Annotated in this window: 55 protein-coding genes (1 of these 55 cut by a window edge); 14 read left to right on the forward strand and 41 right to left on the reverse strand. The window is 69.0% G+C overall.

All coding sequences use genetic code 11. The annotated features are described in order from the left end of the window. Window positions 1-46: 46 nt before the first annotated feature. From FHP25_RS29490 to FHP25_RS29500, 3 genes are all read right to left on the reverse strand, one after another. Complete coding sequence (locus FHP25_RS29490; RefSeq protein WP_147850572.1) at window positions 47-1213, reverse strand: HlyD family secretion protein; 1167 nt, start codon at window positions 1211-1213, stop codon at window positions 47-49. Between the two features lie 332 nt (window positions 1214-1545). Beyond that, window positions 1546-3147 (reverse strand): citramalate synthase, encoded by a 1602-nt coding sequence (gene cimA / locus FHP25_RS29495; RefSeq protein ID WP_147850573.1) that lies wholly within the window; start codon window positions 3145-3147, stop codon window positions 1546-1548. Between the two features lie 47 nt (window positions 3148-3194). Further along, window positions 3195-3773, reverse strand: a complete 579-nt coding sequence (locus FHP25_RS29500) for an HPF/RaiA family ribosome-associated protein (RefSeq protein ID WP_147850574.1) — start codon at window positions 3771-3773, stop codon at window positions 3195-3197. 32 nt (window positions 3774-3805) lie between these two features. Here FHP25_RS29500 and FHP25_RS29505 point away from each other — a divergent pair, with 32 nt between their 5' ends. Both FHP25_RS29505 and FHP25_RS29510 read left to right on the forward strand, forming a co-directional pair. Beyond that, a complete protein-coding gene (locus FHP25_RS29505; protein WP_178133878.1) occupies window positions 3806-4015 on the forward strand; it encodes a VOC family protein in 210 nt (69 codons plus the stop codon). A 158-nt stretch (window positions 4016-4173) separates the two neighbouring features. Next, window positions 4174-5577, forward strand: a complete 1404-nt coding sequence (locus tag FHP25_RS29510) for an FAD-binding oxidoreductase (RefSeq protein WP_147850576.1) — start codon at window positions 4174-4176, stop codon at window positions 5575-5577. Window positions 5578-5935: 358 nt separating this feature from the next. On the opposite strand, the gene FHP25_RS29515 is transcribed toward FHP25_RS29510, so the two are convergent. From FHP25_RS29515 to FHP25_RS29545, 7 genes are all read right to left on the reverse strand, one after another. Next, window positions 5936-8620, reverse strand: coding sequence for a nitrate reductase (locus tag FHP25_RS29515; RefSeq protein WP_147850577.1), 2685 nt, complete (start codon window positions 8618-8620; stop codon window positions 5936-5938). Between the two features lie 21 nt (window positions 8621-8641). After that, complete coding sequence (locus FHP25_RS29520) at window positions 8642-9880, reverse strand: NAD(P)/FAD-dependent oxidoreductase (protein ID WP_147850578.1); 1239 nt, start codon at window positions 9878-9880, stop codon at window positions 8642-8644. 1 nt (window position 9881) lies between these two features. Continuing rightward, window positions 9882-10685 (reverse strand): ABC transporter ATP-binding protein, encoded by an 804-nt coding sequence (locus FHP25_RS29525; RefSeq protein WP_147850579.1) that lies wholly within the window; start codon window positions 10683-10685, stop codon window positions 9882-9884. Window positions 10686-10696: 11 nt separating this feature from the next. After that, entirely contained in the window at window positions 10697-11590 is an 894-nt protein-coding gene (gene ntrB / locus FHP25_RS29530) for a nitrate ABC transporter permease (RefSeq protein WP_231712523.1), read from the reverse strand. A 40-nt stretch (window positions 11591-11630) separates the two neighbouring features. Beyond that, window positions 11631-12956, reverse strand: a complete 1326-nt coding sequence (locus FHP25_RS29535) for a CmpA/NrtA family ABC transporter substrate-binding protein (protein ID WP_147850581.1) — start codon at window positions 12954-12956, stop codon at window positions 11631-11633. Further along, window positions 12953-14242, reverse strand: coding sequence for a CmpA/NrtA family ABC transporter substrate-binding protein (locus FHP25_RS29540; protein ID WP_147850582.1), 1290 nt, complete (start codon window positions 14240-14242; stop codon window positions 12953-12955). The genes FHP25_RS29535 and FHP25_RS29540 overlap by 4 nt, the downstream gene beginning before the upstream one ends. 261 nt (window positions 14243-14503) lie before the next feature. After that, the gene (locus FHP25_RS29545) at window positions 14504-15157 is read right to left on the reverse strand and encodes an ANTAR domain-containing response regulator (RefSeq protein WP_231712525.1); all 654 of its coding nucleotides are present in this window, start codon (window positions 15155-15157) and stop codon (window positions 14504-14506) included. 239 nt (window positions 15158-15396) lie between these two features. On the opposite strand from FHP25_RS29545, the gene FHP25_RS29550 reads away from it, so the two are divergent. The 3 genes from FHP25_RS29550 to cysG are packed head-to-tail and all read left to right on the forward strand — an operon-like array spanning window position 15397 to window position 20113. Beyond that, window positions 15397-17169, forward strand: a complete 1773-nt coding sequence (locus tag FHP25_RS29550; protein WP_147850584.1) for a NirA family protein — start codon at window positions 15397-15399, stop codon at window positions 17167-17169. A gap of 4 nt (window positions 17170-17173) precedes the next feature. Next, a complete protein-coding gene (locus FHP25_RS29555) occupies window positions 17174-18745 on the forward strand; it encodes a sulfite reductase subunit alpha (RefSeq protein WP_147850585.1) in 1572 nt (523 codons plus the stop codon). A 9-nt stretch (window positions 18746-18754) separates the two neighbouring features. Continuing rightward, on the forward strand, window positions 18755-20113 hold the full coding sequence (cysG, locus tag FHP25_RS29560) for a siroheme synthase CysG (RefSeq protein ID WP_147850586.1): 1359 nt from the start codon (window positions 18755-18757) through the stop codon (window positions 20111-20113). 53 nt (window positions 20114-20166) lie between these two features. On the opposite strand, the gene FHP25_RS29565 is transcribed toward cysG, so the two are convergent. The 16 genes from FHP25_RS29565 to FHP25_RS29635 form a co-directional block, all read right to left on the reverse strand. Next, complete coding sequence (locus tag FHP25_RS29565) at window positions 20167-20514, reverse strand: RidA family protein (RefSeq protein ID WP_147850587.1); 348 nt, start codon at window positions 20512-20514, stop codon at window positions 20167-20169. Between the two features lie 81 nt (window positions 20515-20595). Then, on the reverse strand, window positions 20596-21513 hold the full coding sequence (locus tag FHP25_RS29570) for a M23 family metallopeptidase (RefSeq protein ID WP_178133879.1): 918 nt from the start codon (window positions 21511-21513) through the stop codon (window positions 20596-20598). A 105-nt stretch (window positions 21514-21618) separates the two neighbouring features. After that, a complete protein-coding gene (locus tag FHP25_RS29575; RefSeq protein WP_147850589.1) occupies window positions 21619-22260 on the reverse strand; it encodes a protein-L-isoaspartate(D-aspartate) O-methyltransferase in 642 nt (213 codons plus the stop codon). 11 nt (window positions 22261-22271) lie between these two features. Then, window positions 22272-23060 (reverse strand): 5'/3'-nucleotidase SurE, encoded by a 789-nt coding sequence (gene surE, locus FHP25_RS29580; RefSeq protein ID WP_147850590.1) that lies wholly within the window; start codon window positions 23058-23060, stop codon window positions 22272-22274. Window positions 23061-23066: 6 nt separating this feature from the next. Beyond that, complete coding sequence (gene serS / locus FHP25_RS29585; RefSeq protein WP_147850591.1) at window positions 23067-24362, reverse strand: serine--tRNA ligase; 1296 nt, start codon at window positions 24360-24362, stop codon at window positions 23067-23069. Window positions 24363-24410: 48 nt separating this feature from the next. Further along, complete coding sequence (gene tatC / locus FHP25_RS29590) at window positions 24411-25223, reverse strand: twin-arginine translocase subunit TatC (protein WP_231712526.1); 813 nt, start codon at window positions 25221-25223, stop codon at window positions 24411-24413. A gap of 133 nt (window positions 25224-25356) precedes the next feature. Then, window positions 25357-26856, reverse strand: coding sequence for a carboxypeptidase M32 (locus tag FHP25_RS29595; protein ID WP_147850592.1), 1500 nt, complete (start codon window positions 26854-26856; stop codon window positions 25357-25359). A gap of 12 nt (window positions 26857-26868) precedes the next feature. Continuing rightward, on the reverse strand, window positions 26869-27621 hold the full coding sequence (locus tag FHP25_RS29600) for an SURF1 family protein (protein WP_178133880.1): 753 nt from the start codon (window positions 27619-27621) through the stop codon (window positions 26869-26871). A gap of 5 nt (window positions 27622-27626) precedes the next feature. Then, the gene (locus FHP25_RS29605) at window positions 27627-27998 is read right to left on the reverse strand and encodes a DUF983 domain-containing protein (protein ID WP_147850594.1); all 372 of its coding nucleotides are present in this window, start codon (window positions 27996-27998) and stop codon (window positions 27627-27629) included. Between the two features lie 173 nt (window positions 27999-28171). Continuing rightward, window positions 28172-29053: a cytochrome c oxidase subunit 3 gene (locus FHP25_RS29610; RefSeq protein WP_147850595.1), complete on the reverse strand. Its 882-nt coding sequence runs from the start codon at window positions 29051-29053 to the stop codon at window positions 28172-28174. 1 nt (window position 29054) lies between these two features. Further along, window positions 29055-29711, reverse strand: coding sequence for a cytochrome c oxidase assembly protein (locus FHP25_RS29615; RefSeq protein ID WP_147850596.1), 657 nt, complete (start codon window positions 29709-29711; stop codon window positions 29055-29057). Further along, the gene (locus FHP25_RS40990) at window positions 29708-29875 is read right to left on the reverse strand and encodes a hypothetical protein (protein WP_178133881.1); all 168 of its coding nucleotides are present in this window, start codon (window positions 29873-29875) and stop codon (window positions 29708-29710) included. Before FHP25_RS40990 ends, FHP25_RS29615 begins: the two co-directional genes overlap by 4 nt. A gap of 17 nt (window positions 29876-29892) precedes the next feature. Continuing rightward, window positions 29893-30816, reverse strand: a complete 924-nt coding sequence (locus FHP25_RS29620) for a heme o synthase (protein ID WP_231712527.1) — start codon at window positions 30814-30816, stop codon at window positions 29893-29895. Window positions 30817-30872: 56 nt separating this feature from the next. Next, on the reverse strand, window positions 30873-32492 hold the full coding sequence (gene ctaD, locus FHP25_RS29625; protein WP_147850597.1) for a cytochrome c oxidase subunit I: 1620 nt from the start codon (window positions 32490-32492) through the stop codon (window positions 30873-30875). 40 nt (window positions 32493-32532) lie between these two features. Beyond that, window positions 32533-33411 (reverse strand): cytochrome c oxidase subunit II, encoded by an 879-nt coding sequence (gene coxB, locus FHP25_RS29630; RefSeq protein ID WP_147850598.1) that lies wholly within the window; start codon window positions 33409-33411, stop codon window positions 32533-32535. A gap of 219 nt (window positions 33412-33630) precedes the next feature. Next, on the reverse strand, window positions 33631-34194 hold the full coding sequence (locus FHP25_RS29635) for a hypothetical protein (RefSeq protein WP_147850599.1): 564 nt from the start codon (window positions 34192-34194) through the stop codon (window positions 33631-33633). 149 nt (window positions 34195-34343) lie between these two features. Here FHP25_RS29635 and tldD point away from each other — a divergent pair, with 149 nt between their 5' ends. After that, the gene (tldD, locus tag FHP25_RS29640; RefSeq protein WP_147850600.1) at window positions 34344-35780 is read left to right on the forward strand and encodes a metalloprotease TldD; all 1437 of its coding nucleotides are present in this window, start codon (window positions 34344-34346) and stop codon (window positions 35778-35780) included. 341 nt (window positions 35781-36121) lie between these two features. Here the strand turns inward: tldD and FHP25_RS29645 are convergent, their stop codons facing one another. The 11 genes from FHP25_RS29645 to FHP25_RS29695 all read right to left on the reverse strand — a co-directional run bounded on the left by FHP25_RS29645 (window position 36122) and on the right by FHP25_RS29695 (window position 46799). Beyond that, window positions 36122-36670 carry a hypothetical protein gene (locus FHP25_RS29645; RefSeq protein ID WP_147850601.1) on the reverse strand — a complete coding sequence of 183 codons (549 nt, stop codon included), beginning with the start codon at window positions 36668-36670 and terminating at the stop codon, window positions 36122-36124. A gap of 38 nt (window positions 36671-36708) precedes the next feature. Beyond that, complete coding sequence (locus FHP25_RS29650; protein ID WP_147850602.1) at window positions 36709-37230, reverse strand: hypothetical protein; 522 nt, start codon at window positions 37228-37230, stop codon at window positions 36709-36711. Window positions 37231-37344: 114 nt separating this feature from the next. After that, on the reverse strand, window positions 37345-38034 hold the full coding sequence (locus FHP25_RS29655) for a cysteine hydrolase family protein (RefSeq protein WP_147850603.1): 690 nt from the start codon (window positions 38032-38034) through the stop codon (window positions 37345-37347). 10 nt (window positions 38035-38044) lie between these two features. Then, the gene (locus tag FHP25_RS29660; protein WP_218578702.1) at window positions 38045-39580 is read right to left on the reverse strand and encodes an ABC transporter ATP-binding protein; all 1536 of its coding nucleotides are present in this window, start codon (window positions 39578-39580) and stop codon (window positions 38045-38047) included. After that, window positions 39577-40260, reverse strand: a complete 684-nt coding sequence (gene biuH, locus FHP25_RS41550; protein WP_147850604.1) for a biuret amidohydrolase — start codon at window positions 40258-40260, stop codon at window positions 39577-39579. Before biuH ends, FHP25_RS29660 begins: the two co-directional genes overlap by 4 nt. After that, the gene (locus tag FHP25_RS29670) at window positions 40257-41258 is read right to left on the reverse strand and encodes a formamidase (protein ID WP_147850605.1); all 1002 of its coding nucleotides are present in this window, start codon (window positions 41256-41258) and stop codon (window positions 40257-40259) included. The genes biuH and FHP25_RS29670 overlap by 4 nt, the downstream gene beginning before the upstream one ends. Window positions 41259-41271: 13 nt before the next feature. Further along, window positions 41272-42195 (reverse strand): ABC transporter permease, encoded by a 924-nt coding sequence (locus FHP25_RS29675; RefSeq protein ID WP_147850606.1) that lies wholly within the window; start codon window positions 42193-42195, stop codon window positions 41272-41274. A gap of 1 nt (window position 42196) precedes the next feature. Further along, window positions 42197-43255: an ABC transporter permease gene (locus FHP25_RS29680; protein WP_147850646.1), complete on the reverse strand. Its 1059-nt coding sequence runs from the start codon at window positions 43253-43255 to the stop codon at window positions 42197-42199. A gap of 175 nt (window positions 43256-43430) precedes the next feature. Beyond that, window positions 43431-44549 carry a BMP family ABC transporter substrate-binding protein gene (locus FHP25_RS29685; RefSeq protein ID WP_147850607.1) on the reverse strand — a complete coding sequence of 373 codons (1119 nt, stop codon included), beginning with the start codon at window positions 44547-44549 and terminating at the stop codon, window positions 43431-43433. A 235-nt stretch (window positions 44550-44784) separates the two neighbouring features. Beyond that, window positions 44785-46056 carry an MFS transporter gene (locus FHP25_RS29690; protein ID WP_147850608.1) on the reverse strand — a complete coding sequence of 424 codons (1272 nt, stop codon included), beginning with the start codon at window positions 46054-46056 and terminating at the stop codon, window positions 44785-44787. Further along, window positions 46053-46799: a GNAT family N-acetyltransferase gene (locus FHP25_RS29695; protein ID WP_147850609.1), complete on the reverse strand. Its 747-nt coding sequence runs from the start codon at window positions 46797-46799 to the stop codon at window positions 46053-46055. The genes FHP25_RS29690 and FHP25_RS29695 overlap by 4 nt, the downstream gene beginning before the upstream one ends. Window positions 46800-47064: 265 nt before the next feature. Here FHP25_RS29695 and FHP25_RS29700 point away from each other — a divergent pair, with 265 nt between their 5' ends. Beyond that, complete coding sequence (locus FHP25_RS29700) at window positions 47065-47295, forward strand: hypothetical protein (RefSeq protein ID WP_147850610.1); 231 nt, start codon at window positions 47065-47067, stop codon at window positions 47293-47295. Window positions 47296-47303: 8 nt separating this feature from the next. Here the strand turns inward: FHP25_RS29700 and FHP25_RS29705 are convergent, their stop codons facing one another. Both FHP25_RS29705 and FHP25_RS29710 read right to left on the reverse strand, forming a co-directional pair. Further along, window positions 47304-48671 (reverse strand): glutamate--cysteine ligase, encoded by a 1368-nt coding sequence (locus tag FHP25_RS29705; RefSeq protein WP_147850611.1) that lies wholly within the window; start codon window positions 48669-48671, stop codon window positions 47304-47306. Window positions 48672-48821: 150 nt separating this feature from the next. Then, a complete protein-coding gene (locus tag FHP25_RS29710) occupies window positions 48822-49604 on the reverse strand; it encodes a 16S rRNA (uracil(1498)-N(3))-methyltransferase (RefSeq protein WP_147850612.1) in 783 nt (260 codons plus the stop codon). Window positions 49605-49692: 88 nt separating this feature from the next. Here FHP25_RS29710 and ubiA point away from each other — a divergent pair, with 88 nt between their 5' ends. The 6 genes from ubiA to FHP25_RS29740 all read left to right on the forward strand — a co-directional run bounded on the left by ubiA (window position 49693) and on the right by FHP25_RS29740 (window position 54430). Then, window positions 49693-50664, forward strand: a complete 972-nt coding sequence (gene ubiA, locus FHP25_RS29715; protein ID WP_147850613.1) for a 4-hydroxybenzoate octaprenyltransferase — start codon at window positions 49693-49695, stop codon at window positions 50662-50664. A 9-nt stretch (window positions 50665-50673) separates the two neighbouring features. Beyond that, on the forward strand, window positions 50674-51339 hold the full coding sequence (locus FHP25_RS29720) for a class I SAM-dependent methyltransferase (RefSeq protein WP_147850614.1): 666 nt from the start codon (window positions 50674-50676) through the stop codon (window positions 51337-51339). Window positions 51340-51411: 72 nt separating this feature from the next. After that, window positions 51412-52146 (forward strand): hypothetical protein, encoded by a 735-nt coding sequence (locus tag FHP25_RS29725; RefSeq protein ID WP_147850615.1) that lies wholly within the window; start codon window positions 51412-51414, stop codon window positions 52144-52146. 57 nt (window positions 52147-52203) lie between these two features. Continuing rightward, on the forward strand, window positions 52204-53103 hold the full coding sequence (locus FHP25_RS29730) for a DMT family transporter (RefSeq protein WP_231712528.1): 900 nt from the start codon (window positions 52204-52206) through the stop codon (window positions 53101-53103). 69 nt (window positions 53104-53172) lie between these two features. Then, entirely contained in the window at window positions 53173-53634 is a 462-nt protein-coding gene (locus FHP25_RS29735) for a CreA family protein (RefSeq protein WP_147850616.1), read from the forward strand. 40 nt (window positions 53635-53674) lie between these two features. Then, complete coding sequence (locus FHP25_RS29740) at window positions 53675-54430, forward strand: Hsp70 family protein (protein WP_147850617.1); 756 nt, start codon at window positions 53675-53677, stop codon at window positions 54428-54430. Here FHP25_RS29740 and FHP25_RS29745 read toward each other — a convergent pair whose 3' ends face one another. Both FHP25_RS29745 and FHP25_RS29750 read right to left on the reverse strand, forming a co-directional pair. Beyond that, a complete protein-coding gene (locus FHP25_RS29745; RefSeq protein ID WP_147850618.1) occupies window positions 54431-55180 on the reverse strand; it encodes a M20 family metallopeptidase in 750 nt (249 codons plus the stop codon). Between the two features lie 11 nt (window positions 55181-55191). Continuing rightward, complete coding sequence (locus FHP25_RS29750; protein ID WP_147850619.1) at window positions 55192-55599, reverse strand: DUF4170 domain-containing protein; 408 nt, start codon at window positions 55597-55599, stop codon at window positions 55192-55194. 142 nt (window positions 55600-55741) lie between these two features. On the opposite strand from FHP25_RS29750, the gene FHP25_RS29755 reads away from it, so the two are divergent. Continuing rightward, window positions 55742-56203 carry the 5' portion of a YbjN domain-containing protein gene (locus FHP25_RS29755; RefSeq protein ID WP_178133883.1) on the forward strand. 72 nt of this gene lie beyond the right edge of the window, so the window shows 462 of its 534 coding nt (coding positions 1-462); it begins with the start codon at window positions 55742-55744; its stop codon lies off the right edge, out of view.

Genomic DNA, 56203 nt, shown 5'->3' on the forward strand with positions numbered 1-56203 from the left:
ATCCCGGCGTCGGCTCGCTGATCTACACCGCCATCCTGCAGGGCGACTACAACCTGCTGATGGGCACGGTGTCGCTGTCGATCGTCGCCGTCGCCACCGGACCACCCAGGCCGACCGAGCGGGCGAGGGTGGCCCATAGCTCGCCGAACGAACGCACATGCCCGGTGTCGATCTCAACCAGCGCGCTCATGCCGACCCGCAGCGGCGGATCGCCGGGCTCGCGGCGCACCTCGACCCGCACGGGGATGCGCTGCACCACCTTGACCCAGTTGCCCGACGCGTTCTGCGGCGGCAGCACGGCGAACTCGGCGCCCGTCGCCTGGGCGATGCTCACCACGGTGCCGCGCCAGACGCGATCGGGGTAGGTGTCGATATGCACCCTCGCGGATTGCCCCGGCCGCACGCGTGTCAGATCGGTCTCCTTGAAGTTGGCCTCGACCCACAGGCCGTCATCGGCCACCACCGTCATCACCGCCGTCCCGGCCAGGGCGTGCGTGCCCACGGTCGGCTTGCGCGCCGTGATGCCGTCGATCGGCGCCTCGATGCGCGTGCGGCGCAGGTTCAGCGCCGCCTCGTCGCGGGCCGCCCGGCTCTGCTTCACGCGCGGGTGGTCGTCGGTATGGATCTTGGGATCGCCGGCCAGCCCCGCCTCCAGCCGCATCAGCTCCTCGTTCAGCATGGCGATGCGCTGGCGCGCCAGATCGAGGTCGCGCCGGGCTTCGTCAAGGCGCTGGCTGGAGACCACCTTGCGCTGGGCCAGCTCGTTCTGGCGCTCGAAGTCGGTGGCGGCGAATGTCTCCTGGCTTTTGGCGGCCTTGATCTCCTCGCGCTTCTGCCGGTAGCTGGCGCGCAGCCCGCGCACATCCGCCCGCACGGTCTCCAGCTCCGACTCGGCCCGCGCCAGCGCCAGCCGGTAGGGCTCGTCCTGGATGCGGAACAGGAGATCCCCGCGCGAGACGCGCTGGTTCTCGACTACGGCGACCTCGACGACGACGCCCGGAACCTCCGGTGCGATCAGGACGCGGTCGCCTTTGACGTAGGCGTTGTCGGTGCTGACGTGGCGGCCGGCCATGAGCCAGAACGCAACCCCGACGACAGCCGCCAGAACCGGCAGCGCCCACATGAAGCCGCGGGCGACCGCCCGGCGGCTTGGCCGCAGCCGTGGCGGCGGCGCCTGCGCTTGCCCTGGATGGGTTTCGACTGTGTCGCGCATCCCCTACCGTCTGCGGCCGCTTGCCGGCCACGCCGTCGCTGCGGCGGAGATTCCGTCGCCTCCCTGAAACAACTATTTTGCCCGATCTTGAGCCATGCGTCGCGGACTTTGATAAGCCTCCCGGGCATGGCTGCAATGGTTCGAAGGCGCAGCATCCGGGCGGGGCTTTCGCTTACGACCCTACCGTCATCCCGAGCGCAGCGAGGGATCTCCCGCGAATGGCGCACCGTGCGCCGTACCGCAGGAGATCCCTCGCTGGCGCTCGGGATGACAGCGAGGTCATAAGCGAAATGCCCGCGCCTTCGTACACGACAGCCCTGTTCCGGCCGGCTTCACACCGCCGGCGTCGCGCCGTCGCGGAACAGCTTGTAGGTGATGGCGTCGTAGAGCGCGTTGTACGACGCATCGATGATGTTGGGCGACACCCCGATGGTGGTCCAGCGCTGCCCGTGGCCGTCGGCGCTCTCGATCATGACCCGGGTGATGGCGGCGGTGCCGCCCGCCGAGTCCAGGATGCGCACCTTGAAGTCGATCAGGCGCATGTCGACGAGTTCGGCGTAGTGCGGCAGCAGCGCCTTGCGCAGGGCCGAGTCCAGGGCGTTGACCGGGCCGTTGCCCTCGCCCACCTCCATCACCCGATGCTTGGCGACGTCGAGCTTCACCGTGGCCTCGGACAGGGTGATCAGCTCGCCCCGGGCATTCCAGCGGCGCTCGGCCAGCACGCGGAAGCTCTGCAGCACGAAGTAGTCGGGCACGGTATGCAGCTCGCGCCGGGCCAGCAGCTCGAACGAAGCATCGGCGCCGTCATAGGCGTAGCCGTTGGCTTCGCGCTCCTTGACGATCTCCAGCAGCCGCATCACGTCGGGGCTCCTGGGATCGATCTCCAGGCCGATCTGCCGGAAGCGCGCCATCACGTTGGAGCGGCCGGCCTGGTCGGACACGACGATGATGCGCTCGTTGCCGACCACCGCCGGATCGATATGCTCGTAGGTGCGCGGGTCCTTCTCGACGGCGCTGACATGCAGGCCGCCCTTGTGCGCAAAAGCACGCGAGCCGACATAGGCGGCGCTGCGGTTGGGCACCAGGTTCAGACGGTCGTCGAGCAGCCGCGACAGGTGGGTGAGCTTGGCCAGGTTCTCCGCCGGGATGCCGGTGTCATAGCCCATCTTCAGCATGAGGCTGGGGATGAGCGCGATCATGTTGGCATTGCCGCAGCGCTCGCCCAGGCCGTTGATGGTGCCCTGCACCTGGCGGGCGCCGACACGCACGGCGGCGAGTGAATTGGCGACCGCGTTCTCGGTGTCGTTGTGGCAATGGATGCCAATCGACGTGCCGGGAATCTCGGCGCAGACCTCACCCACGATGCGCTCGATGTCGTGCGGCAAGGTGCCGCCGTTGGTGTCGCACAGCACCAGCCAGCGCGCGCCGGCCCGCAGCGCCTCGCGCAGGCAGGTCATGGCGTAGTCGCGGTTGGCCTTGTAGCCGTCGAAGAAATGCTCGGCGTCGAACATCACCTCGTCGACCCGCGTCCTGGCCACCGCCACCGAGTCGGCGATCATGTCGATATACTCGGTGCGGCCCAGCTCCAGCGCGACATCGACATGGAAATCCCAGGTCTTGCCCACCATGCAGACGGTGCGCGCCTGGGTCGACAGAATGGCGTTGAGCCCGGGATCGTTGGCGGCGCTGCGGCCGGCGCGCCGGGTCATGCCGAAGGCGACGAACCTGGCGCGGTTGAACGCCGGCGGTGCGGCGAAGAAGCGGTCGTCGGTCGGATTCGCACCGGGCCAGCCGCCCTCGATGTAGTCGATGCCGATTCGGTCCAGCTCGATCGCGATGGCCGTCTTGTCGGCGACGGAAAAGTCGACGCCCTGGGTCTGGGCGCCGTCACGCAGCGTGGTATCGAACAGGTAGACGCGATTGTCGGCAGTCATCAGAAGCTCCGGTGAACAGGGCTTCTTGCCGCCCGGCCCGCCGGCCGTCAACCGCTCTCCTGCTTCATCCGGGCCACGCGGGCATGCACGCGATAGTCGCCCTCATGCGCCTCGTAGCTGACCTGGGCGCCTTTCTGCAGGGCCTCGAACTCGCCGGGTTGCATGCTGCTGCGGTCGAAATGGATCTCATCACCCGTGGCGGCCGTGATCAGGCCGTAGCCGTCCTCGGGATAGAGTCCGGTCACGGTCCCGACACCCTGCTCGTCGTGCGCCTTGACCTCGCCCCGCAGCAGCCCCGTCTGGTCCTGCAGCTGTCGGCGCGCGGTCCGGAAGGCTTCATGAATGGCCACATTGGGGTCGGCCAGCTGCTTGCGCTCCGGCGGCTGGCGGCTCACCACCACGCCGCGCTGACCCGGCATTTCGATATGGATACGGACGCTGAACAGGCCGCCCTTGGCCTGCCGGCCATCCGGGGCGCGCACCACCACACGACATGACGTGCCCCGACCGAAGAATCGCTCCAACCGGTTGATTTCTCGCTCGATGCGCGATTGCACAAACTCTGAAGATTCCATGTTCTCGAAGACGATGGTTGGCACAGTTTCCATCACGCTCTCCGCGACCACTACGCCTTTTGGCCAACGACGAGCGAGCGCCGGTGTTCCGCGCCGGGGTGGCACGGTTTTGCGGCATAGCCGAGTTCGCGCGCCACCTGCCGACAGTGGGCGCCGAGGTCATCAACGGTCCCAAGGACGTGCCCACCGGCCAGAACATGCTCGTGCGCCATCCCGACGGCACGCTGGTCGAGTATGTCGAGCACCGGCACAAGCACCCGGCGGGCCGCCTGGCCGAGCCCGGCGGCGACTAGCGGTTGTCGCCACGTGGCCGTGCCCTGGCAGCGCTGCAGGCGGACAGTGAATAGACGCTCGCCCTGCCCCCGATGGCGCCGTTGCGCGCCTTGAACGGCCGGCGCTTTGTCGCCATTGTCAGCCGGATACAGGCACCCGCCTGCAGGAGAATTCCGCCATGGCCCTGGCCGCCGCGGTGCATCCGCCGCATATCGACGAGACCATTGCCGAGCTGAAGGCCATTTTCGGCGACCGTCTCAGCACTGCCGCTGCCGTGCGCGAGCAGCACGGCAAGGACATCAGCTACCACGAGGCCCATCTGCCGGACGCCGTGGTGTTCGCCGAGTCGACGGCGGAAGTGCAGAAGGTCGTGCAGATCTGCGCCCGCTACCGCACGCCGATCATCGCCTTCGGCACCGGCACGTCGCTGGAAGGGCACATCTCGGCGCCGCAGGGCGGCATCTCGGTCGATGTCAGCCGCATGAACCAGGTGCTGCAGGTCAACGAGGCCGACCTCGACGTCGTGGTGCAGCCGGGCGTCACGCGCAAGCAGCTCAACGAGTACATCCGGGCCACCGGCCTGTTCTTCCCCATCGATCCCGGCGCCGACGCCTCGATCGGCGGCATGACCAGCACCCGCGCCTCGGGCACCAACGCGGTGCGCTACGGCACCATGCGCGAGAACGTGCTGGCGCTGCAGGTGGTGACTGCGGACGGCCGGATCATGCGGCTGGGCCGGCGCGCGCGCAAATCGGCGGCCGGCTACGACCTCGTGAAGCTGTTCGTCGGCTCGGAAGGCACGCTGGGCATCATCACCGAGATCACGCTGCGGCTCTACGGCATCCCCGAGGCGATGGCGGCGGCGACCTGCGCCTTCGAAAGCCTGGAGGGCGCCGTTAACACCGTGATCCAGACCATCCAGTCGGGCGTGCCGATCGCGCGCATCGAGCTGCTGGACGACATCCAGGTCGACTCGGTGAACCGCTATTCCAAGATGAGCCTGCCGGTCAAGAACACGCTGTTCCTCGAGTTCCATGGCACCGAAGCCAGCGTCAAGGAGCAGGCCGAGATGGTCCAGGCCATCGCCAGCGACAATGGCGGCGGCAGCTTCGCCTTCACCACCCAGGCCGAGGAGCGCACCCGGATGTGGCAGGCGCGCCATGACGCTGCCTGGGCCAACAAGGCGCTGAAGGCCGGCTGGGGCATGTGGGCCACCGATGTCTGCGTGCCGATCTCGCGGCTGGCCGAATGCATCCTCGCCACCAAGAACGACATCGTGGCGCTGGACCTGGTGGCGCCGATCGTCGGCCATGTCGGCGACGGCAACTTCCACCTCACCATCATGGTCGACCCCGACGACCCGACATGCCTGAAGCGGGCCGACGCGCTCAACGACCGCATGGTGGCGCGGGCGCTCGAGCTGGGCGGTACCTGCACCGGCGAGCACGGCGTCGGGCTGGGCAAGATCAAGTACCTCTATGCCGAGCATGGCGAGTCGGTGAGCCTGATGCGCGCCGTCAAGCGGGCCATCGACCCCGACAACATCATGAACCCCGGCAAGATCTTCGGGCCGTTGAACTGAGATCTCCTGCTGTCATCCCGAGAGTATGTGATGTCCTTCCCCCGGAGGGCAGGGATACCGCGCTTGGATTTCGATTACCTTTCCCCGCAAGCGGCAGGGCTGTCCGGGGAAAATGTCCGCTAGAATCTAGCACTTTTCGCTACAACAACGCTTCATGGTGAGCTTGTCGAACCATGAAGCGTCTCGCACCAGCCGTCGTGCGCGGCCTTCATGGTTCGACAAGCTCACCATGAAGGCTTTTTCCCCGGACAGCCCTGCCGCTTGCGGGGGAAGGTAATCGAAATCCACATGCGATTGCCCTGCCCTCGGTGGGAAGGATAAGGATAAAGTCACACGCTCCGGGCGCTGCGAGCGAAGATCAGGCTACCCCGGCCAGCAAGGCGCGCAGCTCGGGCAGGCACGAGCCGCAATTGGTGCCGGCCCTGAGGCGCTCGCCCAGGGCACGCGTGGTGCGGCAGCCCGTGGCGATCGCCTTTTCGATCGCGTCGCGGCCGACGCCGTGGCAGGCGCAGACGGCGGGCCCCAGGTCGGCGCTTCGTCCGGGATCGCGTCCGGCCAGCACCGAACGCCGCTGGCCCGGCGTGATACGGGCTTCGCTGAACAGGGCCGCCGGGCCGATGCGTGATGGCAAGCCGGCCGCATCCGGCGCGATGTACATCGCAAGCTGCAGCTGACCGCCATGCAGCAGCGCGGCGCGGTAGCGGCCGATGGCAGGGTCGCGATAGAGCAGCCATTCGGCCTCTGTCACGGCAGCGGTCGCCAGCGCCTCGAGGCGCTCCCACGCCGCCACGGGGGCCTCGGGGCCGGCCAGCTCGTAGCGCCAATGGCCGGCGCCGCGCACGGCAACCCAGTAGCCGCGGCAATCGAACGCCAAAGGCTGCCGCGACAGCACGAAGCCCTGCCATCGCGTGGCCACGGCGCTGACGCGCACCGGCGTCGCCTTCAGCTCGGGCTGGCCGGAAATGGGATCGGCCTGCGGATTGACCACCTCGTTCACGCGGCCGGCGGCGCTCAACACGCCGGTCCAGTGCATGGGCGCGAAAACCGTGCCCGGCCGCTGCTCGGCGGTCGTCTGCACGCGCATAACGGCGGCACCCCACCGGCTTTCGATGTGCGCCAGCCCGTCATCGGCAAGCCCGAACCGTGCCGCATCGTCGGGGTGCACGGCGAGCAGCGGCACCGGACGATGCGCCGAAAGACGCGGCGTGCGTCCGGTGCGTGTCATGGTATGCCACTGGTCGCGATAGCGGCCGGTATTCAAGACCAGAGGGAAGGCCTCGGTCGCGGCATGGCACGGCGGCCGCGGCGTGACGGCGACGAACCGTCCGCGGCGATCGGGTGTGTGGAAGCTGCCGTCGCCGAACAGCCGTTGCTGCAAACCTGACTCGCCGGCGCGCCACGGCCATTGAAACGGCTCGAGCCCGTCGTACAGCGACGCCGGAATATCCGCCACGGCACCGATATCGAACGCGCGTGCACCATCGTTCTCGAAAGCCGACAGCCGCGCATGCTCACGGAAGATATCGGCCGGGCCGTGATAGTCGAAGGCTTCGGCGTAGCCCAGGCGGCGGCCGATCTGACTCAGCGCCCACCAGTCCGGCCGCGCCAGGCCCGGCGCCGGCCGGAGCGGACGCTGGCGCGAGATCCGGCGCTCCGAGTTCGTGACAGTGCCGTCCTTCTCGCCCCAGGCGGCGGCAGGCAGCAGCACATGCGCAAGGCGCGCGGTATCGGTGTCGCGCACGAAGTCGGAAACGACAACGAAATCGCAAGCCTGCAACGCGCGCACGACCTGGCCGGCATCGGGCATGCTGACCGCCGGGTTGGTGGCCATCACCCAGACGGCTTTGATCTCGCCGGTCCCGATGGCACGGAACAGGTCGATGGCCTTATGGCCGGCGCCGGTCGCCAGATGCGGTGCCTGCCAGAAGCGGCGTACGCGGTCGATCGCGACGGGATCGTCATAGTCCATATGCGCGGCGAGCTGGTTGGCGAGCGCGCCGACCTCTCGGCCGCCCATGGCGTTGGGTTGGCCGGTGACGGAGAACGGCCCCATCCCGGGCCGCCCGATACGGCCCGTGAGCAAATGGGTGTTGATGATGGCATTGACCTTGTCGGTGCCGGCCGACGACTGGTTCACGCCCTGGGAGTAGACGGTGACGGTCCTTTCGGACTGTGCCACCCAGGCGTAGAGCCGCGCCACGTCTGCCGCCGGCAGGCCGCACCACCGCGCCACGGCTGCGACGTCCGGCGTCGCCGCGCGGGCGGCCGCCAGCGCGGCATCGAGTCCGACCGTGTGCCGGTCGACGAACCGGCGGTCGACGACGCCGGTATCGTGCAGATGCAGCAGCAGTCCGTTGAACAATGCCACGTCGCTGCCGGCGGCCAGCGGCAGGTGCAGATCGGCGATGTCGCAGGTGGCCGTACGCCGCGGGTCGACGACCACGACCCGCATGTCCGGCCGCGCCTCGCGGGCCGCGGCGATGCGCTGGAACAGCACGGGGTGGCACCAGGCGAGGTTCGAGCCGACCAGGACGACGAGATCGGCCAGCTCGAGGTCCTCATAGGTTCCCGGCACGGTGTCGCTGCCGAAAGCGCGCCGGTGGCCGGCGACCGAGGACGCCATGCACAGCCGCGAATTGGTATCGAGGTGGCGCGAGCCGATGAACCCCTTCAGCAGCTTGTTGGCGACGTAGTAGTCCTCGGTCAGGAGCTGGCCGGACACATAGAAGGCGATGGCGTCGGGACCATGCGCCGCTGCGATCGCCGCGAAGCGGTTTGCCACGTGGTCGAGCGCCTCGTCCCAGCCGGCCGGGCGGCCGCCGATCACCGGCGCCAGCAGACGGCCCTCCAGGCCCAGAGTCTCACCGAGCGCCGAGCCCTTGGAGCACAGCCGGCCGAAATTCGCCGGGTGTGCCGGATCACCCGCAACCGTCGCGCCCCCTTGCCCGTCGCTGCTCGCCAGCACGCCGCAGCCGACGCCGCAATAGGCGCACGTCGTGCGCACGATATCGCGGGCTTCTCGCGCGAGTGGCAGCACGGTCATCGGCCCCGGGCGGCGGCCTGGCTACGCCGCCTGCCGCGCGGGCTCGGCGAAAGCGCGGCCCAGCACCAGCGGCTCGCGCAAATGCAGCACCGGCTCGCCGCGCTGCATCAGGTCGAACAGCCAGCCGCCATCGGCAGCATCGCCAACCAGCACCGCGCCCGCGAGGCGACCGTCGCGCAGCACCACCTTTCTGTACAAGCCCGTGTCAGGGTCGGCGCAGACGGCCTCCTCGGCGCCGTCAGCCGCGGCGATGTCACCGGCCGCGTACACCGCCACGCCGGCAACCTTGAGGTTGGTGCCGACGATCGAGCCACGATAGGCCACCTTACGGTTGCCTGCGAGACGGGCCGCCAGGACATCGGCCTGCGCCCAGGCCGGGGCCACGAGGCCATAGACCTGCCCGGCGTGCTCGACGCATTCGCCGATCGCCGAGATCGCGGTGTCCGATGTCGCCAGCGCATCGTCGACCAGCACGCCGCGCCGGACCGCCAGCCCCGCGGCCCGGGCCAGCGCCACGTTGGGCCGCACGCCCACGGCCATCACCACCAGGTCGGTGGCCAGGCGCCGACCGTCCCGCAGCCGCACGGCCTCGACACGGCCCTCGCCCTCGATGGCCGCGGTATCGGCACGAAGCGCGAAGCGGATCCCGCGGCGCTCCAGGTCGCGCTGCAGATAGAGCGCCGCGGTCCGATCGAGCTGGCGCTCCATCAGATGCCCCATGAGATGCACCACGGTGACATCGAGGCCGCGCTGCCGCAGTCCCCACGCGGCTTCAAGGCCCAGCAGCCCGCCACCGATCACCACGGCGCGCCGTCGCGTGCGTGTCGCGGCGATCAGGTGCTCGACATCGTCGAGGTCGCGGAACGTGCGCACGCCATCGAGGTCCTTGCCGGGCAACGGCAGCTGGACGGCGTCGGAGCCCGTGGCGAGCACAAGATGGTCGTACGCCGCCTGCCCGCCGGCGGCATCGTGCACGATGCGCCGCTCGCGATCGATGCTGGTGATCGCCACGCCCGCATGGAACGTGATCCCGCGCCGGCTGAACCAGGCCGCGTCGGTGTCCATCACGTCGGCAGCCGACTTCTCGCCGGACAGCACCGTCGACAGCAGGATCCGGTTGTAGTTGGCGCGCGGCTCGGCGCCGAACACGGTGATCGACCAGCGCTGCGGCGAGTCCTCGGCAAGGCGCTCCAGCAGGCGATGCGCCGCCATGCCGTTGCCGGCGACGACAAGGCGCGGGGGAGCCGGGCTCGGGCACATGTCAGGCCGCCCGCGACGGCAGCTTGTGCCGCGAATACAGGAACGCCATCACCGCCGCCCGGCAGCCTGTGTATTCGGGATCGGTCGCCAGCTCCAGCCGCCGCCGCGGCCGCGGCAGGTCGACCGCCAGCACCTCGCCGATGGTTGCCGACGGGCCGTTGGTCATCATCACGATGCGGTCGGACAGCAGCACGGCCTCGTCGACATCGTGGGTGATCATCATCACCGTGTTGCCGAGCTTGGCGTGGATATCCATCACCGAGTCCTGGAGATGGGCCCGGGTGAGCGCATCGAGCGCGCCGAACGGCTCGTCCATCAGCAGCACCTTGGGCTGCATCGCCAGCGCCCGCGCGATGCCGACGCGCTGCTTCATGCCGCCCGAGACCTCGTGCGGCCGCTTGTCCTTGTGCTGCGCCATCTGCACCAGCTCCAGCTTGTGCATGACCCAGTCGTGGCGCTCCTTTGACGACTTGGTGCCGCCGAACACCTTGTCGACGGCGATGCGCACGTTGCCGTACACGGTCAGCCACGGCAGCAAGGAGTGGTTCTGGAACACGATGGCGCGATCGGGTCCGGGGGCGTCGACCACTTGGCCTTCGAGGAAGACCTCGCCGGTGGTCGACTTCAGCAAGCCACCGACGATGTTCAGCAAGGTCGACTTGCCGCAGCCCGAATGGCCGATGATCGAAACGTACTCACCCTCGCCGATGCGCAGGTCGACATCGCGCAGCACCTCGCTGGCATGCGTGCCGCGCCGGAAGCTCATGCCGACCTGCTCGAAGCTGAGATAGGCCTTGGCGCCCATGGTCCACCTCCTCACGAAGCCGATGTGCCGCGCGACACGACATGACCCAGGGCCGCGATCAGGCGGTCGAGCAGGAAGCCGACCAGGCCGATGTAGGTCAGCGCCACGATGATGTCGCTGATGCGCGAGCTGTTCCACGCGTCCCAGATGAAGAAGCCGATGCCGACGCCGCCGATCAGCATCTCGGCGGCGACGATGGCCAGCCACGAGAGGCCGACGCCGATGCGCAGGCCGGTGAAGATGTACGGCACCGTGGCCGGCAGCGTGATCTTCCAGAAGAACTCGTACCACGACAGGCGGATGACGGCGGCGACGTTGCGGTAGTCCTGCGGTATCTGGCGCACGCCCACCGACGTGTTGATGATCACGGGCCAGATCGAGGTGATGAAGATCACGAAGATCGCCGAAGGCTGGGCATCGCGGAAGCCGGCCAGCGACAGCGGCAGCCAGGCAAGCGGCGGGATGGTGCGCAGCACCTGGAAGATCGGATCGAGCCCGCGCATCGCCCAGGTGCTCTGGCCGACCAGAACCCCCAGGGCGATGCCCACGACCGCGGCCAGCGCGAAGCCGACGGCGACGCGGCTGAGGCTCCTGGCGATGTGCCAGAATGCGCCCTTGTCGATGCCGCCGTTGTCGTAGAACGGATCGACGATGAAATCCCAGGTGTCGGTCAGCACCTTGCTGGGCGGCGGCAGGCGCGACCCGGCCTGCGCGCACAGCAGCTCCCATACCACCAGCAGCAGCGCCAGCACGATCAACGGCGGGACCACGCGGGCGGAAGCCGCGCTGAACACCGGTCCGCACCGTTCGGCGAGCGACGGCCGCTTCAGCGGCAGCGCCACGACATCCGCTTCCGCTGCCGCTATCGGTGGCCCGGCCTCGGCTGCCGGCTTCAGGGCTTGCACGACTGGCATCATACGCTCCGTGAAGATTTGACCGGCCGGCTCACGCGACCTTCTTGATCGCGAGGCTCGCGAGATAGGCCTTGGGATCGTCGGGATCGAAGACCTTGCCGTCGAAGAAGGTTTCCTTGCCGCGCGAGGTGCCGGCGGGAATCCCGTGCGCCGGCGCGCCGATGCTGTTGGCGGCAGCGCGCCACAGATCCTCGCGGTTGACCTTGGCGACGATGGCCTTGGTGTCGAGATCGGGCGGCAGGATGCCCCAGCGCTGATCCTCGGTGAGGAACCACAGCTCATGGCTCTGGAACGGATAGGAGGCGTGCTCGGCGTAGAACTTCATCAGCAGCGACGTGCCCTTGAGGCTGCGGCCGTCGCCATAGTTCACGTCGCCCTTGATGCGGTTGATGATGTCCGCCGGCGGCACGTTGAACCACTGACGCTTGCCCAGGATGGTGCTCATCTCCTCCTTGTTCTCCATCTTGTCGCACCACACCTGCGCCTCGATGACCGCGCTCAGCACCGCCTGCGCCGCCTTGGGGTTCTTGTCGACCCAGTCGGCGCGCATGCCCAGGCTCTTCTCGGGGTGGTTCTTCCAGATCTCGCCCGTGGTGCAGGCGGTGTATCCGATGCCCTGGTTGACGAGCTGCTCGTTCCACGGCTCGCCGACGCAGAAGGCGTCCATGTTGCCGACCTTCATGTTGGCCACCATCTGCGGCGGCGGCACGACGATGGTCGAGACATCCCGGTCCGGGTCGATGCCGCCCGCCGCCAGCCAGTAGCGGATCCACAGATCGTGCGTGCCGCCGCGGAACGTCATGGCGCATTTGGGATCCTTGCCCGCCGCCTTCATCCTGGCGAAGGCCTCCTTCAGCGGCGCCGAGTCGAGCCGCGCACCGGTAGGCATCAGCTCCTTGGAGACCGAGATCGCCTGGCAGTCGTAGTTGAGCCGGGCCAGGATGTTCATCGGCACGGGCTTGTTCTCGGGCGTGACCGTGCCCAGCGAGATGAGGTACGGCAGCGGCGTCAGGATGTGCGCGCCGTCGATGCCGCCGGCCGCCGAGCCCAGCACGATGTTGTCGCGCGTGGTGCCCCAGGAGGCCTGCTTGTTCACGCTGGCATCGGTGATGCCGTGCTTGTCGAAAAGCTTCTTCTCCTTGGCGATGATCAGGGGCGCAGCATCGGTCAGCGCGATGAAGCCGAGCGTCACCTTGCTGGTCTCCGGTCCGCTCGCCTGCGCAAAGGCGCCGGCAGGAAACGCTGCCCGCACGCTCGACAGCAGGGCGGCGGTGGCCGTGGCAGCGGCGGCGCCCTTCAGCAGATCACGGCGCACGATGCCCCGCCGCTGGGCGCGCGTGCTGGTCTCTCTCGTCATGACGATGCGGCCTCCCGAGCCGAAGAATGGTCCGTCTGGTCTTGCTGGCCCGGCCTGCCGCAGCCGAAGCCGGCGAGGTAGGCGTCGATGTCGGCCGGATCGAAGCAGCGATCGTCGCAGAAGCGATCGGCGCCCAGCGTGATCGCGCCGCCACCGCCGGCAGCCACGCTCCATGGTCCGGCATGCAGGCCATCGCGCTTGCTGTCAGCGGCCGGCGCCGCCAATCCGAGATCGGATGCAGCGAGCCGATAGGCGGCCGGGTCGCACACCGCGGCTGCAGCACCCACGGTCGCCGCTTCGGCATCGACTTGGCCCCAGCGCCGCATCTGCGACAGCGTCCACAGGGCACGCGAGGCCCAGGGAAAGGTGGCCGCGTGATGGTGGAAGAGCAGGCTTCCTGGCGCTGCCAGGCGCAGCGATGTCGCAACGACGGCCTCGGGCACGGGGATCACGTCGGGTCGCGCCATCCAGTAGGCGGCCTCGGCGCGATTCGCCGGATTGTCGAGCCACACGCCGGCCAGCAGCAACGCCCGCAGCAAGGCGCGCAGCGTCGCCGGATAGCGCGCCGCCCAGGCAGTCGTGACACCCAGCACCTTCTCCTGCGCGTTGTTCCAGATGTCGTGCCCGCTGGTCGCCAGCCGGCCGACGCCGAGCGCCTCGGCAAGGTCATTCCAAGGCGCCCCGACGCAATAGCCGTCGATCCGGCCGGCCGTCAGATGGGCGATCATCTGCGGCGGCGGCACGACCTTGAGGCGCACGTCGCGGTCAGGATCGACGCCGCCTGCCGCCAGCCAGTAGCGCAGCAGGTAGTTGTGGCTGGAGTGCGGGAAGACCACGCCGAAGGTCGGCGGCGTCTGGCCCTGCGCACGGCGGCGCTGCGCCAGGCGCGCCAGCGCCCGCGGCACCGACAGGTCGCCGGCCCGGATGGTGGCGTCCTCGGCGACCAGGTCCTCCCACAACGCCTGCGAAACGGTCACACCGTTGCCGTTGAGATTGAGCGCGACCGGCGCCATCAACGGCACGCGCCAGCTGCCGAGCCCAACGGCGTTCGCCACCGGGATCGCCGCCAGCATGTGGCCGCCGTCGAAGACGCCGCTGCAGACCCGATCGCGCAGGGCGGCCCACGACGCCTCGCGGACCAGGCGCACCGAGAGGCCTTCGGCCGCGAAGAAGCCCTTCTCCCGCGCCGCCACCAGCGGCGCCGCATCGACGAGCGGCACGAAGCCGAGGACCAATTCGGTCTTCTCGGGAGCACCTGATGCGTCGATCCGGGTTTCATCCGACATGGGCGCAACGACTCCTGGACTGCGACAGCGCGGTATCGGTCACCGATCCGGCCGTGCCTGCGCGGACCACCTTTGATCCGCCATCTGGAGTCGCCCGCCGTTGGACGACGCACACGGTGAACTCAAGAAGCGTGCCAAGCGCCGCTCACTGCCGATGCGGCGGAAATTCCTGGCGTCGCGCGGCACCAGCTAAGCGCGACGCTCGTGGTGCACTGCACAATATTTGCTCGATCGCTCCTGATTCGCGCACCCAAACGAGCATCACGCCTTGGGTGGCGCCAGCAGATCACTGATGGCGATCACCTGCTCGGCGATCTCCGCCAGCCGCTTGCCCTTGTCCATCGCGAGCTTGCGCAAGGCGCGGTAGGCGTCCTCCTCGCTGAGCCCGCGCTGCGCCATGAGAATGCCCTTGGCCCGCTCGACCAGCTTGCGCTCGACCAGGGTCGCGCGCGCCTTGTCGAGCTCGTCGCGCAGCTCCTGCAACGCCCGGAAACGCGCGATGGCCACGTTCATGATCGGCTTCACGCGCGCCGGGCTCAGCCCATCGACGACGTAGGATGTCACGCCGGCCTTGACGGCCTCGACCGCCATGGCCTCGTCGGTGTCGTCGACGAACATCACGATCGGGCGCGCCTGCTCGCGCGACACATGACGCATGTGCTCCAGCATGTCGCGATTGGGCGACGAGACGTCGACGATGATCATGTCGGGCCCGTGCGCCCGCACATGATCGAGCAGGTCGTCGGTGCCCGAAGCCTGGGCGACGACCCGGTGACCGGCCTCGCTCAGCGTGCGCTCGAGCATCGCACCGCGCTGTGCGTCGTCGTCGACGAGCAGGATCCTCAGCGGCGCTGCAATGCTGCCGCCGGAACGGTTGACGCTCATGATCGGCCCGGCATTCACGCGCTCGTCCACCTTGCACCCTTGTATCCGGCTAGCAACCGCCGTGCCGTGCCCGCCCGATGCGCGGCGGCGATGCCCAAGATGCAGGCAGACCGATCGCCGCATGGCCGTCATAGCCTGCCAACCTCTTGATTCGATTGAGGCCCGGCATGTGGCACGCGGGTTGCTTCCGGGTTGGGCGCTGCGACAACGACGTCGCGCAATTCCGGCGGCAGTGACGTCGCGCTCGGACAAGACTCCAGGAGTCTGCGATGAGCGGCGAGAGCGGCTTCACGCCAGAGCAGCAGCAGTATCTGCAGGGCTTCTTCAGCGGCCTGGCCGCCCGTGGGCAGTCGGGCGGCGGGCAAGCGGCGATGCGCGAGGCGCCACCGTCGTCCCATGCGCTTCATCTCGACGCACAGGATCGCGTGCTGGCCGCAGGCGGAAAGCTCGTTGCCGAGGAGACGGCCAAGCGCAAAAAGGATCCGTTCCAGATGTGGGACGAGATCCAGGACAATGCGGACGCCGGCCGCTTCCCCAAGGGCATCGACGTCTTCCTCACCAAGTTCCACGGCCTCTTCTATGTCGCGCCGGCGCAGGACTCCTACATGTGCCGCCTGCGCATCCCCAACGGCATCCTCAACAGCTTCCAGATGCGCGGCCTTGCCGACATGGCCGACACGCTGGCCGGTGGCTACGCCGACGTGACCACGCGCGCCAACCTGCAGCTGCGCGAGATCGGCGCGGCGCAGGCGCCCGCCGTGCTGATGGGCCTCGCCGATCTGGGGCTGACCTCGCGCGGCTCGGGCGCGGACAACATCCGCAACATCACCGGCAGCCCGACGGCCGGCATCGATCCGCATGAGCTGATCGACACCCGCCCGCTCTGCCGCGCGCTGCATCACACCATCCTCAATCACCGCGAGCTCTACGGCCTGCCGCGCAAGTTCAACGCGGCGTTCGACGGCGGCGGCGATATCGGCGTGCTGGAGGACACCAACGATGTCGGGTTCGTGGCCGTCCGCGTCGACGCCGGCCACGGCGTCGAGCCGGGGGTCTATTTCCGCTGCGAGCTGGGCGGCATCACCGGCCATCTCGATTTCGCGCGCGACACCGGCCTGCTGCTGCGGCCCGGCGACTGCGTGCCGGTGGCCGTGGCGATGATCCGCATCTTCATCAAGCACGGCGACCGCACCGACCGCCGCCGGGCGCGCCTGAAATACCTGCTCGACGACTGGGGCTTCGACCGGTTCATCGCCGAGTCGGAGGCCGAGCTGGGCCGCGCCTTGCCACGGCTGCCGCGCGCGGCCTGCGTGCCGCGCCGCGCCTGGTCACGGCAAGGCCATATCGGCGTGCACGCCCAGAAGCAGACCGGCCTGAATTATATCGGGATCGCGCTGCCCGTGGGCCGCATGACGTCGCGGCAGATGCGCGGGCTGGCCGACCTGGCGCAGTCGCTGGGCAGCGGCACGATCAGGCTCACGGTGTGGCAGAACCTGCTGATCTCCGACATCCCCGACGACAAGATCGCTGCGGCTAAGGCGGCGATCACGGCGCTGGGCCTGCAGTGGCACGCAAGCGCGATCCGTGCCGGCATGGTGGCCTGCACCGGCAGCACCGGCTGCAAGTTCGCAGCCTCGAACACCAAGGGCCAGGCCATGGTGCTGGCCGACCATCTCGAGGCCCGCCTGCAGCTCGACCAGCCGATCAACATCCATCTCACCGGCTGCCACCACAGCTGCGCCCAGCACTATATCGGCGATATCGGCCTGCTGGCCGCCAAGGTCGACCGCGGCGACGATGCGGTCGAGGGCTATGTCGTGCATGTCGGCGGCGGCGCCGGTCCCGACGGGCAGGCCATGGCGCGCGAGATCTATCCGGCCACGGCGTTCGACGACCTGCCGCCGCTGATCGAACGCATGCTGCGCGCCTATCTCGCGCACCGGCGCGACAGCACCGAGGATTTCCGGCACTTCACCCGGCGCCATGACATCGAGGCGCTGCAGCGCCTGTTCGAGGCGCCGGTCACCCTGGCGGCGGAATGAGCTGATGACCTACCTTGCGCCGATCATCCCCGACAACGCGCCGTTCAGCCCGCAGCAGCGCGCCTGGCTCAACGGCCTGCTCGCCGGCCTGCTCAGTCCGGGCACCTCCGGCACGGCTCCATCAGCGACGATCTCGGTCAGCGCACCCGCCGACGATCCGCACGCGGACTTCCCCTGGCACGATCCGGGGCTCGACATGGACGAGCGCCAGAAGCTGGCCGAGGGCCGGCCGCTGCAGCAGCGGCTGATGGCCGCCATGGCGCAGATGGATTGCGGCCAGTGCGGCTACGAATGCCGGACCTATGCCGAAGCCATCGCCACCGGCAGCGAGACGTCGCTGGGCAAATGCCAGCCCGGCGGCAAGGCCACCGCGCGCATGCTCAAGACGCTGATGGAGGCGGCCGGCAGCGGCGATGCGGCCACGCCAGCTGCGCCGGCCGCGGTCCCCGGTCCAGCGGCGGCGCCGGTTGCCGGCCGCTCCGAGGTTCGCGACACCGTCCTGCGCCAGGCGCTGCGTCTCAATGGTGGCGGCTCGGACAAGGACACGCGCCACGTCGTGCTGGAGACCGACCTCGCCTACGAGCCGGGCGACAGCCTGGGCGTGCATGTGAGCAACCCGGCCGACGAGGTCGACGAGATCATCGCCCTGCTGCGCGCCGATCCGACGCAGGCCGTGCGCTGCCCCGACGGCCGGGAGCGCCCGTTGCGCGCGGCGCTGATGGAGGCCGTCGATATCGCGCAGCCCAGCGACCTCGCGATCGAGACGCTGGCCGCCTATGCCAAGGGTGACGATGCCGACCGGCTGCAGGCGCTGGCCGAAGGTTATCCCGGCGCCGAGCCGACCGACGCCGATCTCCTCGACCTGCTGGCGCACTTCCCGTCGACATGCCCGCCGGTGGCAGAGCTGATCCCGACGCTGGCGGGACTGCAGCCGCGACTCTATTCGATCGCCTCGTCGCCGCGGCACGAACCCGGCACAGTGCATCTCTGCGTCGGCACGGTTCGCTACCGCAAGCGGCGGCGCAACCGTCGCGGCATCGCGTCGACCTTCCTCGCCGAGCGGGCGGCGTGCGGCACCCGGGTGCCCGCCTTCATCCAGCATACCCGGGATTTCCGACTGCCCGGCGACGACGTGCCCATCATCATGATCGGGCCCGGCACCGGCATCGCGCCGTTTCGCGCCTTCCTCCAGGACCGGCGTGCCCGCGGCGCCACGGGCCGCAACTGGCTGTTCTTCGGCGACCAGCGCCGCGCCACCGACTTCCTGTTCGAGAATGAGCTCGTCGAATGGACGAAGGACGGCCTGCTGACGCGCCTCGACACGGCCTTCTCGCGCGACCAGGAAGACAAGGTCTACGTCCAGCATCGCATGCGCGAGGCCGGCAAGGCGCTCTATGGCTGGCTGCAGGAGGGCGCGCATCTCTATGTCTGCGGCGATGCGCAGCGCATGGCCAAGGACGTCGATGTGGCGCTGACATTGCTGGCGGCCCGCGAGGGCGGCATGAGCCAGGGCGCGGCCAAGGCCTGGATGGCGGACCTGGCGTGCCAGCATCGCTATCTGCGCGACGTCTACTGAGGGCTGGCCATGCGCGCCTTGCCGCTGTTCCACGATCTGCGCGACCGCCTCTGCCTGGTGATCGGCCAGGGCGAGATTGCCGCGCGCAAGGCCGCCGCGCTGCGCGCCGTCGGCGCGAATGTCCGCATGGCCTCAGGCTTCGATGCCGGTGACCTGGCCGGCACGGCGCTCGTGGTGGTCGCCGAAGCGCCCGAGACGATCGCCCATGCCGCCTGCGATGCCTGCCGCGCGCGCGGCATCCCGATCAACGCCGTCGACCGGCCGGCGTATTGCACCGTGACCTGGCCGGCCATCATTGATCGCGATCCTGTCACCATCGCCATCGGCACCGGCGGCACCGCGCCCCTGCTGGCGGCGCGGCTGCGCACGCGCATCGAGCAGGCCGTCCCGCATACCGTGGCCGTACTGGCCGCGATCGCCGAGCGATGGCGTCCGCTGGTGAAGCGGCAGCTACCGGACACCGCCGATCGCCGTCACTTCTGGCAGCGGTTCTTCACCGGCGCCGTCGCCCAGGCGGCGCTGGCGGGCGATCGTGCCGGCGCGCAACGCCATGCGATCGCCCTGCTCGCCAATAGCCGAGCCCGGCCGCGCCTGGGCCACGTGCATCTCGTCGGCGCCGGCCCCGGCGATCCGGAGCTGCTGACCTTGCGTGCGCTGCGGCTGATCCAGTCGGCCGAGATCATCGTCCATGACCGCCTGGTCGCGACCGAGGTCCTGGATCTGGCGTCACGGGAGGCGCGTCGCATCGATGTCGGCAAGCGCCGCGCCACCGCCTGCATGCCGCAGGCGCAGATCAACGCGCTGCTGGTGCGCCTGGCACGCGAGGGCGCTCGGGTCGTGCGCCTGAAGGGCGGCGATCCCTTCATGTTCGGACGCGGCGGCGAGGAGATCGAAGCGCTGATCGCGGCCGGCGTGCCGTTCGACGTGACCCCGGGCGTGACTGCGGCGCTGGGTTGCGCGGCGTATGCCGGCATCCCGCTGACCCATCGCGACCATGCCCATAGCTGCGTGTTCGTGACCGGCCATCGCCGCGACGGGCGGCTCGACCTCAACTGGCGGATGCTGGCGCAGCCGGGCCAGACCATCGCGATCTACATGGGCGTCCACGCCCTGCCTGAGCTCAGCCGGCAATTGCAGGGGCACGGGTTGTCGGCAACGCTGCCGGCGGCGCTGATCGTCGACGGCACGCGGCCGAGCCAGCGCGTGCTCGCCGGCACGCTCGCCGACCTGCCTGCTATCGTCGCGGCCGATCAGCAGCTCGACCGGTCGGCGCCGGGCCTGGTCATCGTCGGTGAGGTCGCGGCCGCGGCGCGCCGCATGCCGGCCGGCGCCCGACCCGGTTCATTCGCCCGCATCGCGGCGGAATGAAAACGCCCGCAGCATCGCGGCTGCGGGCGTCCGGAGCAGTGCAGCGCCGGCGCTTACTTCGCCGCCTGCACCATGATCTCGACCACCAGTCCCGGGGCGGCGAGCTTGGCTTCGACCGTGGCCCGCGCCGGCGTGTTGCCCGGCGCCACCCAGGCATCCCACACCTCGTTCATCTGGCTCCAGGTCTTGATGTCGGTGAGCCAGATGTTGGCCGATAGGACCTTGCTCTTGTCGGTGCCGGCCTTGGCCAGCAGCGCGTCGATCTTGTCGAGGATCTGCTTGGTCTGCCCCTTCACGTCCTGGGACGTGTCGTCGGCGGTCAGGCCCGCGAGGTAGACCGTGTCGCCATGCACCACTGCCTGGCTCATCCGCGGACCCGGATTGATGCGCTCGACGCTCATGCTTCCCTCCTTCATGAACACGCGAAAGGCGGCGCACCTTAGCACGCCGCCCCTGCGGAAAAGCGAGTCGTTGTTGGCCGCTCAGGGCAACAACGTCGTGGGATCGACAGGCTTGTTGCGCTGGCGGATCTCGAAATGCAGCTGCGGCTGCGACACGCCGCCGGTCTGGCCCACCGTGCCGATCGCCTGTCCCTTCTTGACCGCGGCTCCCTTCGCAACCGAGGCGCGGTCCAGATGCGCGTAGGCCGTGACGTAGCCGCCGGCATGGCTCAGCAGCACGAGATTGCCCAGGCCCTTCACCTCGCTGCCGACATAGACGACGGTGCCGCCTTCGGCTGCCTTCACCGTCGCGCCCTGGGCCGCGGCGATGTTGATGCCGTCGTTGCGCTGACCATCCGGCCGGTTGCCGAAGCCCTGCAAGGTCGAGCCGCGCAGCGGCCAATCGAACCGCGGCGCCGTCGCAGCCGGTCGCGTTGGCGTGCTGCTGGCCGTTGGAATCGGCACCGGCTGCGGCGCCGTCCCGCTGCCGGCGGCCGGGCTCGGCGACGACGGCGGCAAGGTGCCGGCGACCGGCTTGGGTGGCTGCGATTGCGGCGTGCCGGTCGGCGGCGGCAGATCGGTCGACGAGACGCGGCCGTCCGTCGAGGTCGGCGCGGGCGTCGATGGCCCCGACGACGGCGTGCCGGAAGGCGGTGGCGCCATCCCCTGCTCGACCACGCGCGCATTGGGAATCTCGAGCCACTTGCCGGCCGCGAGCTTGTCGGACGGCTTGAGGCTGTTGCGGTCGGCGATGGTCGACGCCGGCACGCCGAAGCGGCTGGCGATGCTGTCGATCGTGTCGCCCTCCTGGACGACATAGATCGGCGCCGACGCCGACGCTGAGGCAGATCCAGGATACTCGATCGTGCCCTGGCGACCGCCATAGACGGCACTGTCGTACCACCCGCACGACGCGGTGATGAGGCTGAGCGCAAGCACAATACCGGCCCGGACGGGCATCGGTTGGCGGCGCGCTCGCGAGGGGGTGCGATGCGCGTTGTTGTTCATGGACCGGAGACTACCGGAAAACCGGCCTGATGGGAATGCATCCGCTGCGCCCGCAGCCTAGGCCTCGTAGGTGGGCAGCGCGCCGGCCACCAGCGGCACGAACCGGACCGGCATCAGCTCCTCGCGCGTGATGCCATGCTCGGTCCTCACGACGCGCTCGACGGTCTGGTTCACGGGATCCGGCCCCACGGGCACCAGCATGATGCCGCCGACCGCCAGCTGATCGACCAGCGCCATCGGCATCTCGCCCGCCGCCGCGGTCACGATGATCCGGTCGTACGGCGCCTGCGGCGGCCACCCCTTGGTGCCGTCGCCGACATGGAAGACGACGTTATGCACGCGCAGGTCCAGCAGCCGGCGCTCGGCGTCGCGCGACAGCATCTTGTAGCGCTCGATGGTGAACACCCGCCGCGCCAGCCGCGCCAGGATCGCGGCCTGGTAGCCGGAGCCGGTGCCGATCTCCAGCACCTTCATGCGCGCGCCGATATCCAGCGCCTGGGTCATCGCGGCGACCACCAGCGGCTGGCTGATCGTCTGGCCGAAGCCGATGGGCAGCGCCATGTTGTCGTAAGCGCGCTCCACGAAGGTGCGCGACACGAAGGCTTCCCGCGGTATCGACGCCATCACCGCCAGCACGCGCTCGTCGGTGATGCCACCGCGCTGCAGATCGGTAATCAGGCGCTGCTTGGCGACACTCATCCCGGCGTTCGCTACTTGCGGGAGAAGGCTTCGCGCAGGCGTCTGCGCATGGTTTCGTGCGTCAGGTCGAGATGCAGCGGATTGATGGAGATGGCACCGCGCCGCAACGCCTCGATGTCCGTGCCGGGAACGAGATCCTTCTCGGTCGGCGTGTAGTTGATCCAATAGTACGGCGTGCCGCGCGGGTCGAGGCGCTCGAGGATGTGGCCGCCGAAGCCGCGCTGCCCTTGGCGCGTGACCTCCATGCCGGTCACGGCATCGGCATCGACGTCGGGAAAATTGACGTTGATGAGCGCCTCGTTCGACCAGTCGACCGCCAGCACGCGGCGCACGACATCGGCCCCGTGGCGCTCCGCGGTCTCCCACTTCACCGGATTGGGATGCGCATAGGCCTGGCTCATCGCGATCGAGCGGATGCCCAGCAGGCAGCCTTCCATCGCCGCCGCGATCGTCCCCGAGTAGGTGACGTCGTCGGCCAGGTTGGTGCCGCGGTTGACGCCGGAGAGCACCAGCGTCGGCGGCTTGTCGCCCATCAGGTGCCGCACCGCGAAGAGCACGCAATCGGTCGGCGTGCCGTCGACCGCCCACTTGCCTTCACTGACCTCACGGGCGCGCAGCGGCTTGGACAGCGACAGTGAATGCGCGGCGCCGGACTGGTTCGTCTCCGGCGCGACGACCCAGACGTCGCTGCTCAGCGCGCGTGCGATTTCGAACAGGGACACCAGGCCCGGCGCGTTGATGCCGTCATCGTTGGTGACCAGGATGCGGGCCTTCGCCGGATCGAGAGGAGGAAATGCCATAAGCCGTCAACCCTTGGCGGCGCGGATGGTTTCCACCCCGCCCATGTAGGAACGCAACGCCGCGGGCACCGTGACCGTTCCGTCCTCGTTCTGGTAGTTCTCGAGCACCGCGATCAGGGTGCGCCCGACCGCCAGGCCTGAGCCGTTGAGCGTGTGCACGAAGCGCGTGCCCTTGCCCTCGCGCGGGCGGTAGCGCGCGTTCATGCGCCGGGCCTGGAAATCGCCCATGTTGGAGCAGCTCGAGATCTCGCGATAGGCATTCTGGCCCGGCAGCCAGACCTCGATGTCGTAGGTCTTGTGCGCGCCAAAGCCCATGTCGCCGGTGCACAGCACGACCGTGCGATATGGCAGGTCGAGCCGCTTCAGCACTTCCTCAGCGCAGCCGGTCATGCGCTCGTGCTCGGCGGCCGCCTGCTCCGGCGTCGTGATCGAGACCAGCTCGACCTTGGGGAACTGGTGCTGGCGGATCATGCCGCGCGTGTCCTTGCCGGCGGCGCCGGCTTCCGAGCGGAAGCACGGGGTCCATGCCGTGTAGCGCAGCGGCAGATCCTTCTCGTCGAGCACCGCGTCGTTGACGAGGTTGGTGAGCGGCACCTCGGCGGTCGGGATCAGCCAATAGCCGTTGGTGGTGCGGAACAGGTCGTCGCCGAATTTCGGCAGCTGGGTCGTGCCGTACACGGCATTGTCGCGCACCAGCAGCGGCGGGTCGACCTCGAGATAGCCGCCGAGCGCCCCCTCCGCCGGCGCGGTGTGCAGGTCGAGCATCAGCTGCGCCAGCGCCCGCTCCAGCCGCGCGAGCTGCCCCTTGATGACGACGAAGCGCGCGCCCGACATGCGGGCCGCGGCCGCGAAATCCATCAGGCCCAGCCCTTCGCCGATCACGACATGATCCTTGGGATCGAAGGCGAAGTTGCGCGGATTGCCGACCCGGCGGATTTCCTTGTTGTCGCGCTCGTCCTTGCCGTCCGGAACGTCGGCGTAGGGCAGATTGGGGATGGCCGCGAGCTGCTCGGCAAGCGCCGCCTCGGCATCAGCGGCTGCTTTTTCCGCTGCCTTCTGCACCGAGTCGAGGCCGTTGACCTCGGCCATCAGCGCGTCCGTCGGCTCGCCCTTGCCGCGCGCGATACCGATCTGCCTCGACAGGGCCTTGCGCCGGGCCTGCGCCTGCTCGCTTTGCGTGATCGCGGCGCGCCGGCCACGGTCGATCTCCAGCAGGGCGGCTGACAGCGGCGCCAGCCCGCGGCGCTTGAGTCCGGTGTCGAAAGCCTCGGGATTGTCGCGAATGGTTCGGATGTCGTGCATGGGAAGCGCTTTGGTTGGAGCGAGGGATGGCTGGCGGCGACGCTGCGTTCAGCTTGTCGACGACTCCTCGGCCGACGACTTCGCCGCTTCCGTGCCCGGCGAACTCTCCTCAGCCTCCTCCTCCTGCTTGCGCTTCTTCTCGATCATGGCCCCGATCCAGATGGACGCCTCGTAGAACAACAGCAGCGGCGTGGCGAGCGCGAACTGGCTCACGACGTCCGGCGGGGTGAGCACGGCCGCGACGATGAAGGCGATCACGATGGCCCAGCGGCGCTTGGCCTTCAGCGTGGCGGTGGTGACCAGGCCGACCCGGACCAGCAGGATCAGCAGAACCGGAACCTCGAAGGCGAAGCCGAACGCGAAGACAAGCTGGAGGACACGCTCCAGGTAGTCCGATGCGCGCAGCGTCTTCTCGATCTCCGGCGGCGTGTACAGCGCCAGCATGAAATTGATCACGTACGGCAGCACGAGGTAGTACATGATCGCGCAGCCGGCGTAGAACATGAACGGCGTGGCGATCAGGAACGGCCGGAACGCCGCCTTCTCGTGCCGGTAGAGGCCCGGCGCCACGAACGCCCAGATCTGGGTCGCGATCAGCGGAAAGCCGATGATCAGCGCCAGGAAGCCCGACATCTTCACGGTGACGAAGAAGAACTCGAAGATGTCGAGCACGATGACCTTGTAGCCATCGCTGATCGCCGGATGGATCAGGAACGAGAAGATCGGCTTGGCGAAATAGAAGCAGCCGACGAACACCAGCAGGAAACCCAGCAGCGCATAGATCAGCCGCTTGCGCAGCTCGACCAGGTGATCGAGCAGCGGCATCGGCTTGTCGTCTTCGGGTCCGTCGAGGGCGCTCACGGCGATATATCCGACAGCGAGGGGTTCACGCGGTTATGCCGCCAAACACCGGGGGTTTCCACCCCCCGTTTTGACCTCGCGGTCATCCCGGCGCGCCTTCCCGCCCGCCATTCCTGATTTCAGGATGACGGCGTCAGGACTGCAGATAGCGGCGCTCCAGATGGCGGCGGAAGGCGTCGGCGCCCAACGGCGCTCCGGTAGTGGCGCGCAGCAGGTCGTCGGTGCCGGCGCTGGCGCCTTTTTCATGCACATTGACCCGCAGCCAGCGATACAGCGGGACGAAATCGCCGCGGGCGAGGCCGGGCTCGATATCCGCATCGGCCCTGAGGGCAGCCTGGAAGAGCTGGGCCGCGGCCAGGGCGCCCATGGTGTAGGTCGGAAAGTAGCCCAGCGCGCCATCGTACCAGTGGATGTCCTGCAGGCAGCCCACCGTGTCGGTCGGCGGGCGGATGCCCAGGCCTCGCTGCATGCCCTCGTTCCAGGCCGCCGGCAGGTCGTCGAGCGCCAGCTCGCCCACGATCAGGGCCCGCTCCAGCCGATAGCGCAGGATGACATGCAGGGGATAGGTGACCTCGTCGGCGTCGACCCGGATGAAGCCGGGCTGCACCACCGTGTACAGCTGCAGGACGTTGTCGGCTTCCCAGGCCGCCCCCGTGCCGGCGAAGGCGGCGCGCATGCGCGGCGCGGCGAAGGTGATGAAGGCCAGGCCGCGGCACGCCTGCATCTCCAGCAGCAGCGACTGCGATTCATGCAGCGCCATGCCGCGTGCCCGGCCGACCGGCTGATGGCGCCAGGCGGCTGGCAGCCCGGCCTCGTACATGGCATGTCCGGTCTCATGCAGGACACCCATCAGGGCGCGCGCGAAGTCGGCCTCGTCGTAGCGGGTGGTGAGCCTGACATCGTCGGGCGTGCCGCCGGTGAAGGGATGCGCCGAGACATCGAGGCGGCCCTTGCTGAAGTCGAAGCCGACGGCCCGCATCATCTCGATGCCCAGCTGGCGCTGCGCCTCGACGGGAAACGGGCCGGCCAGCGGCAGCGGCGCCGGCCGCGCCGCCTGCCGCTCCAGCACGCGCTGCAGCAGGTCGGGCAGGAACGCCTCCAGCTCGGCGAACAGGGCGTCGATGCGCTCAGCGCGCCCGTCCGGCTCGTACTGGTCGAGCAGCGCATCGTAGGTCGACACGCCGAGCTTGGCGGCCTTGGCCTGGCCGGTCTCGCGCACGAGATCAAGCACGACCTGCAGGTGCGGCTTGAGGCTGGCGAAGTCGTTCTTCGGACGCGCCTCGCGCCAGGCCATCTCGCAGCGCGTCGCGGCCCGGGCCATGGCCTCGACCAGCGCCGGCGACAGGGCCGTGGCGTGGATCCAGGCGCGCCGCATCTCACGCAGGTTGGCCGACTGCCAGGCATCGAGGCCACCCGCCGCTTCGGCGCCCGCCAGCAGATCGCCGACCTGGGGCGCCGAGAGGATCTCGTGGGCAAGCACCCCCAGCGCCGCAGTCTGCTCGCCGCGGTCGTCGGCGCTGCCCGGCGGCATCATGGTCGAGCGATCCCAGCCCAGGATCGCCAGCGCGCCTTCGATCGCGCTCAGGCGACGGAAGCGGGCTTCGAGATCGAGGTAGGCCTTGTTGGCGGTCATATCGGCAGGCGCCTACCCACGCTCGGGTGGTGGCGGTGGGGCGGGATGCTGCCGCCGCCAATGATAGACGACATAGATCACGACCAGCGTGGCCGCCAGCAGGAGCCACGTGATGGCATACTGCAAATGGTCGTTGGGCAGGTTGACGCGGGTCTGGCCGCCGATGGGGAAGCCGCCCGGATTGGGCGTGGCATCGGCAGCCACCCACCAGCGATCGGCCTTGAGGTCGGGCGCATCCGGCAGCCCGGCCGCCCGGCGCATGGCCGCCACGTCGACCGTCAGCCATACGTTGCGATCGGGCCGGTTCTCCGGCACGAACCAGCCTCCGACGCCGGCCTCGGTCAGCCGGACGACGCCTTCCACCGTCACCGTTCCACTGACCTGGCCCTCGGGCCGCCGGGCCGGGTCCTTGCGCTCCTCGGGCACCCAGCCGCGGTTGAACAGCACGACCTCGCCGCTCTGCAGCCGCAGCGGCGTCACCACCTGCAGGCCGACATTGCGGTTGAGGCTGCGCGCCAGAAGGTGGAGCTCCTTGTCGTGCAGGAAGGTGCCGACCAGCCGCACCTTGCGGTACTCGGCGGCCGCGGGGTCGGCGGCGACCGCCGCCGCGTCGATCGGCGCCTCGGCCATGCGGGTGTGCAGCCGTTGGATCAGCTCGCCCTTCCAGGCCATGCGCTGGAACTGCCAGGTGGCCAGCCCCAGCATGAGCAGGATCGCGGGCACCACGCAGACGGTCGCCCAGAAAGTCGGCTTGAAGCGGGCCATGATGCCTATGTGGGATCGGGATCGCCCGTCGTCGAGCGATGCTTGTATTGCTGCGCCACCAGGACGCCTTTGATGATGCGCAGCGGCACCAGGGTCGCCACCAGGATCACCGGTATCCATATCACCGCGTGCAGCCACAGCGGCGGCTCGTAGCTGAACTCGACCCAGAGCACCAGCGGCACGATCAGCGCACCCAGGCCGAGGATGACGAAAACGGCCGGCCCATCACCAGCGTCATGGCCGCGCAGATCCAGGCCGCAGACGGCACAGCCGTCGCGGACGGTCAGGAAAGCCCGAAACAGATCGCCCTTGCCGCAGCGCGGGCATTTGCCGGCAAGTCCGATCGTGAAGGAGGATTGCGGCGGCCAATCGGTCATATGTTGTCAATCCTCCCCACGCAGCGGGGAGGTGCCCTGAAGGGGCGGAGGGGAACCGACGCGGTCCAAGCAACCCGACCACGTCGGATCCCCATCCGGCTCAGGCGTTTCGACGCTTCGCGTCGAAACGCCTGTATCGGCCACCTTCCCAACGGCGTGGGGAAGGAAAAGCGTCAGTGCACCGCCGGGACGGCGTTGCCCATGCCCCACCAGTAGATGGCGAAGAACAGGAACAGCCACACCACGTCGACGAAGTGCCAATACCAAGCCGCGGCCTCGAAGCCGAAATGATGATCGGGCTTGAAGTGTCCCTTCATGGCACGGAACAGACAAACCGCGAGGAAGATCGTGCCCACGAGCACATGGAAGCCGTGGAAGCCGGTGGCCATGTAGAACGTCGACGGGTAGATGCCTTCGCGGAAACCGAACGCGGCGTTCGCGTACTCGTACACCTGCACGCAGGTGAAGAAGCCGCCGAGCAGCACGGTCAGCAGCAGGCCGCGCACCGCGTTCTTCTGGTCGCCCTCGAGGATGGCGTGGTGCGCCCACGTCACCGTCGTGCCCGATGTCAGCAGGATCAGCGTGTTCATCAGGGGCAGGTCGAACGGATCGAACGGATGGATGCCCTTCGGCGGCCAGACGCCGCCGGTGGCTTCCGCGCGGCCCGGCATGTTGGCGGCGCCGGGATACAGCGAGGCGTCGAAGAAGGCCCAGAAGAACGCCATGAAGAAGAACACTTCCGACGTGATGAACAGGATCATGCCGTAGCGCAGGCCGAGCTGGACCACCGGCGTATGGTAGGTCCGCGACTCGCGGATGACGTCCTTCCACCAGAACCACATCGTGGTCAGCACGATCAGAATGCCCGGCGCGATCTTCCACACCCCCAGCGCGGCGATGCTGTCCTTGTGCGCCGCGCCGAACATGTCGGGGTGCATGAAGAGGGCAGTGCCGAAGGCCAGCACCACACCACCGATCGAGCCCACCAGGGGCCATACGCTCGGATCGACGAGATGATACGGATGCTTCTGTGCGGCGTGCTCGGCAGCGGCCATCTTACCCACCCTTCCTCTTGTCCCCCGGACCCTCGCCCGCCGGTGCCTGGCCGACGCCGGGCGATGCCGGCGCCAGGGCCTTTTCCAGCAGCGACTTGGCGCGGTCGGTCTTGGCCTCGAAAAACGTATAGGACAAGGTGATCGTCCTCACCTTGTCATACTTGCGGTCCTTCGCCATGTCGGGATCGACGAAGAACGTCACAGGCATCTCGACGGATTCGCCCGGCATCAGGAGCTGCTCGGTGAAGCAGAAGCACTGGATCTTGTTGAACCAGGCGCCGGCGATGTCGGGCGTCACGTTGTAGGTCGCGGTGCCGACGATCGGCCGCTGCGACATGTTGGTGGCGCGGTAGAAGACCAGCATCTCCTCGCCCAGCCGGACCTTCACCTCGCGCTGCAGCGGCTCGAACTTCCACGGCAGATTGCTGTCGCGGCTGGCGTCGAAGCGCACGGTCACCTTGCGATCCAGCACACGCCCCGGGGCCACCGTCGCCACCTGCGTCGTGCCGGCGAAACCCGTGGCCCGGCAGAACATGTCGTAGAGCGGCACGGCCGCGTAGGCCATGCCGACCATGCCGGCGACCGCGCCGAACGCCCCGAGCACGACCCGGCGGTTGCGCCGCGTCAGCGCCGCGCGATCGATGTCGTCGGTGCTCATCGTGGCGCCCCCGGCAGCACGCCCGCGCCACCGAACCGAACGATGGTGATGGCGAAGAACAGCACGCAAATGCCAATGATCGTCAGCAGCAAAATCCAGTTCTTGGTGCGCTGCTTGATGTGCCGCTCGCTCAGGCGCGGCTTGCCGGGGTCGCGATCGGCCATCGCCATCTCCGCTTGCCTCAGCCCAGCAGCAGGCGGTCCGCGACCATGGCCGCGAACAGCACGAAGAGATAGGCCAGCGAGAAGCGGAACATGGCGCGGGCCGGCGCGACGTCGCCGTCCGCGGCCCTCCACACCCGCACCGCATGGCCCAGGAAGACCAGTCCGGCGAGCAGCGAGAAGATGCCGTAGCCCCAGCCGACGACACCAGTCAGGGTCGGCAGCAGCCCTATGGGCAACAACGCCAGGGTATAGGCCAGCATATGACGCTTGGTCGCCGGCACGCCGGCGACGACGGGCAGCATCGGCACGCCGGCGCGACGGTAGTCGTCGTTGCAGAACAGCGACAGCGCCCAGAAGTGCGGCGGCGTCCACATGAAGATCAGCAGGAACAGCGACAGCGACGCCCAGGACACGTCGCCGGTCACCGCCGCCCAGCCCACCATCGGCGGCAAGGCGCCGGCCGCACCGCCGATCACGATGTTCTGCGGCGTGCGACGCTTGAGCCACACGGTATAGACGAAGACGTAAAAGGCGATGGTGAAGGCCAGCAGCGCCGCTGCGACGGCGTTCGTCGCCACCGCCATCAGGGCGACCGAGAAGATCGACAGCAGCACGCCAAAGCCGAGCGCATCGTCGGCGGCGACGGCGCCGGCCGGGATCGGCCGGCTGCGCGTGCGGGTCATGACCGCGTCGATGTCGCGGTCGTACCACATGTTGATGGCGCCCGAAGCGCCGGCGCCGATGGCGATCGCCGCCACCGCGACGGCGCCCAGCAAGGGATGGATATGGCCCGGCGCCAGCCACAGCCCGACCAGGCCGGTGAACACCACCAGCGACATGACGCGCGGCTTGAGCAGCGCAACATAGTCGGACACGCGCGAGACGCCCGGAGTCGCCAGGGCGTCGACAGTGTCCAACATCGGGGCCGGTGCGTGCGTCATGTCCTGCTGCTATCCCAGATCCGCCGGCGCCGCGGTGCGGCGCCGGCCTGCTCCGATCAGTGGTGGGCGGTTGCCGAGATCTTCGGCAGCTCGTCGAAGGTGTGGAACGCCGGCGGAGACGACACCGTCCATTCCAGCGTGGTTGCGCCCTCGCCCCAGTAGTTGGCCTCGACCTTGCGGCCGGCCGTCAGGGTGTGGAACACCACGAACAGCCACCACAGCACCGAGGCGAAGGAGATCAGCGCGCCGATCGACGAGATCTCATTCCACAGATGGAACGCGTCCGGGTAGTCGATGTAGTGGCGCGGCATGCCGGCCAGGCCCGAGAAGTGCATCGGGAAGAAGGCCAGGTTCACGCCGATGAACGTCGTCCAGAAGTGGATCTTGCCGAACGTCTCGTTGTACTGGCGGCCGCTCATCTTGCCGATCCAGTAGTAGAAGCCGGCGAAGATGCCGAACACGGCGCCCAGCGACAGCACGTAGTGGAAGTGGGCAATGACGTAGTAGGTGTTGTGCAGCGCAATATCGACGCCGGCATTGGACAGCACGACGCCCGTGACGCCGCCGATCGTGAACAGGAAGATCAGCCCCTGGGCCCACAGCATGGGTGTGGTGAAGCGGATCGAGCCGCCCCACATCGTGGCGATCCAGCTGAAGACCTTCACGCCCGTGGGGACGGCGATGACCATGGTCGCGGCCATGAAGTAGGCACGCGTGTCGACGTCCATGCCGACCGTGAACATGTGGTGCGCCCACACGACGAAGCCGACGACGCCGATCGCGACCATGGCGTAGGCCATGCCGAGATAGCCGAAGATCGGCTTGCGCGAGAAGGTCGAGGTGATCTGGCTCACGATCCCGAACGCGGGCAGGATCATGATGTAGACCTCGGGGTGGCCGAAGAACCAGAACAGGTGCAGGAACAGCACCGGGTCGCCGCCGCCGGCCGGGTTGAAGAAGCTGGTGCCGAAGTTGCGGTCGGTCAGCAGCATGGTGATGGCGCCGGCCAGCACCGGCAGGGCCAGCAGCAGCAGGAAGGCCGTGACCAGGATCGACCACACCATCAGCGGCATGCGATGCAGGGTCATGCCCGGGGCGCGCATGTTGAAGATGGTGGTGATGAAGTTGGCGGCGCCCAGGATCGAGCCGGCGCCCGCGAGGTGCAGCGAGAAGATCGCGAAGTCCATCGACGGACCGGGGTGGCCGGAAGCGCTCAGCGGCGGATAGATGGTCCAGCCGGTGCCCGCGCCCTCGCCCAGGAACAGCGACATCAGCAGGCTGACGAGGCCGGCCGCGGTCAGCCAGAACGAGACGTTGTTCATGCGCGGGAAGGCCATGTCGGGCGCCCCGATCATGATCGGCACGATCCAGTTGCCGAACCCGCCGATCAGCGCCGGCATGACGACGAAGAACACCATGATCAGGCCGTGCGCCGTGACCATCGCGTTCCAGTGATGACCCGGGTTGGGATGCCAGCCCATGAGCTGGATGCCCGGGTTCATCAGCTCCAGGCGCATGTAGACGGAGATAGCGCCACCCAGCAGGCCGGCGCAGGCCGCCAGGATCAGGTAGAGGGTGCCGATGTCCTTGTGGTTGGTGGACAGGAACCAGCGGGTGAAAAAGCCCGGCGTGTGATCGTGATGGTCAGCGTGCGCGGCGTGCGTTCCGGTAGCCATGGGGCGACTTCCTTCGGTTACGCGAACTCAGGAGGCGCGCTCAGCGCGCCGGTGTGGCGGGGGCGGCGGAGGCGACATCGGTCGCCGGTGCCAGGGCCGCGCTCTTGGACTGCGCGGCGATCCATTTGTCGAACTCGGCCTTGGACACGGCCTTGACCGCGATCGGCATGAAGGCGTGGTTGTCACCACAGATCTGCGAGCACTGGCCGTAGAACAGGCCTTCCTTCACCACGTTGAACCACGTCTCGTTGGAGCGGCCGATGATGGCGTCCTGCTTGACGCCGAAGGCCGGCACCGCCCACGAGTGCATCACGTCGGTCGAGGTGATCAGCACGCGCACATTGACGTTGGCCGGGACGACCAGCGGGTTGTCGGTAGCCAGCAGCCGAGGCCGGTCACGCTTGTCGGCGTCCGAGAATTTCGCCCAGTCCTCCAGGGGGACCATGCGGCTGTCGATCGCGTCGACCTTGAAGTCGGGGTACTCGTAGGTCCAGTACCACTGATGGGCCGTGACCTTGACGGTCAGGCCGGCTTCCTTGGTGCGGTCCATGAAGTAGAGCAGCCGGAACGACGGGATCGCGATGCCGACCAGGATGATGACCGGGATCACCGTCCAGGCGACCTCGATCAGCGTGTTGTGCGTCGTCGTGGACGGCGTCGGGTTGGCCGACGCGCGGAACTTCACGAAGACGTAGAGCATCAGCACGAGCACGAGCAACGTGATCAGGCCGATCACCCAGAGCAGGCCGGTGTGCAGCGACACCAGCTTCTCCATCACCGGCGTCGCCGGGTCGTGCAGGTTCATCTGGCCGCGATGCGGCAGGTCGACGAACTGTGCCAACGCACCGCCGGCGAACAGGCTCGCAACGCCCACTCCGAACAGCCCAGCCAGGGCCAACGTACGCGTCCTGCCCATCATTCCTGCACGCTCCCGCTTCTCCCCCGCGCCATCAGGGCATGTCGCGCCACGACGCGCCCTGTCGCACGGCCCTATAAAGTCGCGGGTTATCTAGCAGAACCCATTGACGGAGGTAACGGTTTTTAATCCCTGCCGGCCGTGCGGCAGCCCGCCGCAGCGATCCGCAGCCCCCGGACGTTGCCCTGCGAAACCGTGTCCTGCGACCATCCGCGGCAGGGCTCAGCGCATGGCCATCGACAGCCCGCGGCGGCGCTTGAGGAGGACGACGAGGAAGATCGCCAGCGCGGCGGCAATGCCGGCAAAGCAGACCCCCAGCGCGAGCGCAATGGTGACCAGCAGGCCGCCAACGAAGCCCGTGCCCACCGCCAGCACGGTCTGAGGGCCCTGCCGGCCGTCGTCATAGGCCGCGTCGAACCGGTATGTGCCGGGGGCAGCAATATCGAACGCCAGGACCGAGATCCCCGAGCGGCCGTTGAAATCGTAGTTCGATGTGCCGCCCGGGCGCTTCACGGCGATTTCCCTGCCGTCGGCGGCCCGCACGCTGACGCGCAGGCCGGAGATGCTGGGCGACGTATAGACGCGGCCCTCCACCGTGCTCGTGCGCTCGTGGTAGACGGTGTAGGTGCCGGGCTGCTTCAGGTCCAGGGTGGCGCTGCCGGGCACCACCACCTGCACCAGCGCCACCCCCATGTCCCCCACCCGCGCCATGGTCAGCCAGATCGCACCGGCGATGGCGGCGACCAGGACCATGACCGAAACGACGTACCAGCCACGACTGGGCATACGCACCGCCTCCCTCGATCGCCCCGCCAAGGTGAGCTTGGCCGAACATGTCGCATGATAGCATGCGCCGCCGGCGCCGGCGGGCGATGCGTCCGCCGATGGACGCAGGCCGTTCAAATACCTATCTTCCGGGCTGATCAGGAGGTTCCATGTCCCAGCATCTCACGACGGCCGACGGCCTGTTCTTTCAGCGCGCCGGCCTTGACCGCGACCGCACCGAGCGGATCGTGCGCGAGGCGCTGACGGGTGCCGACGACGGCGAGCTCTTCCTCGAATACGTGCAGAGCGAAAGCCTCGCCTGGGATGACGGCAAGCTCAAGAGCGCCAGCTTCGATACGACGCAGGGCTTCGGGCTGCGCGCCGTCTCGGGCGAGACGACCGGCTACGCCCACGCCTCGGCGCTCGACGAGGGGGCGCTGGCACGCGCGGCGGAGACGGTGAAGGCCGTGCGGGCCGGGCGCGGCGGCACGGCGGACCAAGGCCCGCGCGGCACCAACGCCCTGCTCTACACCGAGGACAACCCCATTGCCGGCATCGACTTCGAGGCCAAGGTCAAGCTGATGGCCGAGATCGACGCCTATGCCCGCGCCACCGAGCCGGCGCTGCGCCAGGTCTCGGCGTCGCTGGCAGCATCGTGGCAGGTGGTCGAGATCATCCGCGCCGACGGCCAGCGCGTCGCCGACGTGCGGCCCCTGGTCCGGCTCAACGTGTCGGTGGTTGCCGGCCGCGGCGACCGCCTGGAGACCGGTTCCTGCGGCAGCGGCGGCCGCAGCGCCTATGGCGAGATCTTCAACCCCGATTACTGGAAGGACCAGACCGACGAGGCCATCCGCCAGGCCTTGGCGAACCTCGAGTCGGTCGATGCCCCGGCCGGCGAGATGCCGGTGGTGCTCGGCCCGGGCTGGTCGGGCGTGCTGTGGCATGAGGCGGTCGGCCACGGGCTGGAGGGCGATTTCCATCGCAAGAAGACCTCGGTGTTCACCCGTCTCATGGGCGAGACCATCGCCGCGCCGGGCGTCACGGTGGTCGACGACGGCACCATGCGTGACCGCCGCGGCTCGCTCACGATCGACGACGAAGGCACGCCCACCGAACGCACGGTGCTGATCGAGAACGGCAAGCTGGTCGGCCTGATGCAGGACCGCATGAACGCCCGCCTGATGGGCATGCGGCCGACCGGCAACGGCCGGCGCCAGAGCCACGCCCACCAGCCCCTGCCGCGCATGACCAACACCATCATGCTGGCCGGCAACCACCACCCCCACGAGATCCTCGCCTCGGTGAAGCGCGGCCTCTACGCCGTGAATTTCGGCGGCGGCCAGGTCGACATCACCAGCGGCAAGTTCGTCTTCTCCTGCACCGAAGCCTACCTGATCGAGAACGGCCGCGTCGGGCCGCCAGTGAAGGGCGCGACCCTGATCGGCGCCGGCGCCGAAGCGCTCAAGAAGGTCGACATGATCGGCGACGACATGGAGCTCGACCTCGGCATCGGCACCTGCGGCAAGGATGGCCAGGGCGTGCCGGTGGGCGTCGGTCAGCCGACCCTGCGCCTTGACTCGCTGACCGTCGGCGGCACGCGCGCCTGAGCCTCATTGAATGCGCATTTATTGTGCGTATTCCCATCGGACAGGCCCGACCGGCCTGCCCGGTGGGGAATTTACGGTGGATTGGACGCCCCCCCCGATCCTCCATATGGAACTGAGCACACGCTCTTTCCTGAGGAGGACGGCGGACATCCCGTGCAAGATCAAGCTGCCCGGCTGGTACCAGCTATCGGCAGAAGGTGAGTCGTGACTGTCATCCCGAGCGAAGCGAGGGATCTCCTGCGAATGGCGCACTGTGCGTCCCACGCGGGAGATCCCTCTCCTGAGCCTGTCGAAGGGGCGCTCAGGATGACGGATGTATCAGCGACCTGCGATTCCCAGCACTAACGCGTGTCCGATACCTTGAATGACTCGACGAAACGCCGGACAGCGGCTTTCGAGGCCTCGTCCGGTGCGTAGGTCGCCAGCAGCCGGTAGAGCCGGTTCTTCACGAAGTACGTGCGCATCACCACGCCGTCGCCCTTCTCGCTCTCGATATCGAGCGCGTAGCCATCCCAGCCTTCCAGGGTGATGGCCTCGTCGCGCATGTATTTGTACTTGTCCTTGGGGAAGGCTTTTTCGGCCGCGCCCCGCCCGATCTCGTAGGCCATCTGCTTGCTGTCGCGCTGGCTGATGAAGTCCGGCTGGTAGTCGACATAGTCGAAATCGAAATTCTGCCCACCCGCCGTAGCCTGGTAGACGGTGCGCAGGCCGTCGAACGACGCCTGCTTCTCGTCGACGGTGCCGCGATCGACCGGCGCCGGCATCTCGATCTTGAAGCGCATGTCGGGCGCGATCACGTCGGTCCAGGTCTGCGCCATCCCGGCGGACGACAGACCGGCACCCATGGCGAGCAACAGCCCCACCACGGCGCGGCGGCACCACTTCAGCATGCGACGTCTCCCCTGGTGCTGTGGATGACCGGATCCTCTCAGCGGCGAAGCGGCTTGAACGACTCCAGAAACGTCTTCACGTTCAGGTCGGCCTCTTCCCACTGCGCGGCATCGACGAAGGCCTCGACGCGATAGACGTTGCCGCTCGTGACGCACACGCGCGCCGCATAGATGATGTCGTCCGGCAGCTGAGCCCTCAGGCTACGCCCCGGCACGCCCTCGCCGCAATCCTGTGGCTCGTCGCGCTCGACCTTCTCTGGCTTCATGCCGGTGAGCGCGCGCTTCGTCGTTTCCTCGGCGATCGCTGCGGCGTCCTTGCCCGCGCGCATGCCGGACGGCCAGCGGATCGCCAGGACGCTGAACGACTGCTGCGGATTGCCCGTGACGTAGTAGCCCGCAGGGCGGCCGGCGTCGCGCCACTCGCGTGCCTTGACCGCGTTGGGCACGCGCACGACGAAGCCGTCATCGTTCTCCCGATACTCGCGCCATGTCGACACCGGCGGCAGCATCCCGATCTGGGCCAACACGCCCTGCGACGCCAATGCCACAACCGGCAACACGATCAATGTCCACGTCAAACGCAAAATATCTCTCCGCACCGCGTGCCCATGGCCGCCCTCGCCTGGGCGTCCAGGCCGGCAGTCTACCACGCAGCGGGAGGTGCGCGACGACTGTCATGACGAGCGCGCGAGGCTGGCGGCGCCCGCCAGGGCGTCCAGGATGGCGTCGACAGTCGCGGTCCAGCCCACGATGCCGCCCTGGGCACGCACCATCTCGAGGGTCGCGCGCTTGAACCGCGGGAAGTAGCTCTCGGTCGCGTCCTCGGCCAGGAGGCACTCGTAGCCGCGGTCGTTGGCCTCGCGCATCGTGGTCTGCACGCAGACCTCGGTGGTGACTCCGGCGAGCACCAGGTGCGTGATGCCGCGCGCCGCGAGCGCCGCTTGCAGGGGCGTGGCGTAGAACGCGCCCTTGCCCGGCTTGTCGATCACCACCTCGTGCGGCAGCGGCGCCAGCGCCGGCAGGATGTCGCTGCCCGGCTCACCGGCGATCAGGATGCGGCCCATCGGACCCGGGTCGCCGATGCGCAGGCTGGGCGTGCCGCGCAGCCGCTTGGCCGGCGGACAGTCCGACAGATCGGACTTGTGGCATTCCCTGGTGTGCACGACCATCAGGCCCGCCACCCGGAATCCGTCGATCAGCCGGCGCACGGCGGGGACGATGGCACGCAGCGGCGTCACATCGTTGCCCAGCGCAGCGCCGAAGCCGCCGGGCTCGATGAAGTCGCGCTGCATATCGATCACAACAAGCGCCAGGTGCGGCGGGACAAAGGCGAACGGCCCGGGCTGAGCGAGGATCTGTGGCATCGGCAGCTCGTCAATGTCCGGCCATGGCACGGCCGATGACGCCGATATCGGCACCACACGACGCCGTCTCGTGCCTGAGGCGGCCTTCGAAGATCACCGCGATACGGTCGGCCAGCTCGAGGATCTCATCGAGATCCTCGCTGACCAGCAGCACGGCGACACCGCGGTTGCGGGCGGCCACGATCTGCGCCCGGATCTCGGCAACGGCGCCGAAATCGAGGCCGAAGCAGGGATTGGCCACGATCAGAAGGTCGACGTCGCCCGAGAGCTCGCGGGCCAGCACGGCGCGCTGCACGTTGCCGCCCGAAAGCGATGCGATCGGCGAATCGGGGGAGCGGGTTTTCACGCGGTACCGCTCGATCAGCGCGCGCGCCGCCGCGCGCATCGGCGCCCGGCGCAGCCAGATGCCGCCGCTCGCATTGGGTGGCTGGTCGAAGCGACGGAAAGCCATGTTCTCGGCGACGGACATGTGGCCGACGCAGGCATTGCGCAGCGGCTCTTCCGGCAGGCAAGCCACCTTGTGGCGCAGCATTTCAGCCCGCGTCGCGCCGTAGGCCTCGCCGTGGACCCTGACAACGCCGCCCACCGCGTGGCGCTGGCCCCCCAGCACCTCGATCAGCTCGCGCTGGCCGTTGCCCGAGACACCCGCGATGCCGACGATCTCGCCGGCATGCACGGTGAGGCTCAGGCTGTCGACCGCTTCCTGACCGGAGTCGTCCGTCGCGCGGAGATCGTCTATCTCCAGCACCGGCGTGCCCGCAGCGCGCGCAACGCGATCGACGGCCTGCTTCACATCGCGATGCCCGATCATCATCTCGGCCATGGCCGCGTTGTCGAGATCGGCCACCTTGCCGGCACCGGCGAGCCTGCCCCGCCGCAGGACCGTGACCGCATCGGCAAAGGCATTCACCTCGCGGAACTTGTGGGTGATCATCAGCACGGTGATCAGCCCGCGCCGCGTCATGCGCTTGATCGTGCCCAGCACCTCGTCGGCCTCGCCCGGTGTCAGCACCGATGTCGGCTCGTCGAGAATAATGAAGCGGCATTGCAGGTAGAGCTGACGCAGGATCTCGGCCTTCTGCTTCTCGCCCGCGGCGAGGTCGGCGACCGCCGAATCGAGCGGCACCGTGAACGGCATGCCGGCCAGGAAAGCCTCCAGCTCGGCGCGCTCCCTGGTCCAGTCGACGACGGCCGGCACATGCGGCCGCGACAGCAGGAAGTTCTCCAGCACGGTCATGTTCGGCACCAGCGTGAAGTGCTGGTAGACCATGCCCAGGCCGTGCGCGTGCGCCTGCCGCGGGTGGCCGATCTCCACCTCGCGGTTGTTGATCATGATCTGGCCGTCATCGGGCGTGTAATAGCCCATGATGCATTTCACCAGCGTGCTCTTGCCGGCACCGTTCTCGCCGAGCAGCACGTGGAAGCTGCCGGAGCGCACCTTCATCGACACATCGTCCAGCGCCGCGAAGCTGCCGAAACGCTTGGAGTAGCCGATCACCTCCAGCGCCGGCGCGCCCGACGGTGCGTGGGCATTGGCAGCCATCATGCGATCGCCTCGACCAGCTGCCTGGAGTCGGCAACGGCGCCGAAGACGCCGCCCTGCATCGTCACCATCTTCAACGCCGCCAGATGGTTGCCATGATCGGTGGCGCCGGTGCAGTCCGACAGGATCAGGCACTCGAAGCCGCGGTCGTTGGCCTCGCGCATGGTGGTATGCACGCACACATCCGTGGTGATGCCGGTCAGCACCAGGTTGTCGATGCCGCGCGTGCCCAGCAGCAGCTCCAGGTCGGTGGCGCAGAACGACCCTTTGCCCGGCTTGTCGATGATCGGCTCGCCCGCTCGCGGCGCCAGCTCGGGAATGATCTCCCAGCCCGGCTCGCCGCGCACCAGGATGCGCCCGCACGGGCCATCGTCGCCGATCCCGGCGCCGATGCGGCGCGAGCGCCAGCGCTTGTTGGCCGGCAGGTCGGCAAGATCGGGCCGATGGCCCTCGCGGGTATGGATGATGTGGTAGCCGCGCTCGCGCATCACCTTCAGCACACGGGCTATGGGCGCGATCGGAGTGCGCGTCAGCGACAGGTCGTAGCCCATCTTGTCGACGTAGCCGCCGATGCCGCAGAAATCGGTCTGCATGTCGATGACGATGAGGGCGGTATTCTGCGGCCGCAGATCGCCGTTGTACGGCCAGGGATAGGGATCGGCGGCGACGTGGCGCTCGCTCATGACGCGCTCCCGCCATAGACGCGGTTGGGCACGGGGAAGCCGCAGGAGGTACCGTCCCTGACCTCGACGTCCGCCTCCCATGGCAACCGGTAGCGACCGGCGGCGAGGTCCTGCATGTAGCTGTAGGGACAGTCGCCGGCGCCGCCCAGCACCGCCACATAGCCGCGATGGCCGAGCTGGTAGATGTTGTTCTCGACGCCCCAGCCGGCCCGGGCCTCGCGCACCAGGTCGGGCCGCACCTCGGCGGTGACGATCTCGTCGGGCACGCCGCTGCCCTCGGCCAGCAGCGTGCCGTCGAAATTGCAGATCATCGCCTCGCCCATCGAGTTGAACGTGCCGTCGCTGCCGCACATGCAGACACTGGCGGTCGCCATCAGATTGCAGAAGGCGTTGGCCTGGTTGGTCACCTTCCAGGCATGGCGGATCGGAGCCGTGTAGCCGGCGGTGCGCAGCATGATCTCGGCGCCCTTGTAGGCCGCCTCGCGCGCCATCTCCGGGAACATGCCGTCGTGACAGATGATCAACGCCAGCCTGGAGCCATTGGGACCCTCGCATACGGGAACGCCCAGATTGCCCGGTTCCCACGGCTCGACCGGCACCCAGGGATGGAGCTTGCGGTAGTAGAGCCTGATGGCCCCCGTATCATCGACAACCAGCCCGCTGTTGTAGGGATTGCCGTCGGGGTTCAGCTCCATGATGGAGAAACACCCCCAGATGCGGTTGTCGCGGCAGGCGGCGCGGAAGGACGTCACTTCGGGTCCGTCGAGCGTGCACAGGATCTCGGGCCGCGTGTCCATCGACAAGCCGTGCAAGGCGTATTCGGGGAACACCACCAGGTCCATGCTGGCCATCCCGCGGCGCGCCTTGGCGACCATGGCCACGATCTTCTCGGCCTGGCGTGCGACATCGGCGCGGGTTTCGATCACCGGCAGCTGAAGCTGGACAAGGCCGATGACGACTCCGCTCCGGGATTTGTTGAGCCCACCCAACCCGTTCATCGGTCCTCCTTGTTCAGCGCGTCACGCCGAGCTCGCCCGGCGCACCACGCAAGCTGCGTTCGGGCGAGCACGTGATGATCATGATGGCCAGCGTCAGCACGTAGGGCGCGGCGCCGAACAGGTAGTAGCCCTGTGTGACGCCGACCGACTGCAGGGCCGGGCTGATGGCGCCGGCGGCGCCGAACAGCAGCGACGCCCACAGGCAGCGCAACGGATTCCAGCGCGCGAAGATCACCAGCGCGACGGCCATCAGCCCCTGCCCGCTCGACAGGCCCTCGTTCCAGCTGCCGGGGTAGTAGAGAGACAGGAAGGCGCCGCCGATGCCCGACAGGAAGCCGCCTGCAGCCGTCGCCAGCAGCCGCACCCACGCCACCGACACGCCCATGGCGCGTGCGGCATCGACGCTTTCCCCGGCCAGGCGCACCACCAGGCCCCAGCGCGTCTTGCGCAATGCCCACCACAGGGCGGGGGCCAGCACGATGCCGAGGACGAAGAGCCAGTTCACCTGCAGGGCCGATCGCACCTGCGGGATGTCGCTCCACCAGCCGAGCTCGACCGCCGAGAGGTTGGGCGCCTTGGGCTGCACCAGCGGCTTGCCCAGGAAGAAAGCCAGGCCTGTCGCCGCCAGCATCAGGGCGATGCCGGTGGCGATGTCGTTGACGCGCGGCAGATTGCAGATCGCGGCGTGCAGGCCGCCCAGCAGCAGGCCGATGAGGCCGGCCACCAGCACGCCGGCCCAGGGCGAGCCGGTCTGCAGCGCCACGCCATAGGCGCTCATGGCGCCCATCACCAGCGTGCCTTCGAGGCCGAGATTGATGCGGCCGCTGCGTTCGGTCAGGCATTCGCCCAGGCTGACGAAGATGAACGGCGTGCTGACACGGATCGCGCCGGCCAGCATGGCGAGGGGAACCGCCCACAGGCCGAGATCGGTCTGCATCTCAGGCGCCCCGCGGCTGGAACAGGCGGATGCGCCCGTACAGCGACTCGCCGGCCAGGATCATCACGAAGATCACGCCCTGCAGCACCAGCACGGTGGCATCCGGCAGGTCGAGCCGCCGTTGCAGCAGGCCGTTGCTGGCGCTGATCCCGCCCATCAAGACGGCTACCGGCACGATGGCCAGCGGATGGTGCCGCGCCAGGAACGCCACCAGGATGCCGGCATAGCCGTAGCCCGCGACCAGCGAGGCATTGGCGCGGCCATGCACCGCGGCCACCTCGATCATGCCGGCCAGCCCGGCCGCGGCGCCGCCCAGCAGGCAGGTCACCGCCACCAGCCGGCCGACATTCAAGCCCATGCCGCGGGCCGCCCGCACATTGCCGCCGGCCATGTCGGCGGCGAAGCCGAACGTGGTGTGGCGCATCAGCACATAGGTGCCGATGCAGAAGATCACGCCCAGCGCCAGGCCCCAGTGCACGTCGGTGCCCGGCAGGTTGCCGATCATGTTCGCCTCGCCGATGGGCGCCGTCGACGGCTTGTTCAGGCTCTGCGGATCGCGCAGCGGACCTTCCACGAGATGGTTCATCAGCGCGATCGCGATATAGGTCAGCAGCAGGCTGGCGATGGTCTCGTTGACGCCGCGGCTGTGGCGCAGCCAGCCGGCGGCGAGGATCCACAGGCCGCCCACGGCCATGCCGGCCACGGCCATGACGAGTTGCACCGCGATCGGGGCGGCGCCGTGCATCAGCAGGCCGGCGGAAGCCGCCGCCACGCCGCCGGCGACGAGCGCGCCTTCGTTGCCGATCACCACCAGGCCCAGCCGTGCCGGCAGCGCCGTGCAGAGCGCCGTGAGGATGAGCGGCGCGGCCCGCACCAGCGTGTTCTGCAGCGAGAACCAGCTCCCGAACGCACCCTGGTACATCAGGCCGTAGACCTCGAGCGGATCGACCTGCGCTACCAGCGCCAGGAAGACCCCGAACACGACCGAGGACGCCGCGAGCGCGATCAGCGGCACCGCGACGCGCTCGGCGGCCTGCCGCCACCTGTCGTCGATCGCCATGCGTATCGACGGACCGGCAGCGGCGCCGGTGACGATCTCCGGCCCGGCGATGCTGACCGCTGCCGCCGCTGGCTCGGCGTGGGCAGGCGAATGCTCCGGCTCGGCCATGGCGACGTCACGCGCAATCACCTGGGCCTCCACCGGTTGCGTCCGCGACGAGCCTCGCGAGATCACGTCAGGACGTAGCGCCCAGCACGCCGTCGATCAGGTAGCTCATCGCTTCAAGTGTCGGCTCGGTCTGGATGTACTCGGTGCCGGCGGTGATCACGGTGTTGCCCTTGTTGTCCTTCAGCGGGCCCTTGAAGATCACGTAGTTGCCGCCCAGCATCTGCGTCTTGACCGCCTCGTGCTGCGCCCGCGCCTTCTCCGTCACCGCCGGACCGAAGGCCGACGTCTTCACGAAGCCTTCCTTCAAGCCGCCGCGCACGAAGTTGCCCGGCACGCTGCCGGCCTTCATGGCTGCGACGAAGTCGGTGTAGACCTTCTCCCAGTTCCATTCGGCGCCGGTGAGATAGCCCTTGGGCGCCAGCTTCGCCTGGTTGGCATGGTAGCCGCAGGCGTAGATGCCGGCGCGCTCGGCGGTCTCGACCACCACCTTGGGGCTATCGACGTGGCAGGTCACGACGTCCACGCCCTGCGCCACCATGCTGTTGGTGGCTTCGGCCTCCTTGACCGGCAGCGCCCAGTCGCCGGTGAAGATCACCTGGGTCGTGATCTTGGGATTCGCCGACCGGGCGCCGAGGGTGAAGGCATTGATGTTGCGCAGCACCTGGGGGATCGGCTTGGCGGCGATGAAGCCGAGCTTGCCGGTCTTGCTGACATGGCCGGCGACCACGCCGTTGAGGTACTGGCACTCGTCGATATAGCCGAAATAGCTGCCGGTGTTGGCCGGGTGCTTGTCCCTGGTCCACAGGCCGCCGCAATGGCGAAACTGCAGCTTGGGGTATTTCTGCGCCATGCGCAGCATGTGCGGATCGAAGTAGCCGAACGATGTCGGGAACAGCAGCGTGGCACCGTCCAGGTTGATCATGCTCTCCATCGATTTCTCGACGGCGACCGTCTCCGGCACCTTCTCTTCCTCGACCACCTTCACACCGGCCATCTTCTTGATCACGGCCGCGGCCTCGGCATGCGCCTGGTTATAGCCATAGTCGTCGCGCGGCCCGACATAGATGAAGCCGATCACCAGCGGCTTCTGCGCCCGCACCCCGTGCAGCGGCAATGCGCCGGCAGCCAGCGCCGCGCCTGTGCCCTGCAGAAGCCGACGACGGCCGATCGATCCGTTCCTGAGCATGCGATCCCCCACGCCATGGTGTGCACGGTCCGGCGCGTGCCGGCCTCCCCCGGTGCCCACCGCCATCGGGCATGAGGCAAAGCCTGTGCCATTGTCAGGAAGGCCGTTGTGCGATGCCCATCCGTATTCGGAACGCAGCGAAGGATCCGGGGGTGCTCAGGGCGCGACCGCATCCATCTGTCGCGCAGTTGCGCGCCCGTTGCGCAGGGGCGCTCGGTCCATGCCCAATTATTGGTCAGGCTGCTGCGCGGCGCAGCCGCCATGCCAGCAGGATGGCCAGCGCCAGGGCCAGCATGGCGCAGGCTAGCGCCAAGGACAGGGCAAGCCCATGACCGCCGTGCTCGACCAGCGCGGCGTGGATACCCGGCGCCAGCGCCGTGCTCAGCAATGCCGGCGCCGTCATGGCGCCGATCAGCGCGCCGTAGCCGCGGGCGCCGAACAGCAGCAGCGGCACCACGCCGCGCGCGATCGTGACCAGCCCGTTGGAGGCGCCCTGCAGGAACGCGAACGCGGCGGCGCGGATCAGCCACGGCGCGCCGACCAGCGCCAGCAGCGCCACCGGCGTCAGGCCGATCGCGATCAGGCACAGCGTCAGCGGATGCAGCCGCGCGGCGAACAGGATCTCCCAGAGCCGCGCCACCACCTGCCCGACGCCGCGCAGCGCCGCGACCGAAACCGCCGCCGTCGCGGTCAGCCCGAACACCATCAGCGTGTCGACGAGATGTGCCGACAGCGCCGAGTTCGAATACATGAAGAGCGCGAAGCAGAGCGTGAGGAGGATCAGCATCGACCGTCGCCGCGCCGGGTCCACCGTGCCCTCGTCATGCGTCGCCGTGGCCGCGTCGGCAGGCAGCACCATCGGGTCCGGTCGGCCGGCCGGCAGCAGCAGCGCATGCAGGGGCAGGCAGACGAGGAGGTTCAGCGCGGCAAAGATGCCCAAGGTCGCCCGCCACCCACAGGCGTCGACCAAGGTCCAGCCGACCGGCCAGAAGACCGTCGACGCGAAGCCTCCGAAAAGCGTCAGGATTGAGATGGCGCGGCGCGCCCCCCGGCCCGCCGCCAGCGCCAGGGTCGCGAACGCCGCCTCATAGAGCACCAGGCGCATCGCGACGCCCAGGATCGCCCATGCGACCCAATAGGCGACGACCGAAGTCGCCAGGGCCGCCACCATCAGACCCGACGCCGCGATGAGCGAGCCGGTCGCCATCATCCAGCGGCCACCGAAGCGATCGATCAGCCGTCCCACCGGCTGCGCCAGCAGCGCGCCGAGGATGAGCGCGGCGGAGAACGCGCCGAACACCGCCGTCCTGGACCAGCCGGTATCGGCCGTGATCGGGGTGGACAGCACCGTCGGGGCATAGAAGGTCGTGCCCCAGCTCACGATCTGGGTGACACCCAGCGCGCTGACCGCGCGACGTGTGCCGGCCGCCGGCACCAGCGCCGCCGATCGCGCCCGCAGCGCAGTCAATCGCGCCGGCGATGTCGGCGCCGCGTCGCTGGTGCTCACCGTCCCGGCTCGGCGCCGTCCATCACGGCCCCCTCGTCAAGATCGCGCTGCATCAGAGTCGTATCAATCCAGCGCCCGAACTTGAAGCCGACTCGCTCGAGCACGCCCACCATCCGGAATCCCTGGCTGCGATGCAGCGCCACGGACGCGGCGCTGTTGTCGCCGATGATCGCGACCACGCGCCGGCAGCCACCGGCGGCGCAGCGCGCCAGCAGCTCGGCCAGCAGGGCGCGGCCGATCCCATGGCCGTGCCACTCCTTGTCGATGTAGACCGAGTTCTCGACCGTGTGGCGATAGGCGGCACGTGTGCGGTAGAGGCCGGCGTAGCAGTAGCCCACGACCTTGCCCTCGCGTTCGGCCACGAGATACGGCAGCCCCCTCTGCAGCACGTCGTGCCGGCGCCGCGCCATCTCCTCGATGGATGGCGGCTCCTCCTCGAACGAGGCGGCGCCGTGCAGCACATGGTGGCCGTAGATGCGCTGGATGGCCGACACGTCGGCGTCCATCGAGTCGCGCACGCGCACGTCGGCGGCTGCAGCGCGGATGTTGTCCATGTTTCCCGATCCCGTCCCGTCTGGCCTGTCCAACATGTCGAGCGGCCGGCCGACCACCGCCTCGATCCGGCTGATGCCGACGTCACGCAGCAGGCGCGCATCCAGTGCGCGAAGCGCCTGCAGCTGGCGCCATTGCGATCGCGGGGAGAGGGCGACGTAGCGCCATGCCTCGACGATCCATGCCGCCATGCTGCTCCTCGACACCGGTCGGCCCGAAACGCGGTCAGCGACCGCACGCCTCCGATGCCGGCAACCTTGTGGCGAGCCGAAGCAGAAGAAAACCCTATTGTTCTTATGCAGACAATTTAAAAAACTTTGCCGTGCCGCTACCCGCCGCACGCTTGTCACAGGACTTCAAAACAACAGCCATATGATGATGGCTGACGGGATGCACGGAACGTTCAATCGGTCTGCCGCGTTGCGTAGCCATCTCGGAACGGAGGGAGTCGGCAACATGACCGCTCATTTCCCTGCCGTGACATCTGCTCAGGCGATGGCGCGCCGCCGGCTCGCACGCCGAGCCCAGCAGGATACGCTGCTGCTGGCGTTCTGCTGGCTGACCGCAGCCGCCGGCCTCACCGCCTCCTACTGGCTGGAGCACCTGGCCCTGCAGGCCGCTTCCTGCGTGCTCGGGCTGATCGGCGCCCTCGCGGCCCTGGTGCTGACGGTCGCCTCCAACCGCTAGGCAATACGCTAGTAGGCGTAGGCCTCGTAGAGCGCTTCGGCCTTGCCGTTGAACTCCCGCGCGACGCGCGCGGCCTTCTCCTCCGCCAGGGTCACGCCCGAGTCGGCGATGCGGCGCAACGGGTCGAGATACATCGTCTCGTCGCGGCCCTGGGTATCGAGCTGGCGGCGGGCACGCAGCCCAGCCTCGGCGATCGCCACCATGTGCTGCGCCAGCGCCTGCACCGTGGTGTCGCGGAACGCCGTCTTCAGCCCCCGCCTGGGCACCTCGGCGCGCAACGCGTCGTGCTCGGCGATCGTCCAGTCCTTGACCATGTCCCAGGCGGCATCGAGCGCGCTCTGGTCGTAGAGCACGCCCATCCACAGCGCCGGCAGGGCGACCAGCAGGTCGCGTGGCCCACAGTCGGACCCCCGCATCTCGAGGAACCGCTTCAGCCGCACCTCGGGGAAGGCGGTGGTGATATGGTCCGACCAGTCCGTCAGCCGTGCGATGTCGCCGACGTCGTTGTGCAGCCGGCCGGCCATGAAATCGCGGAACGACTTGCCGCTGAGGTCGATGTACCTGCCGTTGCGGTAGGCGAAATACATCGGCACGTCGAGCAGCCAGTCGACGTAGCGCTCGAAGCCGAAGCCGGGCTCGAACACGAACGGCAGCATGCCGCAGCGGTCCGGGTCGGTGTCGGTCCAGACATGGCTGCGCCGGCTGACAAAGCCGGTGTCGACACCCTCGACGAAGGGCGAGTTGGCGTAGAGCGCCGTCGCCACCGGCTGCAAGGCCAGCGACACGCGGAACTTCTTCACCATGTCGGCTTCATCGGCGAAGTCGACATTGGTCTGCACCGTGCAGGTGCGCAGCATCATGTCGAGGCCGAGCGAGCCCTTCTTGGGCATGTAGCTGCGCATGATCGCGTAGCGGCCCTTGGGCATCCAGTCGAAGTCCTCGCGCCGCCAGGTCGGGGTGTGGCCCATGCCCAGGAAGCCGATGCCCATCGGCCCGGCCACCGCTTTCACCTCCGCGAGGTGCTGGTCGGTCTCGGCCGCCGCCTCGTGCACGGTGGCCAGCGGCGCACCGCTGAGCTCGAACTGCCCGCCCGGCTCCAGGGTGATGCTGGCGTTGTCGCGCGCCAGCGCGATCGGCTTGCCGTTCTCCAGCACCGGCTGCCAGCCGAAGCGGGCGGCCAGACCCTCGAGCAGATGGCGCACGCCGGCCGCCCCTCCATAAGGGATCGGCCGGAGCGAGGCATGCAGGAAGCCGAACTTCTCGTGCTCGGTACCGGCACGCCACTGCGCGCGCGGCTTGCCGCCGGCTTCCATGTATTCGATGAGCTGCCGCCGATTGGTGATCGGCGTGCCGGCTCCGCTGGGCGGCGCGGACATCAGCGAATTCCCCCCGCCGCGTTTCGCAGCCCAGAGGCGCCACGCGGTCGCAAAAGTTGGTGAGCGGCACCGCCGCTCCCTGGTCGCGTCGTTGCTAGCAAGCCGCCGCGCCGGACTCAACCGGCCCGCACCGTTTCGAATGAGGTTTCCTTACGTATCCATGCAAGCAGTTTCATGCGATCGCCGGCCTCGCGGCACCGCCTGCCAGTCGCCGACGATGGCCTGCCACACCGCCAGCGCCGCCAGGGCGGCCGTGTCGGCACGCAGAATGCGCGGCCCCAGGCCCACGGCGTGGGCCATGGGCAGGCGGCCGATCATGTCGAGCTCGGCCGGCGCGAAGCCGCCTTCCGGGCCGGTCAGCACCGCCCACGGCGCCGCCCGCGCCGGCGCGTCCAGCGCCGCCAGCATCGCGGCCACGGGGCGGCCACCACCGGTCTCGTCCGCCACCAGCAGATGGCGCTCGTGCGGCCAGGTGGCAAGCAGCTGGGCCAGCGCGAGCGGCGGCGCCACATCGGGCACCGTCAGGCGTTCCGTCTGCTCGGCCGCCTCGACGGCATTGGCCCGCAGGCGATCAAGGTTGACCCGCTCGACGATGGTGCGCTGCGTGATCACGGGCTGCAGCCGGCCGACGCCCAGCTCGGTCGCCTTCTCGGCGATGAAATCCAGCCGCGCCTTCTTGACCGGCGCGAAGCACAGCCAGAGATCCGGCTCGTCGGCCGGCGCCCGCGTGCGGTCCTCGACCTGCAGCGCGAGCGACCGCTTGGACGCCGCCGTGATCGTGGCCCGCCATTCGCCGTCGCGGCCGTTGAACAGATGGACGGGCGCGCCGACGCCCAGGCGCAGCACGTCGCGCAGGTAGTGCGTGTGCTCGGGGCCGAGCGCGATGGCCGAGCCGGCGTCGAGCACAGCATCAATGTACAGCCGTGGCGTCATGGGCGCCCTTTAGCACGGATCGGCCCCGGACGGCGGCTGCGTCATACGTACCATTGAGCCGGCCCTGCCGGATGCCCATGATGGCGCCATGACCAAGGCCATTCCCGCCGCCACCCACACCGACATCGACCGCGCGCACTGGACGCTGCGGCTGCTGCCGGCGTCGCTGCGGCCCTACGGCCGCCTGGCGCGCTGGGACCGGCCGATCGGCATCTGGCTGCTGCTGTTTCCCTGCTGGTGGGCGCTGGCGCTCAGCGTTCCCATCCCGGCGCCGCAGGATGGGGTCGGCCTGACGGCCCGGCACCTGCCGGCGCTCGGCACCCTGGCCTGGCTGATGGTGCTGTTCGCGATCGGCACGGTGGCGATGCGCGGCGCCGGCTGCACATGGAATGACATCCTCGACCGCGATTTCGATGCCCGCGTCGAGCGCACGCGCAGCCGGCCGCTGCCGGCGGGCGAGGCCACGGTGCGGCAGGCGCTGGTCTGGGCGGCGCTGCAGGCGGCGGTGGGCGCCGTCATCCTGCTGAGCTTCAGCTGGTTCGCGATCGCCGTCGGCCTGGCATCGCTGGCGATCGTGGCGATCTATCCCCTGATGAAGCGCATCACGTCCTGGCCGCAGGTCGTGCTGGGCTTCGCCTTCAACTGGGGCGCCCTGCTGGGCTGGGCCGTGGCGCAGGACGCGATCGGCTGGGGCGCCGTGGCGCTCTATCTCGGCGGCATCGCCTGGACGCTGGTCTACGACACGATCTATGCCATGCAGGACCAGCGCGACGATGCGATCGTGGGGGTGCGCTCCACGGCGCGGCGCTTCCAGGCCCACCCCCGGACCTGGCTCACCATCTTTGCCGTGCTGACCGTGGTCGGCTTCGGCCTGGCCGGCTGGTTCACGTCCATCGGCCCGCTCTACTATGTCGGGCTGGCGCTGGTGGCGGCGCACCTGACATGGCAGGTGGCGACGGTGAAGCCGCACGCCCCGGCCGACTGCCTTCACAAGTTCCGCGCCAATCGCGGCATCGGCTGGCTGCTGCTGGCCGGCATCCTGGCCGGCCGGCTGATCTGACGCTGCGCCATGGTCAGCCGCCATCCCGATCCCGAGGCCTTCATCCGCGCCTACACGGCATTGGAACGGCCGGCCCTGGTGCCCGAGCTGGCGCTGTGGCTGGCCGCCGAATACCTGCCGATCTGGCAGGCGACCGAGGATTGGCTGGAAAAGAACAACGTCGACCCGCCCTACTGGGCCTTCTGCTGGCCCGGCGGCCAGGCCGTGGCGCGCTACCTGCTGGACAACCCGGCCATGGTGGCCGGCCGCACGGTCATCGACTTCGCGGCCGGCGGCGGGGTCGCGACCATCGCCGCCATGAAGGCCGGCGCCGCCCGCGGCATCGGCAACGACATCGACCCGATGGCGGTGGCCGCGATCGGCCTCAATGCCCTGGCCAACGGCGTCGACGTCCATACCGACGCCAGCGACTGGCTGGCAGGCCCGGCGGCGTCGCCCGAGGCCGGGGTCGTGATCGCCGGCGACGTCTGCTACGAGCGCGAGATGACGGCGCGCACCATGGCCTGGCTGCGCGGCCACGCCGCCGCCGGCCGGCTGGTGCTGCTGGGGGATCCCGGGCGCAACTACTTCCAGGCCGACCGCCTGCAGGAGCTGGCGCGCTACCAGATCCCGACATCGCTGCAGCTGGAGAACCGCGGCCTGCGCGAGACGACGGTGTGGCGGGTGCTGCCGTAGGCGCACTGCAACAAATCCGTGACTGGTCTTTAACAATCGACATCTCTACAGTCCGCGCGCATGACAAATCCGGTGTCGAGACTGACCCCCGACGACTTCGATCGTCTCTACGCGCGCTTCAACGCGTCGGTATGCCAATACGACTGCGGCAAGAAGTGCGCGCCGCTCAACAACGGCTCGCCGGTGTGCTGCTCGACCCAGGACGCGGTGCCGGTGGTGCACAAGGCCGAGTTCAAGCTGCTGCGCGGCCGCACCGACCTGTGGCGGCGCTTCAAGCCCTACGATGCCGCCACCCGCAAGATCGTCGACGAGCTCACCACCTCGTCCTGCGCCATCGAGTGCAAGGGCGCGGCCTTCTGCGAGCGCCACAACCGCACCATCGCCTGCCGCGCCTTCCCCTTCTTCCCCTACGTCACCCGCCAGCGCGAGATCATCGGACTGAGCGTCTACTGGATCTTCGAGGACCGCTGCTGGATGATGTCCAACATGCGCCTGGTGGAGCGGGCCTTCATCAATGAATGCCTCGACACCTGGGACGGGATCTTCGCCAAGGACCGGGAGGAGTGGGAGACCTATGTCGACTACTCCGCCACCATGCGCCGCGTCTTCAGCCGCTTCGGCCGCAAGATCCCGGTCCTGGACCGCGACGCCCGCCTGCTCATGGTCGATCCGTCGACCGGCGCGGCACGCCCCGGCCGCGACAACGCGTACCCGAAATACGGCCCCTTCAAGAGCGAGGCCGCCTACCGCAAGGCGATCAAGGAAGCCGGCGGCACCGTGCCGGCGGAAGGCCTGGCGCCGGTCTAGCCGCCGGGTGCGGAGCGCCGGCGCGCCTGGACCGGCGGCCATGAGCGGTGATCGAGGGTGACGGCCTCCCTGCGCCTGCCGCTGGCCTGGGCCGCGATGCTGCTCTGCCCGGCGCTGTTCGCCGTCAACCAGCTCGGCGCCCGCTACGTCGACTACGTGCCGCCCTACGCCCTGGCGCTGGGCCGCTGGCTGTGCGCCCTGGTCCTGCTGCTGCTGTTCGTCGGCGGCCGCCTGTGGCGCCAGCGGGCGGCGGTCCGCCGCGAGTGGCGCGACCTGCTGGTGCTGGGGGCGCTGGGCATGTGGGTCTGCGGCGCCTTCGTCTATATCGGCGGGCGCACCACGACGGCGACCAATATCGGCCTGATCTACGCCGCCTCGCCGGTGGTCGTGGTCGGCGTGGCGGCGCTGGCCTATGGCGAGCGCCTGTGGCCGCGGCAGCTGGCCGGCATCGCGCTCTGCCTGCTGGGCGTGCTGTGGGTGATCATCAAGGGCGACCCGACGCGCCTGCTCACGGTCAGCTTCACCGCCGGCGACCTGTGGATCGCCGTCGCCTCGGCCAGCTGGGGCCTCTACTCCGTCCTGCTCAGGCACCGGCCCAGCGGGCTCGATCCCACGACCCGGCTGGCCGCCATCATGGCCGGCGGCGTCGCGGTGCTGCTGCCCACCGCCGCGATCGAGGCCGCCTTCGTCGGCGCGCCGCCGCTCGATGCCCGCTCGCTGGCCACGGTCCTGGTGCTGGCCGTGGTGCCCGGCGTCGGGGCCTACGGCGCCTATTCCTACGCGCTCGCCGTGCTGGGCGCGGCGCGCACGGCGATCGGCATGTATCTCGGCCCGATCTACACCGGGCTGATGGCCTGGCCGCTGCTGGGCGAGACGCCCGCCTCCTACCACATCGCCGGCGCCCTGCTGGTGCTGCCCGGCATCTTCCTCGCCACCCGCTTGCCGCCGGGCCGCTGATGCCGTACTGCCGCGCGCCGGCCACAAACGGTGTCCACCTCTATCGCCCCGACCCCGGAGGCTCCCGCCATGCGCTGTGTCCTCGCCGCCGCCCTCGCCCTGACCACGCTCGCCGGCGCCGCGCGCGCCGAGGATATCGGCAGCGCCAGCTACCGCTTCAAATGGCTGGGGCCCAACGACCGCATCAAGGTCGAGGTGTTCGACGACCCGGCCGTGCCCGGCGTCGCCTGCTACCTGTCGCGGGCCGAGACCGGCGGCGTGAAGGGCGCCCTGGGCCTCGCCGAGGACCCGGGCGAGGCGTCGATCGCCTGCCGGCAGGTCGGGCCGATCGACCTGGAGAAGGTGAAGAAGCTGAGGAGCGGCCAGGAGGTCTTCGAGCGCGGCGCCTCTTTGGTGTGGAAGAAGACCCAGGTGGTGCGCTTCTATGATGCCAAGCGCAACGTGCTGGTCTACCTCACCTACACCGACCGGGTGATCGAGGGCAGCCCGCGCAACTCGATCAGCGTCGTGCCGCTGGGCCGGCCGCAGTGAACCGGACGAACCAATGAACAGGCGCAAGGGGTGACATTCGATGGGACTGGTCTGGATCGCCGTCGCGGCCGGCGCCGTGCTGCTGCTGGTCGTGCTCCTGGTGCTGCGCAGCCGGCGCAACGAACGCGTCATCGACCTCTCCGGGCCGTCGGACACGACCGGCGCGGAGCCGGCGCGGATCGGGCGCAATGAGGCCGCCCCCGACACCAGCAAGGCGGAGTCGCCGGGCGAGATCCTCGAGCTCAGGGGACTCGACGACGCCGAGTGCGGCCTCGCCGACTGGCTTTTGCAGCAGGCCAACCAGAGCCTGGGGATCGACGTCTCCGGCGACCGCACGGCGATCACCCGCCTGGCCGACGCGGCCGTGGCGGCGTCCGCCGACCTCAAGGCGAGCGGCCGGGCCCGCATCGACCTGCCCTACATCGCCGCCGACGCCAGCGGCCCCAAGCACTTCCAGCGCGAGGTGACGCGCGCGGAGGCCGAGATCGGCATGATCGACCACGAGCTGCTCCTGGTCGACGAGCTGCTGGCCTGGCGCGGGCGCGACAGCCGCACCGCCGCGCTGGGCGCCTGGCTGGAAACCGAGGCCGAGGAGGAAGGCGACGGCGACGGCTCGCTCGACGCCCTTTCCACCCAGCGCATGGCCGACGCGGCCGAGCAGGCGATGGCCGAGATCGCCCGCTCGGGCAGCGCCAGCGTCGACCTGCCCGGGCTGGTCAGGCAGGGCAAGCCGCCGTTCCATTTCCGCCGCAGCTTCGACCGCGCCGCGCTGGACGAGATGATCGGCGAGGCCTGATCAGGGCGCACGCGGCGCGGCATAGAGGAACGTCCCCAGCAGCACCCAGCGCCGGGCGGCGCCGGCGCGGCCCGGCCTGGCCGCCAGCGGCGTCACGTAGTGCCAGAACGGCAGGCGGTAGGCGCTGACCGTGGCCGGCGCCGCCACCGAAACCATCTCGGTGAAATGCCCGGCGCGGGCATAGACCAGCCATTGATGGGCGACCGACGGCGCCGCCAGCGAGACGTGGACGTCGACATAGCCGGCGCGGGCGCGCCGGTTGCGCGGGTGGTGGTCGTTGTGCGGGCCGGCATAGTCGCCGGGGCCGTAGCACAGCACCTGCCGGCCCCAGCCCTCGGCCAGCTTGCGGCCGGCCAGCGCCGCGGCGAAGGCCCGGAAGCTCTCCGACCGCAGCATCGCCGCCAGCCCGATCCGCCTGGCGATGCGCACGCCCGGCTCCTGCGGCGAGTCGAAGTACACCGTCGATGCCCGCGCCGCCTTGGGCAGCATCTCGGCATAGTCGTCCGTCATCTCCCAGATCGTCTCGGGCGGGATCGGCCGGTCGATGCGCTCCAGCGCCGCCAGCAGGTGGCGGTCCAGCAGCGCCCGCAGGCGCCGCGCCTGGCGTGCATCGATCAGGTCCGCGGCCGATTCGAAGCGCCGGCGCGGATCGGCCAGCGCCCCGCACAGCGGATGCGTGCCGGCCAGCACGCGGCGGCCCTGGCGCGAGAGGATGTCCTCGAACTCGGCCGGGAAGCGATCAGCCGGCATGGACGGGGGCCTCACGCGCCGGTGGTCTGCTCGATCTCGATGCGGTAGCGGCACATGGCGTCGTCGACCGTGGCCCAGGCGCGGCCGGCCCAGGCCTTCTGCGCCTGCTCCTGGGTCGCGAAGGGCCCGAGGCGCTCCAGGGTCTTGCCCGGCGCCGGCACGGTGAAGGTGGCGTCGGCGTATTCGCCGCCCACCACCCAGTAGCGCGTCGCGGGCGCTGCGCCGGTATCGGACTCCTCGGTCACGATCGAATAGCGGCTGTGCGCGTCGTCGACCGTGGCCCAGGCGCGTCCCGACCATGCCTTCAGCGCCTCGTCGTAGGTGCCGAAGGGGCCGAGCCGCATTTCCGCCTTGCCGGGCGCGAAGCTGGTGAAGCTCGTGTCGTTGTATTCGCCGCCGACCACCCAAAAGCGCTTCATCGCCGCTCCGCCAGGATTTTCCGGACCATAATGCGCCCGCCGGCCACGTCAACCGATGTGCGCGACGCGGCGTGATGTGGACAGGACTCGACGCCGCTGCGAGAATTAGGGCACACAGCGCATCATGCCAGAGGAGACCCGCATGCCCCGCTTCACCCGCGCGCGACGCCAGCTGCGCGCCTTCGTGATCGCCATGGCCGCCGCCGTCGCGGCCCCGATGCTGGCCGCCGCGCCTGCGTCCGCCCAGATCCTGGGCCTGGTCGACGATACCGGAGTCAACCCCCAGGACCTCGCCCGCCTGCTGCAGCAATGGGGCTACCGCGCCGAGGTCAAGACCGACCAGCAGGGCGAGCCCGAGATCGTGAGCGCCGTCGAGGGCCTCACCTTCGTGATCTTCTTCTACGACTGCAACAAGAGCGCGAAGGGCAAGTGCCTGAGCTACCAGTTCTGGGCCGGGTTCCGCGACCTCAACCCGCCGGTGACGCTGGAGAAGCTCAACGACTGGAACGAGAAGCAGCGCTGGACCATGTGCTCGACCGACGGCCAGGGCCGCGTGCGGGTGAAGATGAGCGTCAATCCGCGCGGCACCGACCTCGAGCAGAAC

It is taken from the genome of Vineibacter terrae, from assembly GCF_008039615.1.
Lineage (GTDB): Bacteria > Pseudomonadota > Alphaproteobacteria > Reyranellales > Reyranellaceae > Vineibacter > Vineibacter terrae.

Excerpts from the sequence above, each read along its gene's own strand:
- surE (WP_147850590.1), bottom strand. The coding sequence starts at position 23,060 with ATGGCATTTCCTCCTCTCGATCCGGCGAAGGCCCGCATCCTGGTCACC.
- FHP25_RS29685 (WP_147850607.1), bottom strand. The coding sequence starts at position 44,549 with ATGCTCAGGAACGGATCGATCGGCCGTCGTCGGCTTCTGCAGGGCACA.
- serS (WP_147850591.1), bottom strand. The coding sequence starts at position 24,362 with ATGCACGACATCCGAACCATTCGCGACAATCCCGAGGCTTTCGACACC.
- FHP25_RS29710 (WP_147850612.1), bottom strand. The coding sequence starts at position 49,604 with ATGACGCCACGGCTGTACATTGATGCTGTGCTCGACGCCGGCTCGGCC.
- FHP25_RS29570 (WP_178133879.1), bottom strand. The coding sequence starts at position 21,513 with ATGCCCGTCCGGGCCGGTATTGTGCTTGCGCTCAGCCTCATCACCGCG.
- FHP25_RS29550 (WP_147850584.1), top strand. The coding sequence starts at position 15,397 with ATGAGCGGCGAGAGCGGCTTCACGCCAGAGCAGCAGCAGTATCTGCAG.
- FHP25_RS29620 (WP_231712527.1), bottom strand. The coding sequence starts at position 30,816 with ATGACGCACGCACCGGCCCCGATGTTGGACACTGTCGACGCCCTGGCG.
- cimA (WP_147850573.1), bottom strand. The coding sequence starts at position 3,147 with ATGACTGCCGACAATCGCGTCTACCTGTTCGATACCACGCTGCGTGAC.
- FHP25_RS29610 (WP_147850595.1), bottom strand. The coding sequence starts at position 29,053 with ATGGCCGCTGCCGAGCACGCCGCACAGAAGCATCCGTATCATCTCGTC.
- FHP25_RS29670 (WP_147850605.1), bottom strand. The coding sequence starts at position 41,258 with ATGAACGGGTTGGGTGGGCTCAACAAATCCCGGAGCGGAGTCGTCATC.
- FHP25_RS29745 (WP_147850618.1), bottom strand. The coding sequence starts at position 55,180 with ATGCCGGCTGATCGCTTCCCGGCCGAGTTCGAGGACATCCTCTCGCGC.
- FHP25_RS29655 (WP_147850603.1), bottom strand. The coding sequence starts at position 38,034 with ATGCCACAGATCCTCGCTCAGCCCGGGCCGTTCGCCTTTGTCCCGCCG.
- FHP25_RS29675 (WP_147850606.1), bottom strand. The coding sequence starts at position 42,195 with ATGCAGACCGATCTCGGCCTGTGGGCGGTTCCCCTCGCCATGCTGGCC.
- FHP25_RS29705 (WP_147850611.1), bottom strand. The coding sequence starts at position 48,671 with ATGTCCGCGCCGCCCAGCGGAGCCGGCACGCCGATCACCAATCGGCGG.
- ctaD (WP_147850597.1), bottom strand. The coding sequence starts at position 32,492 with ATGGCTACCGGAACGCACGCCGCGCACGCTGACCATCACGATCACACG.
- FHP25_RS29695 (WP_147850609.1), bottom strand. The coding sequence starts at position 46,799 with ATGGCGGCATGGATCGTCGAGGCATGGCGCTACGTCGCCCTCTCCCCG.
- FHP25_RS29605 (WP_147850594.1), bottom strand. The coding sequence starts at position 27,998 with ATGACCGATTGGCCGCCGCAATCCTCCTTCACGATCGGACTTGCCGGC.
- FHP25_RS29510 (WP_147850576.1), top strand. The coding sequence starts at position 4,174 with ATGGCCCTGGCCGCCGCGGTGCATCCGCCGCATATCGACGAGACCATT.
- FHP25_RS29635 (WP_147850599.1), bottom strand. The coding sequence starts at position 34,194 with ATGCCCAGTCGTGGCTGGTACGTCGTTTCGGTCATGGTCCTGGTCGCC.
- cysG (WP_147850586.1), top strand. The coding sequence starts at position 18,755 with ATGCGCGCCTTGCCGCTGTTCCACGATCTGCGCGACCGCCTCTGCCTG.
- FHP25_RS29750 (WP_147850619.1), bottom strand. The coding sequence starts at position 55,599 with ATGAAGCGCTTTTGGGTGGTCGGCGGCGAATACAACGACACGAGCTTC.
- FHP25_RS29595 (WP_147850592.1), bottom strand. The coding sequence starts at position 26,856 with ATGACCGCCAACAAGGCCTACCTCGATCTCGAAGCCCGCTTCCGTCGC.
- FHP25_RS40990 (WP_178133881.1), bottom strand. The coding sequence starts at position 29,875 with ATGGCCGATCGCGACCCCGGCAAGCCGCGCCTGAGCGAGCGGCACATC.
- FHP25_RS29555 (WP_147850585.1), top strand. The coding sequence starts at position 17,174 with ATGACCTACCTTGCGCCGATCATCCCCGACAACGCGCCGTTCAGCCCG.
- FHP25_RS29600 (WP_178133880.1), bottom strand. The coding sequence starts at position 27,621 with ATGGCCCGCTTCAAGCCGACTTTCTGGGCGACCGTCTGCGTGGTGCCC.
- FHP25_RS29540 (WP_147850582.1), bottom strand. The coding sequence starts at position 14,242 with ATGTCGGATGAAACCCGGATCGACGCATCAGGTGCTCCCGAGAAGACC.
- FHP25_RS29525 (WP_147850579.1), bottom strand. The coding sequence starts at position 10,685 with ATGGGCGCCAAGGCCTATCTCAGCTTCGAGCAGGTCGGCATGAGCTTC.
- FHP25_RS29645 (WP_147850601.1), bottom strand. The coding sequence starts at position 36,670 with ATGCTGAAGTGGTGCCGCCGCGCCGTGGTGGGGCTGTTGCTCGCCATG.
- biuH (WP_147850604.1), bottom strand. The coding sequence starts at position 40,260 with ATGAGCGAGCGCCACGTCGCCGCCGATCCCTATCCCTGGCCGTACAAC.
- FHP25_RS29700 (WP_147850610.1), top strand. The coding sequence starts at position 47,065 with ATGACCGCTCATTTCCCTGCCGTGACATCTGCTCAGGCGATGGCGCGC.
- FHP25_RS29660 (WP_218578702.1), bottom strand. The coding sequence starts at position 39,580 with ATGATGGCTGCCAATGCCCACGCACCGTCGGGCGCGCCGGCGCTGGAG.
- ubiA (WP_147850613.1), top strand. The coding sequence starts at position 49,693 with ATGACCAAGGCCATTCCCGCCGCCACCCACACCGACATCGACCGCGCG.
- coxB (WP_147850598.1), bottom strand. The coding sequence starts at position 33,411 with ATGATGGGCAGGACGCGTACGTTGGCCCTGGCTGGGCTGTTCGGAGTG.
- FHP25_RS29615 (WP_147850596.1), bottom strand. The coding sequence starts at position 29,711 with ATGAGCACCGACGACATCGATCGCGCGGCGCTGACGCGGCGCAACCGC.
- FHP25_RS29720 (WP_147850614.1), top strand. The coding sequence starts at position 50,674 with ATGGTCAGCCGCCATCCCGATCCCGAGGCCTTCATCCGCGCCTACACG.
- FHP25_RS29515 (WP_147850577.1), bottom strand. The coding sequence starts at position 8,620 with ATGACCGTGCTGCCACTCGCGCGAGAAGCCCGCGATATCGTGCGCACG.
- FHP25_RS29565 (WP_147850587.1), bottom strand. The coding sequence starts at position 20,514 with ATGAGCGTCGAGCGCATCAATCCGGGTCCGCGGATGAGCCAGGCAGTG.
- FHP25_RS29740 (WP_147850617.1), top strand. The coding sequence starts at position 53,675 with ATGGGACTGGTCTGGATCGCCGTCGCGGCCGGCGCCGTGCTGCTGCTG.
- FHP25_RS29535 (WP_147850581.1), bottom strand. The coding sequence starts at position 12,956 with ATGACGAGAGAGACCAGCACGCGCGCCCAGCGGCGGGGCATCGTGCGC.
- FHP25_RS29735 (WP_147850616.1), top strand. The coding sequence starts at position 53,173 with ATGCGCTGTGTCCTCGCCGCCGCCCTCGCCCTGACCACGCTCGCCGGC.
- FHP25_RS29575 (WP_147850589.1), bottom strand. The coding sequence starts at position 22,260 with ATGAGTGTCGCCAAGCAGCGCCTGATTACCGATCTGCAGCGCGGTGGC.
- FHP25_RS29490 (WP_147850572.1), bottom strand. The coding sequence starts at position 1,213 with ATGCGCGACACAGTCGAAACCCATCCAGGGCAAGCGCAGGCGCCGCCG.
- tldD (WP_147850600.1), top strand. The coding sequence starts at position 34,344 with ATGTCCCAGCATCTCACGACGGCCGACGGCCTGTTCTTTCAGCGCGCC.
- FHP25_RS29520 (WP_147850578.1), bottom strand. The coding sequence starts at position 9,880 with ATGTGCCCGAGCCCGGCTCCCCCGCGCCTTGTCGTCGCCGGCAACGGC.
- FHP25_RS29680 (WP_147850646.1), bottom strand. The coding sequence starts at position 43,255 with ATGGCGATCGACGACAGGTGGCGGCAGGCCGCCGAGCGCGTCGCGGTG.